Source organism: Chroococcidiopsis sp. TS-821 (genome assembly GCF_002939305.1).
Lineage (GTDB): Bacteria > Cyanobacteriota > Cyanobacteriia > Cyanobacteriales > Chroococcidiopsidaceae > Chroogloeocystis.
In genome coordinates, this window is record NZ_MVDI01000004.1 from 173,015 (window position 1) to 230,685 (window position 57,671).

Genomic DNA, 57,671 nt, shown 5'->3' on the forward strand with positions numbered 1-57,671 from the left:
TTGCAATTCGGGTGGAAGTAAGTTTCTTAAGCGGCGCAGTTCGCTCATTTCTGCTTTAGCAGAGGTTGTTGCGTAGGATGTCATAGACTCGGTGTTATTGCAAATTACAAGTAAAGCTACTATCTCTCATATTGAAGTATACCGTGTCCTTTTATAGTAGCAAGATAATCAATGTGACGGCACGTAGCTTGCATATACCTAAATTCATAATTCAGGACTTTGCGTAGCAGTAACAAGCGCGCACTACGCACGCGACTGCAAAAGCAGACAGGGTTTTACCGGTAACATTCATTCGCTAAACTCTTTATGAACGAAAAATCGTGCCACACCAGTGCAAGATATGAGTAGAAGTCAAACTGGCAAAAGGCGAAACGCGATGGCAATATCGATTGCACACTTAGGTCCCACAGGTACTTATGCAGAACAAGCAGCTTTAGCTTATCTTCGTCAGCTGAAGCACGAAGAACAAACGAGGTTATATCCTTATCCGAGTATTGCTCAAACTTTAAAAGCTGTGGCACGAGGTAAAGCAGATGTTGCCGTTGTTCCTGTTGAAAATTCAATTGAAGGTAGTGTTACTGTTACTCTAGATACGCTTTGGCAGCTCGACCAATTACAAATTCAACTTGCATTAGTTTTACCAATTACTCATGCTTTACTTTCGCACGCGCCAAGTTTAGAAGCTATTGATATAGTCTACTCGCACCCGCAAGCGCTAGCGCAGTGTCAAGGATGGTTAGAGCAGTTTTTACCTGATGTTGAGTTAATTTCAGCTAATTCTACAACCGAGGCGTTGCAGCATCTCAAACCCGAAAGTAGTGCTGGCGCGATATCTTCGTTACGTGCCGCCCAAATTTACAACGTGCCGGTTCTGGCGCGTGCGATCAACGATTATCCCGACAACTGCACGCGGTTTTGGGTAGTAGGTCAGCGTTGTGCAAGTTATGAAGTATCGGCTGTAGAATACACTCACACGTCACTTGCATTTAGTTTGCCTGCTAATGTCCCAGGAGCCTTAGTTAAACCTCTGCAAATTTTCGCTGAGCGTAGCATTAATCTTAGCCGTATTGAATCGCGCCCAACGAAGCGATCGCTTGGTGAATATCTTTTCTTTCTTGATTTAGAAGCCGATGCTAATTCACCGTTAGTACAATCTGCGATCGCCGAGCTTTCTACCTTTACAGAAATTCTCAAGCTCTTTGGTAGCTACAACGTGGTAGAGGTAAAAAGTGATTTTTAGTTGAACGTGTCTTTAAGTACGGTACGCGCTGCTAAATGATTGCGAGTAGAGGTTAATATCTCTGCTTCTCGTTCTAAGCGCGCCGCAGTGTCTTGCATTTCGAGTAAGTTTTGTTGCTCGGCAGCAACGCCATAAAGATTACTTGCGACCCAGTAAGATAGTTCTGTTGGTAAATCAGGGATATCTTTTGGCAGTTCAATATTTTGTTCGGTTAGCTTCGCTGAGAGACGCACAACATCGTGGAGGAGTTGTTCTACTTCTTGTGCTAACGGCTTGAGATCTCTTTGGGGTGGATGATCCTCAATCCACTCAACTAACCCGACTTTGTAAGGCTTTTCTCGAACGTATTCTAAAACGCGAAAGCGTTGCTGTCCCAAGGTTAAAATGTTCATGCGGTCATCGGGTAGCCGCTGGTACTGAATAACTTCGGCACAACAGCCTACTGTCGCGGGTTGATTTTGCACTGGATCCCACAACAGTACACCAAATCGGCGATCGCTCTCAAGAATCGTGTTCATCATGATCCGGTAGCGAAATTCAAAGATATGTAGAGGTAGAGGTCTACCGGGGAAGAGAACCACTTCAGGTAAAGGAAATAGGGACAGTTCTCGAACCGCAATTTTAGAAGAGGATGCCATGTTCGCTCAGTAAAAACGGTAACTGCGCAATATATACCTACTTTAACCTATTTGTTAAGCAAAATTATTAATCAAGGACATTAATTGGTAGTGGGTAATTGGTAATGTCGATTTCATAACCAATTACCAACTTCTCCGTGCTACTTAATGCTCAATTTAATCTTTGTTAAAGTTTCACTTCGATATCGACACCGGAGGGAAGATCGAGTTTCATCAAAGCATCAATGGTTTTGGAGGAGGGTTGATAGATATCAATAATACGGCGGTGAGTTCTAGTTTCAAAGTGTTCGCGCGAGTCTTTATCAACGTGTGGAGAGCGCAGAACGCAATAAATTCTTTTCTTAGTTGGTAAAGGAATTGGACCGATAGCTGTGGCGTTCGTCCGATTTGCAGTATCTACGATTTTTTCACATGAAGTATCTAGTAGGCGGCGATCGAAAGCCTGCAAGCGAATTCGAATCTTTTGCTGTTGAAGAGTTGCCATTTTCTTTAGTTTTCCTGGTTCAGTTTTAACAATGTTGACATTAAAAGAGCAGAAAAGCATTTTACCGTATGAGTGTGCCTTCCTGCTCTTAACTTATTTACAGAGGTACTATTTCAAGATTTTAGAAACAACACCTGCACCAATGGTTCGACCGCCTTCGCGAATCGCAAAGCGCATTCCTTGCTCAATCGCAATCGGGCTAATCAGTTCTACGGTCATTTTCACGCGATCGCCTGGCATTACCATTTCTGCTGCACTACCATCATCCGAGGTAAAAGCTTTGATAGTGCCAGTTACATCGGTTGTTCGCACGTAGAACTGCGGACGATAACCAGCAAAGAACGGAGTTTTTCGACCGCCTTCTTTGTCTGTCAGAACATACACTTCAGACTCAAACTCAGTGTGAGGTGTAATACTACCAGGTTTAGCTAGTACCATGCCCCGTTCTACTTCTTCTTTCTTCAATCCTCGAAGTAGAACACCGACGTTATCTCCAGCCATACCTTCGTCCAAGGTTTTCTGGAACATTTCTACACCGGTCACTGTGGTGCTACGAGTATTTTTGATACCCACTAACTCCACGGTTTCGCCTACTTTGATCTTGCCGCGCTCGATTCTACCAGTAGCTACAGTACCGCGACCAGAGATCGAGAATACGTCTTCTACCGCCATCAAGAAGGGTTTATCTACATCGCGCTCTGGTGTAGGGATGTAAGAATCGACTGCATCCATTAACTCATAGATTTTATCAACCCATTCGTTATCGCCTCTTTGCGTCGCAGGATTGCTTGTCATTGCTTCGAGCGCTAACAAGGCACTACCAGCAACGATAGGAATATCATCACCGGGGAAGTCGTATGAGCTCAGTAGTTCGCGAACTTCCAGTTCTACAAGTTCTAGAAGTTCTTCATCATCTACCATGTCTTTCTTGTTTAAGAAGACAACGATATTTGGAACCCCTACTTGTTTTGCTAACAAAATATGTTCGCGGGTTTGAGGCATTGGACCGTCCGCCGCAGACACAACAAGGATTGCTCCGTCCATTTGTGCTGCACCGGTAATCATGTTTTTCACATAGTCTGCGTGTCCTGGACAGTCTACGTGAGCATAATGCCGCTTTTCCGTCTCGTACTCTACGTGCGCTGTATTAATTGTGATACCGCGTGCCTTTTCTTCAGGAGCAGCATCAATATCATCATACTTGCGAGCTTTCGCCTGACCCAAAGCAGCTAGGGTCATAGTGATTGCTGCTGTTAGCGTGGTTTTGCCGTGGTCAACGTGACCAATCGTACCGATGTTAACGTGGGGTTTAGTTCTTTCAAACTTTGCGCGTGCCATGAATGATCGGTTCCTTTTTTAGTTATGCGTTCCCTTTACTTTTAGCGATAATTGCTTCAGCCACGTTGCGAGGTACTTCCTCGTAGTTACTAAACTCCATTGTGAAGATACCCCGACCTTGGGTTTTCGAGCGAATATCTGTAGCATAGCCGAACATTTCTGCTAATGGAACTTTAGCAGTCACTTTCGCAATGCCTTGCTCAGATCCCATGCCTTCAATTTGACCGCGACGGGAGTTGAGGTCTCCCATAACGTCTCCTAGGAAGTTTTCCGGGACTTCTACCTCTACTTTCATCATAGGTTCTAACAGCACGGGTGAAGCTTTCATAACAGCTTCTTTCATCGCCATTGAACCAGCGATTTTAAACGCCATTTCCGACGAGTCAACTTCGTGGTAAGAACCATCTACCAAAGTCGCTTTGACATCAATAACTGGATATCCAGCTAAGACACCTGATTCACAGGTTTCTTTCATCCCTTGTTCTACAGGCGGAATGTATTCTTTAGGTACAGCACCACCTACAATCTTAGAGACGAACTCAAACCCTGTTCCTGGTTCACCTGGTTCCAGCTCGACAACAACATGACCGTATTGACCTTTACCGCCACTTTGACGGATAAATTTGCCTTCGGCTTTCACAGGTTTACGCACAGTTTCGCGATAGGCTACTTGCGGCGCACCTACGTTTGCTTCTACCTTGAATTCTCGTAACATGCGGTCTACAAGGATTTCTAGGTGCAACTCTCCCATGCCTGAAATAACCGTTTGATTCGTTTCCGGGTCGACGCTGACGCGGAAGGTTGGATCTTCTTCTGACAAGGATTGTAGTGCTTTCGATAGCTTATCCATGTCTTGCTTGGTTTTTGGTTCGACCGCTACCGAGATTACTGGCTCTGGAATATATAGAGACTCTAAGATAACTGGAGCATTTTCATCGCAAAGCGTGTCACCTGTAAAGGTATCCTTAAGTCCTAGCGCTGCTCCTAAATCTCCGGCACGCAGTTCGTCCACGTCAGTTCGCTCGTCAGCTTTCAATACCACCAGGCGCGATACCCGCTCTTTCTTACCCTTCGTGGAGTTCATGACGTAGCTACCTTTCTTAAGAACTCCAGAGTAAACGCGGATAAAGGTCAGACGTCCGTAGGGATCGGCCATAATTTTGAAAGCCAAAGCCGAGAAAGGTTCGTCATCACTTGCTCGACGTTCAACGGTTTCGCCCGATGGTAGCGTACCTTGAATTGCTGGTACGTCAATTGGTGCTGGCAAATAATCGACAACTGCGTCAAGTAGTAGTTGGACGCCTTTATTTTTAAAAGCCGAACCACACAGTACCGGTACAATAGTCCCTGCAATTGTTCCCTGACGTAAGCCTTGACGAATTTCTGCTTCGGTGAGTTCTTCCCCTTCTAGATACTTTTCGATTAATGCTTCGTCAGTTTCTGCGACGGCTTCAATCAGCTTCATGCGGTACTCGGCTGCTGCTTCCTGCATCTCCGCAGGAATCTCGGTTTCTTGGATATCTGTTCCTTTATCGTTTGTGTAAATAAAGGCGCGCATCCGCACAAGGTCTACAAGTCCCTGAAACGTATCTTCGCTACCGATTGGCAGTTGTATGGGTACAGCATTGGCACGTAAGCGATCGCGGATTTGGTTATAAACTTTGTAAAAGTTTGCCCCAGTTCGATCCATTTTGTTGATGAAGGCAATTCTCGGAACTTTATACCGGTCTGCCTGTCTCCATACCGTTTCTGACTGGGGTTGTACTCCACCAACCGAGCAGAACACGGCGATTACGCCGTCTAATACTCGCATTGAACGCTCTACTTCAATTGTGAAGTCTACGTGCCCAGGAGTATCAATAATGTTAATTTGGTGATCTTTCCAGCTTGTTGTAATCGCAGCTGCGGTAATCGTAATTCCACGTTCCCGCTCTTGCTCCATCCAGTCAGTGACTGCTGTTCCTTCGTGAACTTCACCAATTTTGTGAACAATACCGGAATAAAAGAGAATTCGCTCTGTTGTTGTTGTTTTGCCCGCATCAATGTGGGCCGCAATCCCGATATTGCGTACTTTTTCCAGCGGGACTGTACGTGCCACAGTTACCTCCTTAAGTTGTGTTGCCGCAGGTATCTTTAATATTACTATCTGTTAAGATTCTATACGTTTAGGGGAACCCGCTCTATGTTTGTGCTGATTTCCCCTCTAGTATCAATCTAGTATCGATAGTGAGCAAACGCTTTGTTTGCTTCTGCCATACGATGAGTTTCTTCTCGCTTACGAATGGCACTTCCTGTCTCGTTTGCCGCGTCCATTAATTCACTAGCAAGTTTGCTTGCCATCGAGCGACCCGAACGTTGTCTTGCGTACTGAATCAACCAGCGGAGTGCTAACGTCGTTCCTCGATCTGCACGTACTTCCATTGGTACTTGGTATGTTGCACCTCCAACACGACGGGCTTTTACTTCGACTAGCGGAGTTGCATTACGTACCGCTCTTTCAAAAGTTTCGATAGGATCGCCCCCAGTTCGTTCTTCAATAGTTTTCATAGCATCATAGATGATTCTTGCAGCTAGCGATTTCTTACCATTACGCATCACCCGCCGCATCATCATACTAATGAGGCGACTGTTATATACTGAATCTGGGGGAACTGGACGTTTTTGAATAACAGTACGACGAGACATACGTAAGCCTTTAAATTAAACTACTGGGCAACAACGACATAATTTCTATAGAGCGGTCTCCTGCTGTGTCACTTTTGGCACAGCTCTAAACGCGACTAGCCATCATTCTAGTCTTTAAGCTGAATATGTTAATTTTGCAAGCTGTCTATCGAACACGCCTTCACTTAATATAATGAAGCGCAGGCATTACCTTTGCCACTTTAACATTTTATTTAAGAATTGTAGCAAGCGTGAGATCTGCTACAGTTTTTTTTGGCAAACTGTGTTACTTGGGACGCTTTGTACCATACTTGGAGCGACCTTGTTTGCGGTCTTTAACTCCGGCAGTGTCTAAAGTTCCTCGAATAATGTGGTATCGCACTCCAGGTAAGTCTTTGACACGACCGCCACGAATCATGACGACCGAGTGTTCTTGTAAATTGTGACCAATTCCAGGAATGTATGCTGTGACTTCAAATCCAGAGGTTAAGCGTACCCTAGCTACCTTACGCAGGGCAGAGTTCGGCTTCTTGGGTGTTGTGGTATACACGCGCGTGCAGACACCTCTACGCTGTGGGCATTCCTTCAGCGCTGGTGATTTTGTTTTCTTACTTGTGAGTTGACGTTCGCTACGAATGAGTTGCTGTATAGTTGGCATGGGTTACAGCACGTAATTTTGCTTACTGCTCTTAGTTTTAACAAATCCTGAGTATAACAAACTCATGCGTAGCGTGTCAAATTAGTAGTAGCAAAGGGCAGAGGTCAGAGAATACAGTTGAGATTTGTTGCCCAAGGGTTGAATTACGGAATGCGTTGATGTTTCTTGCTTGATAGTTGCTTATCAATCGCTACTCTTGCGAAGTAGAGGATTCTGATGCCACAGAAAAGGAGTTACCACAGCTACAAGTTGCGATCGCTTGCGGATTATGAAAGCGAAAACCTCCGCCCATCAAATCTTCCGAATAATCAAGGAGGAGGTCACGAACATAATTAACACTTTGCGCATCGACAACGACCGTAATTCCGCTACAGTTATAAACGCGATCGCTTGAGGTAATGCCGGTATCAAACTCCATGTTATACAGCAAGTTAGAGCAACCGCCAGTGCACACTTTTAGCCGCAAAAAGACGTTTCGATCTTGCTGCTTCGAGCGCAGGCGTTGGATTTCCTTAGCTGCAGATGTACTGAGACGAACCATGAATGCATTGTAGAGTAGGGAATGAACTCGTGCCTTGACTGAGCTAGCTAGACACAAAAGTTAATTTATAACGTTTTATTAGTTTTCCTACTATGCATCTTAACTGTATTTTTTTCCCTACTCTTAATTTTTACTTGGTGCGAGAGTAGTCGTCTTGGAAGCGGACTATATCGTCTTCTCCCAAGTACTCGCCATTTTGGACTTCAATAATGATCAGGGGAATTACACCAGGATTTTCTAAGCGGTGGTTTGTACACTGGGGGACATAGGTAGATTGATTATTTGTCAGTAGAATTTCAGCATCGCCACAAGTTACTTTTGCTGTCCCTGAAACAACTATCCAATGTTCGCTGCGGTGATGATGCATTTGTAGGCTCAGACGATGCCCTGGCTTAACTTCTATTCGCTTAATTTTGTAGCCGCGTCCTTCTTCGAGAACTGTAAAAGATCCCCATGGTCTGAGTTCAGTAGCTGCAACGCCTTTGTGACCTACAGATGGCGGTAAAGGCAGTGTTGTAGGCTCTTGGGTAGTTTCTTGAGCCTGGACCATACACTTTTCTCCTTGTAACAAAACGACTTATAGCAATACAGAAAGCTGATTTGGCGCTTAAGATACCCAAACTTTGGCAAATATAGCTCAAGATAGCAAACACCTGCTAGCAACTGACACTACAAAATGCACTTGTTTCATATGTTTATAACAACTCTTCATGAGTTGTGCGATATGTTTAAGCAATCTTTAACTTCAGCCGAAATTCAGGTTTGGTAATTGGGAGTTAGTCAATGGTCAGCATAAGAAATTTTTATTCTCTAATACTTTAGGTGTGCGGTTCGAGAAAAATTGCCAATCCGTTGTGGATGCGGGCGGCGGTACGGGGAGAGCGATCGAGTAGCTGTCCTCCTAGGAATAGACTAGTTGAGCTACCACCATCGAGATTTAAAGCATCAACACAGCCTAGATGTTGCATGATTTGGGCAATTTCTGTCAAGCTTGGACCTACGCCATTCGCACGGTTGTGGACAGCAGCAATAAGAAGATTGCCTGTTGGCGTTACGCCGATCGCACTGCGCGCGGCTTTTTGACGGCTAAAAGCTTCACTAAAGCCTTCAGCTTGCGCGTTTAACACAATTTGACGATTTTGTAATAGAAGCGGTCCACCTCCTAAGATATGGGGGTAACTGGCAAAGTCAGCTGGATTCGTAGCATTTTCGATGCGGATGATAGTGCCTACAGGTAGTAAGCTAGCAACTTGCGGACTTGCCCGTAGCGCGAGTAAGAAGCCGTTAGCAGGAATTGGAAATGAGGTTTCACCTGCAACACCGCCAGGGATTTGCCCAGTGATTTGATTATTCTGCACAACGACGATAATTTCGTTGTCAATAAGAGGTGTGTAGGTAGCGCCCCAAGTGTTTGTATAGTGGGCAATACCAGGCTGAACATAGCCACTATTAAAAGTAACAACCGGCAAACGCTGTCCGGAAGAGGTAATAATCGTTTCTTGAAGTTGTAGCCGTCCGAATCTAAACTTACCAGCGTCATTCCAAGCGATCGCGCCTCGGTTGAGAATGGGACCAGATAGCCATTGTCCGTCACGTCGAATTGCTCCCAAGGGTAGCTGATTTTTGCGATTAAAAAAACCGCCGTTAATTGCTGCAGCGGCGTTTAATTGTTGCGCAATTGTCAGAATGGGTGCTGTCCCAGTCAGCGAGCTTGTCGTGCTAGAAATTGGTTTGAGTGCGAGTCCTGTTGTGCGCGGATTGACTTCGAGTAAAACGACAGGAAAGCGCGAATCGCCTAATGTGACAAATTGCTGTCGCCAACGCACGCCAGGTGCCCACTGTATATCGCGTTCTACCATCGCATCCGGTCGTAAATCGATAACTAACCGGTTGGGATTAGGTAAAGTACTCGGGCGCGGGGATAAGCCAGCAGGAACACTCAGGCGAATTGTTGTTAAGTTGGGTGCGCTTTCGAGTTGAAGAACTGAAGTTTGTTTTTTGTCTTGAGCGCTGGCGAGTTGTTCAGCTAAAGTAGGTTGGAAGCGTTCAACTAGCGATCGCTCAGGTGTTGCATCAATCGTAATTAACCATTCTTGATTAGGCGGTTGGTCGTCATCATCTGTTGGTGTTGGCGATTTTGGTTGCACAGGAATTGGTTGTGAGGTCACTTGCCAGAAGGCTGGGCGATCCAAATCAATGACAAGGCGATCGCCCCATGCTTGTTTACCTTGACGAATATTTTTGATCGTTGCAGGGGGTGTACTGATGTGTAACGTATTGCCATTCGTTTGAATTTGCCAGCCCAACTTTGTCGCTAATTGCGTAATGTCGAGATAGCGATAACTGTTGTGATGCCAAGCATCTAGTGTAAATGCTGAGGTTGTTGGTTCAGAAAACCATTGCACGGATTGCTTGGTGACATCTTTCGTATTCAATAACTCTATGCCCAGTAGCTGCATCAGCCCAGCATCGCTAATCGCTGTTGCCATTCCGGCTTTAGTCGGCTGCTGCCACTGACTCCAAGCGCCTGGTAGCGTGCGATGATTGAGTGCAATTTGCGTACCTGTAGCGAGTAAACGCCGTGCAGACTTTTGACTTGTTAGTATCGGTGTGGCAGCAGACTTGGAAAATGGCGACGACTGCTGCGCGTTACTATTAATAGTTGTTGTTAGCCACAATGCCATTGTCAAGAGCGAAACTAAGACACTGCGCGGCATCAGCAACGCACGAGTTCGGAGTATAGTCGATTCTAAGGAAAAACGCGATCGCGCACTACACCAGCAGCGAATGCCACAAACTGGTTGATAAAAGCTGCTTTGATACTTCAGGCTTGACACCACAGGTATCTGATTGGCGCGCCAGGTCTTTTGCTGAGTTTGTTTAATTTCCTCGCTATTCACTCCTAACTCCTAAATATTAAAAATTACTGACTTCTATTTCGAGCCTTAACGTCATAATGTATAGAAGTAGCTTAATCGAGTCGGCACAAAATCAGTGACATCCAGGTTTTGCTTAGTGCTTGAGTGTACTATGAAGCTTGACTTTAAAATTAGGCATTGCGTTAGCAACCTGATGGTTAAATGCTTAGTGGTACTAGCTCCGCAGGTGCAGTAAATTTTTATTGCACTCAGGAATTGTCAATGCTGAGCGTTTGAGCGTAACCTTACTCTGTTACTTTATGATAAGGATCGAGAAACATCACATAATTTCGGTTGTTTGTCAATAGACTGCGCAAAAAGAAAATTAAACTTGAGCGGGCAATCCTATCGTAGGAATTGCTGAAATATAACAAAATCATCAGTTTAAGACACGCAGCCAAACACTAGAGTTCCACAATTAAGAACGGATTACGAAATCGGTTGTAGATGAGATTGCCAGCACTGATCGGAAAAGGTTTAATTTTAAAACGCCAACAAAAAGTGTTGAGCGCGAGTCAAATAATTTTAAATAATTTTTATTAACGCGACTTGTCTTGTCTCGTCAGCCTCGATTCTGTAGTTATATACTGCAGAATTCATCGCAGTCAACTTTGAGTAAAACCCCTTTGCAGAATCCTAACTAATCTATGAATAACCAGCAGATAAATCAAAATCCACTGAACATTACGAATCAAAAGGCAGATTGTCCTTCGGATAGCACTTATGCGGGACCGCGCTGGTTGGTAGAAGAAAGAGACGCCTGCGGCGTGGGGTTTATTGCGCAGCGTGAAAATCGAGCGAGTCACGAAATTGTGGAAAAAGCGCTAGCAGCGCTTGCTTGCTTGGAGCACCGAGGTGGCTGTAGTGCCGATCGAGATTCAGGAGACGGCGCAGGGGTAATGACTGCGATTCCTTGGAAATTGCTGAGTCAGTGGCTGCAACAGCAAGGAAAACAGCTACCGCCAACCGAAAATTGTGCGGTAGGGATGCTATTTTTACCGCAAGAAGAGGCGATCGCAAGTGTTGTCCGACAGACGGTAGAGCGCGTATTAGCACAAGAAAACCTGACCGTATTAGGCTGGCGCGTTGTCCCAGTTAAACCACAGTTATTAGGAATTCAAGCACGAGAAAATCAACCGCAAATTGAACAAGTCATCGTTGCTAGCACTGATAAAACAGGTGATGCGCTCGAACGCCAACTGTATATCACGCGGAAAAAGATTGGTAAAGCGTTAGAAGCAACGGGCGAGATCGAAGACGCTGAGAACTTTTATATTTGCTCATTTTCGAGTCGCACGATTGTTTATAAAGGAATGGTGCGCTCGGCAGTGTTGGGTGAATTTTATACTGATTTAAAAAATTCAGATTATCAAAGTGCGTTCGCGGTTTATCACCGTCGTTTCAGTACAAACACGATGCCGAAATGGCCGTTGGCGCAACCGATGCGGCTATTAGGACACAACGGAGAAATTAACACATTACTGGGAAATATTAACTGGATGATGGCACGTGAAGCCGACTTGACGCATCCAGTTTGGGAAGATCGCTTCGAGCTCCTCAAGCCAATCGTCCATGTTGATAATAGCGACTCGGCAACGTTAGATAATGTCTTGGAATTATTGGTTCGCTCTGGTCGAAGTCCGCTCGAGGCATTAATGATTATGGTGCCAGAGGCGTATTTAAATCAGCCAGACTTAGAAAACTACCCCGAAATTATTGACTTTTACGAATACTACAGCGGCATTCAAGAACCCTGGGATGGACCTGCGCTACTTGTGTTTAGCGATGGCAAAAAAGTTGGGGCAACGCTTGACCGCAATGGTTTGCGACCAGCACGCTACAGTATTACGCAAGATGGTTACATTGTGGTTGCTTCCGAAGCGGGAGTTGTGGACTTACCTGAAGCCGAGATTGTTGAAAAAGGTAGACTCGGTCCAGGACAGACGATCGCTGTCGATTTGGAAAGTCACGAAGTTTTGAAAAACTGGGAGATCAAACAGCGGATTGCGCGAGCAAAGCCTTATGGAGAGTGGCTGAAAAAGTACCGCGTTGAACTTGGCAACACTGATACATTACATCTAGATACACAAGCAGCAAGTGGCGGCGAGGAAGATACAACGCAAAATCTCTCCTCACCTCCTTTACCGCAAACACTCAATCCAAAAACGGCATTACTGCGAAATCAAATTGCCTTCGGTTACACCACAGAAGACGTGGAAATGGTGATTCAACCGATGGCAAGTGAAGGAAAAGAGCCGACATTCTGCATGGGAGATGATATTCCCCTCGCAGTACTATCCGAACGCCCGCATTTGCTGTACGACTACTTCAAGCAGCGATTTGCACAGGTAACAAATCCACCGATCGATCCGTTGCGCGAAAGCTTGGTAATGTCGCTGAAAATGGAACTCGGCGAACGCGGAAATTTATTAGAGGCAAAACCAGAATACGCAAAACGCCTGAAACTCGATTCTCCCGTGTTGCAGGCAGGAGATTTAGCTGCGATTAAACAATCAGGTTTTACGTGTGCCACATTGTCTACGCTGTTTGAAATTGCGAAAGGTCCTCAAGGTTTAGAAGTCGCGGTGAGAAATTTGTGCGCTCAGGCAGCAGCAGCGGTAAAAGACGGCAATACAATTCTGATCTTGAGCGATCGCACCCATCCCCTCTCGGAAGAGTTTAGCTATATTCCACCTCTACTCGCCGTTGGTGCCGTTCACCATCACCTAATTCGGGAAGGACTGCGGATGAAAGCTTCGTTGGTGGTAGATACCGCGCAGTGCTGGAGTACGCATCATTTCGCGTGCTTGATTGGTTATGGTGCTAGCGCCGTGTGTCCGTATCTTGCCTTAGAAACGGTACAAAGTTGGTGGTCCGATCCGAAAACACAGCAGTTTATGGAACGCGGAAAAATCGCCGCGATTACGCTCGATCAAGCGCTCAACAACTATCGCAAGGCAGTAGAAGCGGGCATTCTCAAGATTCTCTCAAAGATGGGAATTTCCTTACTCACAAGTTACCAAGGAGCGCAAATTTTTGAAGCAATTGGCATTGCGCAGGACTTGTTAGAACTTGGATTCCGCGGGACAACTTCGCGCTTGGGAGGGTTGAGTACTTGCGAATTAGCACAAGAAGTTTTGTCGTTCCATCAACGTGCTTTCCCCGAATTAACCGTTAAAAAGTTAGAAAACTTTGGGTTTATTCAGTATCGCCCTGGCGGTGAGTATCACATGAATAGCCCAGAATTGGCAAAAGCACTGCATAAAGCGATCGCCGATCGAAACAATTACGACCACTACGAAGTTTATCGCCAACTATTAGAACACCGACCAGTAACTGCGCTGCGCGATTTACTCGACTTTAATTCAGACCGCGCGCCCATTGCTAAAGAGGAAGTCGAACCGATTACCGAAATTGTCAAGCGCTTTTGTACTGGTGGCATGTCCTTAGGGGCGCTATCGCGCGAAGCCCATGAAACACTGGCGATCGCGATGAACCGCATTGGTGGTAAATCAAATTCGGGCGAAGGTGGTGAAGATCCAATCCGCTACCAAGTCCTCAATGATGTCGATGCGCAAGGACATTCGCCGTTGCTACCGCATTTGAAAGGTTTGAAAAATGGCGATACGGCATCTTCAGCAATCAAGCAAGTTGCTTCAGGACGTTTTGGCGTCACGCCTGAATACTTGATGAACGCCAAGCAAATTGAAATCAAAATTGCGCAGGGCGCTAAACCAGGCGAAGGCGGACAACTACCAGGAAAAAAAGTCAGCCCCTATATTGCCATGCTGCGGCGATCTAAACCAGGAGTGACACTCATTTCGCCACCGCCACATCATGATATTTACTCGATCGAAGACTTAGCGCAGTTAATTTTTGACTTGCATCAAATTAATCCAAAAGCCCAAGTATCGGTGAAGTTAGTCGCCGAAGTGGGTATCGGGACAGTTGCTGCGGGTGTTGCCAAGGCAAATGCGGATATTATTCAAATTTCAGGACACGATGGCGGAACAGGTGCATCGCCACTATCTTCAATTAAGCACGCGGGTGGACCTTGGGAATTGGGATTAACCGAAGTGCACCGCGTGTTGATGGACAATAAATTACGCGATCGCGTCATCTTACGCGTTGATGGCGGCTTTAAGAGTGGCTGGGATGTCCTTATGGGTGCGCTTATGGGTGCAGAAGAGTTTGGCTTCGGCTCGATCGCGATGATTGCCGAAGGCTGCATTATGGCGCGCATTTGTCACACAAACAATTGCCCTGTGGGAGTTGCGAGCCAAAAAGAAGAACTGCGACAGCGCTTTCCTGGTATGGCAGAACACGTCGTCAATTTCTTTTACTTTATTGCAGAGGAAGTCCGCGGACTCTTAGCAAAACTCGGCTATCGCTCGCTAAGTGAAATTGTCGGGCGTGCTGATTTGCTCAAACTGCGCGAAGGCGTGCGACTGACAAAAACACAAGCACTCAACCTCGATTGCATCATGCAGTTGCCTGATACGCGAGAAGATCGCGCGTGGCTCAATCATGAAACGGTTCACAGTAATGGTCCTGTGCTCGATGACGAATTACTTGCCGATCCAGATATTCAAGCGGCGATTCGCAATCAATCTAGCGTTACCAAAGATCTCACAATTGTTAATACAGATCGAACAGTAGGCGCGAGACTGGCAGGAGCGATCGCATCTCAATACGGTAATACTGGCTTTGAAGGACAAATCAATCTCAACTTCAAAGGTAGCGTCGGACAAAGCTTTGGTGCATTTAACTTGCCAGGTATGATCTTAACGCTCGAAGGCGAAGCAAACGATTACGTTGGCAAAGGAATGCATGGGGGAGAGATTATTATCAAACCTCCAGCAGCTGCAACGTATGCACCTGAGGATAATGTAATTGTGGGTAATACCTGTTTATACGGTGCTACAGGCGGTATGCTGTTTGCGAACGGTATTGCTGGCGAGCGCTTTGCAGTACGTAACTCGAAAGGAACCGCCGTGATTGAGGGTGCAGGCGATCACTGCTGTGAATATATGACGGGTGGCGCGATCGTTGTTTTAGGTAAGGTTGGTAGAAACGTGGGCGCTGGTATGACTGGCGGTTTAGCGTACTTCCTTGATGAAGAAGGTAACTTCCCTGCTTTGGTCAACCCTGAAATTGTTAAACTGCAACGAGTGAGTAGCCCTGCTGGTGAGAAACAATTGAAAGAGTTGATTGTAGCCCACGCACAACGCACAAATTCACCAAAGGCGAAACGAATTCTAGAAAATTGGTCAGAGTACTTACCGCAGTTTTGGCAAGTTGTACCACCATCGGAAGCAGAGAGTCCAGAAGCTGCTGTACAGAAAGAGTTGAGTTCTGTGCAGTAATTTAAAGCAGAGGTGCAGAGGTGCAGAGGAGAAGGAGAGATAGTGTTTGTTTTCATAACTCATCACTCACCTCTTACCATTCACCCCTCACCACTCACCCCTCTTATGTATTTTGAACTTGAGGCTTGTAGTAGTAGTAATTGTACGGTGCGAATTCATAGTTTTTGACACCATTACCTACTGTACCCAAGATGGTTGCAGGCGACATTTTTAAGCGGTCTAAAGCTTGGGCGAGGAGCGAGCGATCCGTTTTACCCATGCGCACGACTAAAACAATTCCTGCGGTGTAGGGAGCAAGAAGGCTACTATCCGCAAGTCCTAACATCGGTGGCGTATCGTAGATGACTAGGTCAAAGCTTTGTCGCAGTTGCGCCATGATTTGCTGCATCTTTTTGGAAGAAAGCAGCTTGACAGGATCGGGAGGAATAGGACCTGAAGTGAGGACATAAAGATTTTCCCACAAAGGCGATCGCTGAATGGCATCGTCTACAGGTAAGCTGGTTGTAATGACGTTACTTAGCCCTGCTTCGTTGGGTAAATTGAGTTTGTTATGCACCTGAGGGAGCCGCAGATCGGCGTCAACAAGTAGAACGCGCTGTCCCATCGCCGCCGCCGCTTGTGCGAGGTGCATAGCTATCGTTGATTTACCATCAGCATGGGATGCGGAACTAATAACTAAGGAATGAATGGGTGTATCAGAACCTAAAAAGTTGATGTTTGTGTGTAACGAGCGAAACGCTTCTAAGAAGGGGAAATAGCTCTCACTTTGGGTATTGCTGAAACTATCAAGCAGCAGTTGAATACCTTCTGATTTTTTAACAACTTCAATCTCAGCTGCTGGTGTTGCGGGTGGTAGGGATTTACGGAAGGGAATTGTCCCAAGGAGTGGCAGTTTCGTGATTTCTTTGAGATCGTCAGGTGAATGAAAGACATTATCTAATCGTTCGGCTAACAACGCCGCGCCCATTCCTGCTAAGAGACCAGCGACGATCCCTAAAATAAGATTGCGCTTGATATTGGGTGAGATGGGATCTTCTTGAGTAAGTTGAGGAGCTGCGATCGTTTGCCAAGGAATCTCCTTTTGAGCTGTTTCAATTTGCAGGGATTCGCGTTTTTCTAAAAAGCGGTTCAAACTTTCGGTAGCAATTTTCAATTCGCGTTGCAAATCTGCATATTGTCGTGCCAAAGTAGGCAATTGTTGAATTTGTCGATTAAGACTCTCCTCAGCTTGGGCAATTTTGGCTGCACGAACTTCTAAACCGGAAATTTGATTAGATACCTCAACTAATGTGTTGCTTAAAACTCGTTGAGCTTCTTGGCGCAGTACTGGTAACAAATTTTCACGTTTTTGGCGCAAGGTTAGCAAGATCGGGCTATCTTCTTGAAAGCGAGTTGATTCAGCAGCAATTTGACCGTCAATATCGCGTAATTGTGCAACTAGCTTTTGATATACACTAGAGGTATTTAAGGCTTGCGATGCTTCAGATTGATCTTGTAGGTTAGGATTGAGAATGACAGTTTCGGCAAGTTGAGCACCTGCTTTACCTCGTAGTGCTGCATACAAAGCACGAGTTTCGGCTAAAGTTTTTTGTGTTTCGAGCCGCTGTAGTTTGATCGCGCTAACTTGCTGAGATAATTGTTCGGCTTTAACTTCGGGATCGATAAAATTGTATTCTTGACGAAATTGCTGTAACTCTTTTTGTAAAGTATTCACGCGCGCTTGTAACTGCGGCATTTGCTCGTCAACAAACTGAATACCTTGACGCAAATTTGTTTGCCGTTCTTCCAAGCTATATTTGAGAAATCCAACGGCGAGTTGCTGCAAAATGAACTGAATTTTTTCAGGGTCAGAATCTTGATAGCGAATATCTAAAATTTTAGTTTCTTGAAAGCGGCGAATACTTAGGTTGTCGAGCAAAGAAGTATAATTAGTGTCAGGATAACGCCTTGCAATTTCTTGAAGAATGGGAGCCATTAATTCAGGGCTGCGTAATACTTGAATCTGCGTATCGTAATCTAAACCCTCTCGCTGCATTTGGGCGCTAACGCCAGGAATTTGGGTTAATCCTTCAAGTGGGCGTTCCGCGGTTACAGATTCGACAAGAAGTTGAAACCCACCTTCATACTTAGGTTGGCGGGTGAAAGTCCAAAAAGCAACGCTCGCCGAGAGTGCGATCGCCACACTTCCTAAAACCAGTGCGCGACGGCGAATTAATGCAAGAAGTTGGCGAAGATCCCACTCATCTGTTGTTGTATCAGGAATTGGTAAAGGAGTATTAATAACAGGTAGCAAAGGTTGGGGGTACTTACCATTGCCGTTTTTTTCAAAAAGTAGTTGATTTTTTATTTGCTCTTCCATAAAGAATTCCTCTCACTGACTTCTAATATGAGAATTGCTAATAAATAATAGTTATTTAAGTAAATAGGTGAAAACGTTATAATTTAGAGGTTGAGAATTAGGAGTATTGAGGGATTAGCTAGTAGCTATTTCATGTTTTTTCTATGATTAAATACTCAACACCGAAAGAAGTTCTCACTTATCTACAAAGACAAAACAATCACGTATTAACAATTCACGTATAATTGCAACTTGGTAACTAAACTAGTTTGCTTTTTGCTTCTTTTGTACTGCTTTGTTTATGCACCACATTACTCAAGACTTTTGAGTACTGTTGGGCAATAATCTCTGGGGTAAAATTGGATTGAAGATAACGCCTACCTGCATCGCCCATTTGTTCTGCTAAGTAGCGATCGCCTGCAAGACGCCGAATAAAAGAGACTAAACCATTTACGTCACCGTTACTAAAAGCTGCACCACAATTGGCTTCTGATAGTAGCGATCGCAAGTAAGAGTTAGATTCGCAAATTGCAGCAACAGGACGTCCAGCAGCTAAAATACCATACAATTTGCTTGGCGCCACAATTCCTTCCATGCCAGGGCTAATGCTGACTAACGATAAATCGCATGCTGTTAGGGAATAAGGAAGATCTTGTTTATCTTGATACGGTAAAAACTGGCAATTTGTTAACCCTAATTTTTTCACTTTTTCGATACAAAGTTGTCGCTTAGCGCCACCACCAATAAAAACAAATTGAATTGAATCATTTTGTAGTTGCCACGCTGCTTCTAGGATGGTATCCATTTCATGGCAACGTCCCATATTGCCTGAGTACAAAACAGTGAATTTTTTCACTAAATCATACTTGAGCGCAAACCAATTTTTCTGTTTAGCTATAGGAAATATCCAATTAGGGTTAGCCCAGTTATGAATGATAGAAATTTTGTCACCAACTTCAGGGCATTTGGTCTGTACTCGGTTCTTCATTGTTGAACTTAGTACAATGATGCCATCTGCTTTTTTCCAAACTTGTTTATTAATCCAATCCCAAGCTTTAACGATCCAATTTTTAGAGGAAACTAATTTAAGCTCTACTGCAACGTCAGGATATAAATCATACAATAAACAAATGTATGGAGTACCAAAAAAGAGCTTAGCGATATAACCGACGATTGGTAGGAAAGGTGGTGCGCTGGTTAATAGTAAGATATCTTTTTTGCGCGAATTCTTAAATACATGAAGTACGCAACGTAGAAAAAATAAAAGTCCGTTGATAGCTTTACCGCGAATTCTTGCAGGGCAAAGGCGAGATGTGCGCGATCGCTGTACTGAAACTCGGTTGAACTTCTCTTTCGCTGGAGCAGATTCTTTCCGAAAAGCATACCCAGGTTGCCCAGTGAAAACTTGTACGTGAATCCCAAGACGTCCTAATTGAATCGCAAGCTCTTCAATAAGTTGCCCTGTTGCTGCATAATCGGGAGGATAAAACTGCGTGAAGATAGATAAGTTAAAAGATTGTTGTAGTTCTGATGTCTTTTCATTACTAGGCTGTAATAGTTTTAAATTTTCTAGATTTAAACCCGGTGCATATTGTTCTATCATTGGCTGTACCAATTTGATGAGCAACTAAAAAAAAAGCAATCTGAAAATGCGGCAGCTTAACACTAAACTGCTTGTTATTTAAATTACAATGGCTTAATAAAGATTGCAGTTCACAAGCAATTTAACCCTCTATTTAGGATTATTCCATCGGAAACTTTACTGAAAATTCTCTAAAACGTCAAAAATTCTTTATTTCCTTTGCGTAAATTTACGGGATTGCAGTTAAGTATTTCTACGAGGTGAAACGTAGTAGTTAAAATTATGCTGTGTTCAGTAGAGTAGATGCTTAAGTAAAGGAGCTCTTAAATGTTTTATTTATAAATAAAAGTTGAATTGATTGGGTGTTCAAAATTGATTGAAATAGGATATTCAATCGACAAAAATATTTACTGATGTTTGAAATGAATTTTTGGTAAATCGTGCAGATTACTCGTATAAGCTTCTGAAATAATTCGCTGCTTGATTGGTTGTGCAGGGTTTCCTGCATAGATTGTCATCGGTTCGAGCGATCGCCCTGTGACACTACCGAGGGCTAGCACCGCGCCTTTACCGATAGTAACTCCAGGTCCAACAACAGCACGAGCAGCGATCCAGCTACCTTCAGCAATGTAAATTGCAGCGGGGATCAGTTTAAAATGAGGATCGCGCCAGTCGTGATTGCCGGTGCAGAGATAGACGTCTTGCGAGATGCAAACATGACTTTCTATGGTAATTGGTGCAACATTATCAAGCCAGGCGTTTTCGCCAATCCACGTGTAGTCACCTACAGTTAATCGCCAAGGAAACTTGACTCGTACTCCTGGTTTGATGCGGACTTGTTGACCAACTTTGCCACCAAAAAGGCGTAGTAATGAGACTTTGAATGCTGAAACTGGTAACCAGTGAGCGCGGAATAATGGTTCTCCAAGAAAATACCACAGAAGTTGTTTCCACAGTGGAGCACCAGGGGTATAGTTACCGAGAGTGTATTGATCGAGACGCATATTAATGAATAACTGATTTAAACTCAGCTGGAAGAAGTCATTCTTTACCTGCTTATTCTTCCCGCAGTTTGAAGGAGATGAGCAGATATTCGTTGTATTTACAAGATGAACAAGACAAGTTTTACTTTTATTCAGTCAGCAACACAAGTTGCAGCTTATGAAATCAAGAGCGCGGTAGTCATTTAGGTGCTGGAATTGGCTTCGAGTCTGGCGTAAGTGTAGTTGATTTGTCAAATATGCTGAGAGTCAATCTGTTTAACAGAAGTCACGGCTCGGAGGTTGGGGGTCAGGGGTAACAGCCCTGTCTATGCTACCGTGAATGAAAACTCGCGCCAGTACGTCGCGTAAAAAGCCATAATAAAGCACGGGTACTATCACGGAGAATGCGCAATTGCGATTCAGGGGGATGGTTGGAGGGAATGGGAACTGGAGTGAAAGTGATACCTTGACTTCCAAAAACAATAGTAGCGATCGCTGTGGCGCGGGACATATGAAAGTCGGAGGTGATGAGATAAACGTGTCGTATATGGCGTTGTTGGAATTCGTCAACGAGTGAGGTAAAGTTGGTGACAGTATCGACAGCGCGACGATCGATGTGGATGCGCGTGGGAGAAATTCCTGCTTGTTGAAAGATTTTACACGCTTGCTGGGTGGGAATACCAGAAGATACCCAAATGTCGAGTTGTGGATAAAGTTGTGCAAATTGAGCAGTGAATGTTTCGCGCTCTGCACCGCCACCGAGGGTAAGAATAGCTTGAGGTTGGGGTGCTTGATAGTGCGCGATCGCAAGTCTTAGTGGAATAATCCCCAATAGAATGATGAGCAAGGAGGCGATCGCCAAAGTGACAAAGCGGTATTTATGCTGAGGAGGAAACTTCATCGATAGCTCGTCACTCGTTCAAGACAACTTCAGTTACTGCTTGAGTGCTGCTCTAACCAACTGATTAAGTTAGTAATTTCAGTAAAGTCTAGTAGAGCCTCGCCTAACTCTTCTAATTGCGAAAGTGACAGTTGCTGGATTTGTGTTTGTAATTGTGAATCGACTGCACCAATTCGGCGGTTGAGTAGCCGTAGAATGAGCGATTGAGCTTCTTCTTGTCTACCTTGTTCGATACCTTGTTCCATCCAACTAGTGACAATTTCCATAACTTCCTCCTGCTGAACTAATCCTAGTGTACTTAGTTGTGTTTGAAAGCGTTGTTCTTCTTGGGCGTTGAGGTGTAAGTAGCTATCGATAAATCCAGAAATCAGCTGCATTCTGGCTGGATCTAGACGTAAAGTTGCTAGCAAGCGCAGACATTCTAATTTTACTATTGGTCTGTCTTGTGGTTGAATCTGCATCTTCGCCATCAGTGCGGCGGCTACGGGGTTTTCATGTCGCAGATACTCACGCCAGTGCAGGCGATTAAGTTGAATAACAGAGTAGTTGAATTCCAGGATTGTTTTGTCGGGGAAGGTGACTTGATGTGTTGTCGGTTCGCTGCGTTGTGGAGTGCTGTAGGAGAACAGTACTATCGGATAAACAGGCAGGGCATATTTTTCGTACAGTCGTGCGAAATAGTGAAACATCCGTTTACTGAAATCAGTTGCGGGGTGTGATTGGTGTTCGCAGTGAATTAGGAAGAATGTATCCTGTTCTCTAAACTTGGCTTTGGCAATGAGATCGACTTCGCGGCGATCGCCTGAGGTGACATCACTAAATAGTTCTTTGTCGAGGAAGGTAATGGAGTCGCGTTCGAGATAAGCGGTGACAGCGGGAAAGAATAGTTCAATAAATTCCCAGAAGAAGGTTGTCAGCAGTTCTTTGAAGAGGCGATCGTGATCTATCATGCATGGGATGAGTTTTGGAGTGGATAGCCCAAGCATATATTATTGGTGCGATCGCGTGTCTCATCGAAATAATATTGAGCAATCCCAAACTGAAAGTAAGGGGTTGATGTCAAGCCTAAGCAAGAACTCTTAAACTTATGAGTAAAACAATTTATTTGTCTACTTTGTGAGTAGGCTAGTAGCTGTATTTACACTAGAAGAAACTTTCGTTTCCAAATTTTGACTTTGATGAATCTCAGCTTCTATTAGGCGAATTGAGAGAAGAATTTCAGCTAAAGCACGTTGGAAGGCGTAATACCAACCAGCCCATCCGTCTAGAATACCTCTGTTGACGATCAAGCAGTAAAATAAAATGGCGAAAGGAGCTAAGATTTTTTGTTTGCGGATGCGATCGCCAAAGCTGAGTTCTCGATCGGGAGTTTCTAAGAGTTTTTTGGCTTCGATAATCATGTAGCGATCTTGTGCCCACAGCCATCGCGTTAAAGGTTTGCGATCGTCATGATAAATATATGACGAAAGCATAGCAGATTTACCATTTACCTGTAGTAGTTGTGTATGTCCGTCATCAATGTAAATAGCTTTCTCTTTTTTAAAGAGAACTTCACGTGGTGGAAGTAGTGTAGCTTGTAAAGGTTTGCCAAAAACGCAATACTTAAATTTGACAAAATAGCTATCTGCTAAGGAATCTTGTGCGAGAGTAGCAATTTCTGCAATTAAGTCTTCTGTGAGAACATAGTCTGCATCTAGTGATAATACCCATTCAGTTTGCACCTGCTGTAAGCCATAGTTCCACTGGTTAGTATGAGTATCAAATGTTCTCTGAAATATTTGAACTTGAGGATAGGAGCGCAGAATATCTAGAGTTGTATCGGAACTATAACTGTCAATAACTATTATTTGTTTTGCCCAAGTAAGACGCTGAAGCGTACGGTGGAGGTTGGCAGCTTCATTGTATGTCAGGAGCAAGGGAGTTATTTGATCGAGCATTGATTGTAGTTATGACAATATCGTAATGTTTGTAGACATTTAATAAACGGTAGAAATAGGCTCTCTTTTACGAATGGACATATATATTTCGATCAATTGTGAGGCAACACGCTCCCAAGTATATTTCTCAAAAACTAGCTGTCTAGCACGATTTCCCATCTGTTTCGCTTGTTGAGGATTTTGCAAACATTTCGTTAAAGCATCAGCAAGTTCTTCTGCATTAATATTGACGACATAAGCAGCTTGGGCTACTGCTGCTTCAGGAAAATTGCAGCCAGTAGTAATCACGCATGGTAATCCTGATGCCATACCTTCCAAAACAGACATACTAAATCCTTCAGAGTACGAAGGAGCGACATAGATGTTTGCAGCAGCAAGAGCGCTGTATTTGAGGGAACCAGTCAGCATACCAGTGAAGGTAACTGCATCTATGCATCCAGCTTGGGCAAAATAGTCTTTCACAACAGGTAAATAACCTATATTATCTTGCCCTGCGATAATTAAATGTGTATGAGGAAATAAAGCATGTATTTTGGCAAAAGCCGTAGAAAGTAGATCTAATCCTTTTTTAGGGTCGATTCTACCAAGAAATAGAATTATTGTTTTATTTCGAGTTTCTGGGAATTTTGAATAAAAATTTTCTGGCTCTGGTAGAGTTTCAAAATCTTGTTTGCGAACTCCATTAGGTACAACAACTATGGGAGCTTTAAGTTTAAGAATTTTAACACCTTCTGCTTCTTTTTTTGCTAAAGTTTGAATCGCACTGGCTTGCTGAAGAGCGGGTTTCTCAACAAAGTTATAATACAAACGCTTTTTCCAAGCTTTGTATGACAATGCCCAAGGCTCTAACATGCCACGAGGAGTTGCAATGTAAGGAATTTTTTGTCTTTGACAAGCCCAATAAGCAGGTAAAGTAGCATAGGAAAAAACAGCATTTGCATGTACTAAATCATAGTTGGACACATTTTTAAATAACCAGTTTGTTAATGCAAGGCTGAATTTATAACCTTTCAAATCCCAGTAAGGAAAATATCGAAAGCGATAAGATGCTTCAGAGATCCAAGTTTGTAATGGAACATTTAATTTTTCAGAGCCGTTAGCGTTAGTTGTTATTAAATCAACTTGCGCACCGCGATCGCCTAATGCGTGAGCTAGCTCTACAACACTTTTGGATGGTCCACCGTAGACATTTCCAACAGCGGGAACAAGCATTAAAATTTTCATAAAATCTGTTTAATACTTCAAATACATACGACAATCACGTAATGATTTAAGTCACTTCAAGACACTGTAATATAGACTCAGTAGAATTTTTCTGGCGATATTTTATAACCTTTGCAGGGGCTCCCACAGCTACAGCAAAAGGCGGAATTGACTTTGTAACTACACTATTTGCACCAATAACAGCACCATTACCAATTTCAACTCCCTTACCAATAAAAACACCTCTACCAATCCAAACGTCAGAACCTATTTTGATCTTTGCTCCTTGGAAACCTTGGTTTCTAATTAAAGTTTCTGGATCTGCATAGGCATGATCGTTATCGCGAATCGATACAAATTCTGCAATCCTTGAGTTATCACCAATTTCTACTCCATACAAAGAAGAAATATATGTGTAATCGTTCAAACTTACAAAATTTCCAATGTTTATATAGCCATCTGCTCCGCAGTTCAGAAATATTCCTACTCCGAATGAACAATTATTTCCTACTCTAATATCACGAAAAGCATATCCAAACCTAGGAAATCCTTGAAACATACATCTTTGCCCAAGTTCCCTAAACCATAAGTAAGGAAAAAATAAGTAAACATATGCGATACAATAGCTTCTAAATAAAGTAAAAAATTTAACAATCTTAGATAATAAATTAAACTGCATAAGGAAGTAAGTAAGCTATACAAAAATATCTTTTGAAAGTTAAAAAATAGAGGATGAATTTGATAGCTTTCTATTCTCACGTGACCATAATAACAAAGGTAACAAGAACAGAATATAATAAAGTAGTTCTGGAATGAAGTTTGCAGTACCATGAGTTATTGCAGTCATGGCACTTGTAATAAGCAATATGTATGCTATTTGAGCAACATAATCTTGTCTGTATAAAGATCTGTGCCAAAGATATTTGAAAAAAAATGCGATGATTCCAAACACTAAAGAACCAAAATAATCAAACTGGGCAAAAGAATCACCTATACCAGTAGTAGTTGAACCTGTAGGATATTTGTATCCATAAAGTTCATACCATGCAGATTGATGGTTTATACCAAAATTAAATTTTAAGCTCTCTTTAAAATCTGAACCAAGGAACTGAGCAGGAAGCCATCTAAACACTATAGTATCCCAATAGCCAGTACCAAACTCGTACTGACTATTTTGATTCACACTATCTATAAGTAAAGCAGCATTTCTTAGTTCCAAGGTCGTACTTTTTCCATTTTGATTAATTAATGAGTGTAGGTTCTCTATAGGGTTTATTTGCCTTAGCAAATCCCAATCACCAGTCATTAAAAAACTTCGATATTGTGCAATATTAAATAACACTAAAGTTGCAGCAAATATAGCAAAAACAAAAAAAACTCTTGGAATGCATCTTTTACGGACAAAGTAAACTGACAAAGCTACACTAAAAAAAATAAAGCTTAGACTTGTTCTTCTACCAGCAAAAAAAGCACGATATAAAGGCATGAAAACTGCTATAGTCAATAATAATATATTAGCTCGTGTAGGTTTCTTAATAGTTTCTAATAAAAGAATCGTAAATCCAATATTTAATAATTGAGCTAAAAAAATATAAATTGTAATAATACCTGACCAATGTTGATTTAATGAAGCTGCTTCTGGGCGACTGTAAACTAAGCTCCAGAAAAATAAACCAATACCAACATATACGGCAGCTCCCATTTTTAAGCGTTTAAAATTTAGATGTATTACAGGTTTTTGCAACCATGAAGATGGTATAGGTACTTTATATCCTAACCAGCACATAAAAATACATAAGCAAGCCATAAATAAAACTTGCTTAATAGATCGTTCAGGAGCAGCACCAGGATAATCGACCAATGCAATTGCTTGAGGTAGTATAAATGTAGTAAAAGTAAAACCCATAAAAAATGGGTATTGATAAACTTTGTTTTTATTACTAAATCCCCAAAATATGAGACTTGCACACAAAAGAAAAAATATATATAGTAGTATTTCTGTCATTTACTTATAGTGTATATTTTTACTAGTTTTCTACAAGGGCTTGCCTAAGTTTAAGCTCAGAGCTATGAAATATCTGTTTTTGATATAAATCGGTACTATTTTTCTGCTCTTCATTTATCTTATGTGTATAAACTTCTAGTAACTTATTAGCAATAGATGAGGGGTTTTTAACCGGAACAACAAAACCGTCAATGTTGTTTCTAACAATAGAGCCAGCATTAGGGGTTGTAACTATAGGTAGTTTCCAATTCATTGCCTCATAAGTTACCATAGCTGAACCTTCGCAAATAGAAGGTAGTACAAATACATCTGCCCAAGCATACAATTCTGACATCTGTGAACGAGGTACTACACCTAGAAAACTACAAATGTCACTATATTCAGCAATACGTTGAGGTTTAATTTGTAAAGAACCTGCAACTTTACAGGTAAAAGAAATTTTTCCTTGCAGTTCTCTTAAAGCTTTTAGTAGATAAGGAATTCCTTTACGCAGTTCAACTGTTCCTGCAAATAAAATTTTTAATTCACCATTTTGCTGGTTCTGTGATTTATAAGTAACATCATACGATTGCATCTGTTTATCTTTACAGCGTCCAAGGGGCACTACAGAAACTTTGTCAGCGTTAACTCCTCTAGCTATTAAGGAATCTTTAACAAAACTAGAGCCACAAATGATGTGATCAGCTAAGTCTTGCTCATGCTGCTCCCGCTGCACCAATTCTATATCAGACTTATTGACTGTAAAAGGTGATAAAGACCAGTTTGGCCAATCCTTCTCTTCTTGTAAAAGAAGTTTATAAATTAGCGATCTTTCTGCAACTGTTTGATCCAGTATACAGCGGATACCTCTTGCTTTAGCATACTCAAATAGCTCTAGAGATGCTCCATTAAATCCATAAACAACATTTGCATTACCTAATCCTTTTTGAATAATTTTCTGACAAAATTCTTTACCTACTTTTATAGAAAGACGTGATTTTTCTTCGGAAGAAGCTTTTCTCCATGCTTGGGCATATTGATATCCGAATGTAGGAAAATGAATAATCTGTGCCGTGTCTAGTTCTGGAGTATATCGGTCAAGTCCCTTTTTAAGGGTATTAGGTAACTGATTGTATATTGCAGTGTGTTTTAAGAGAGCAGTAAGCCAAGTTTTACCTACATAAAAATCCGTATAAAAACTATCTAAAACACCCCATTGATGAAAAAGAATAGGTTGTTGATAATGTCTTCTTGCACCAAGTTGTGCTACTAATACCCTACTATTTGACATGTTAAAAACAATTTTTATGTATTAAATAATACAAGCATTTACTAAGTTAAGAACCAAAGTTAAAATACTATAGTGAATTAACTATGATTCTTTTTCTGGCTTTGCCCAAACAGAAAGTAGTTCTGAGCCAGTCAAATCTCCTAAACAAAGAGAACTCTTATCCCAATTACGGAATAAAGACAAATTATAAGGTTCTGAAGTAATAAGTAGGTTTGTTTCTCCAAAGTATTTGGTATGGAATTTCTCATCAGGTAGTTGAAGATGAACTAACCCCCAAAACTTAGAGTAATTCTTTAGATTTAAATCTCTAAACTTTTCTGATCCATTTGGACAAACTGTGTCTAATATTCCACCAGGATGTAAATGATTCTTAGCAAAAGTAAGATAGTTAGACACTGACGGTAGATGCTCAATAACATGAGGAGAAAAGATAATATCGAACTCTCCCTGTATTTCAGATAATGAGTTTTTAGCATCTATCCCTAGCTTTTCCTTAGCATACAGACATCTAGGTTTAGAAATCTCAAAAGCCGTAACTCCGTAACCAGCCTCTCTAAACTGCCAAGAACCATATCCCCATGAACAACCGTAATCTAAAAGTCTTTGCTGAGGAACTCCACCAAGTAAATCTAGAATTTTTATCCACTTACTGTAATCTTTTTCAGTATTGACTAACTTTTTATTAAGCAAATCTTGAAGCTGAATATCAGATGGCAAATCAGTTGTAAAACCTTGTTTGTAAGTATTTTGATAAAACTCTATACTTTCTTCCTCCGTAGTAGTAGGAGTACGGAAAAGTAAATTACAGTTTTCACAACGTCTTAAATCTGTAACCATGAATTTTTTCGCAATTATTTTAGCTGAAGTATAACAACACGATGGGCAAGCAATACCTTGAGAAAGTAAACGCTTAGTAAAAGAATTTAAAAAGCAACTAGTTTTAGTTTGCATAAATTATTTTTTTATGTTTTTTTTGCGAAAATTACACTAATTAATTACCAACTGTTGAAGCTACGTCAAGTTTTGTTTTGTGGTGAACCCAAAAGCAAATTCCAGCCTTTAAAGTAGATGCAATCGCCATACCATATAAAATTCCTATCTCAGAAAACCACCAACCCAAACCTAAAACGATTGCTAATCGTACTACTGGTTCCATAGTTTGAATAAGCAAATAAGAATTCTGTAAACCAGAAAGCTGTAATGCTGAGTGAAATTGAGTTGCTGCTGCGTTACTAACCACAATTACAGCTATCCAAGGAATCATCCACTCTCCATCTTTAAAGCTTTTTCCTAAAAATAAATTTAATAAGTCAGAGCCTATTAGTGTCCCTCCTAAAGCTAATCCAGCTAATACAATTACAAATACTATTAACGTTTTAACCATGTAACGATGGACTAAAGTTGGTTGCTTCCAGTCTAAACGTGCCGTGCTACTCACTGTAAGAGCTTGTGATACAAGCCCCACAGGTAACATCATGGCAGTAATTCCTGTGTAATAGCCTAGTGTTATTAATGTACCAAAAAGTGAAAAAGCCCAGATATCTAACTTGCTACTAAAAGTTTCCAAAGAAAATGGAATAAAACCTCTTTTAATTATAGTTAAAGGCGGTCTTGTTTGTATTGTGTCTCCGTAAAGAAGCTTATTTTTTTTGATTAAACCAAAAATAAGTGATACTACATGAATAATAAAATAAATAAATACTGCTGAGCTTACAGAGAGAGAGTCGGAAAAAACAAAAGCAAATAATAAAAACAAGTAACTTAAGCTTAAACTCATTCGCATAGCATATCTACCATCAATACTACCTGTAGCATTGTAAGTAGCAGCTAAACATTCACACAGAAAATGTATAGGAAATTTGGCACAATAAATTGCACTTATTATACGAGCCTCCAAGGGAAGCTTTACATACATAAGACTGCTAAAAATACCAATAGGAATAAATATAATTGAAAGCAAAATTGTATAATAATTTGTTCTACGCCAAGCTTCTCTACCAGATATTTGTTTAGAAGTGATTAAACCTACTAAAAGCCGATTCCATTGACAGCTACCTAGAGCAAAAATAGTACTAGGAATTAGAATAACAGATGCTAATAAGCCTCTGTCTTCAGCACCTAAAGCTCGGTTAAGTACTATCGAAGCAGGAAATGATAAAGCTGTAATTAGAATCTCCCATCCCAAACTTCGCGATGCTCCTGGCGTAACTTTATCTAAAATCTTGATAAATTTAGTTACTCGCCTCAGTGATATGATTTTGTTGCCTTCAAGCATGTAATATAAAAGGAGCTTTAAAGGATTAATTACAAAGGTAATTTAACGCCGTATAAGTTGAGTAACCAAGCGAGTTTTTACTGATATATTTTTATATTTTTTTTGATTGGAACTAGTTTATTCAGTAAATTTACGGTACCAAGTTCAAAGGTCTATAGGTCGTTTTAAGATTCTGTTGTTGTACTCCACGTATAAGTACTACATTCGAGGTGACAAGTTCAACTTAATAAATGCGATCGCTTTCCACCACTTTATACATTCATCCGTACGATCGCATAGTGTAGTCATACAAAATTCAACTTATTTGTATTGCGTCATGATAATTGCGATCGCTTCTCGATCAATACGTGCGATCGCCTACCTAATGCAAACTCGACTTCTAGATGGGGTGTTTTGATAAATGCGATCGCCTAAAAAAATAGAGGCACGTATTATGCCTCTGTCATTGCTATTTATAGAGTGAACAATAGTTGTTATTGTGCAGTGGAAGTTGCAGTTACGAGCGCAGTTAACACTGATTGCACAGCAACAAGTTCTGGTGGTGGATTGCCCAAAGCTGCGCCACTTGCATCGATAACCGCGTTGTAGGCTTGTACTGCTGCTAACAAGTTTGCTGGAGATGCTGTACCGTTAGCAATTAATCCTTGGAGAGCCCCGATAAGTTCTGCTGCTAAGGCGGGGTCGTCAACTAAGGATGCGATCGCACTTTCTAAAGCATCTGAATCGCCTGTTCCTGTAAGTAGTGCTAACAAAGTTTGCTGTACCGTGACAGGAATACTTGCAATAGCAACCCCAGGAACGGCAACTGGTAATGTTCCTTGTGCTAATTGAGCGCTGATGATGCCGATCGCTTGTCTGAGGGCAAGAGCAAGTGCAGCGCTAGAGAGGAACGCTCTCGAACCACCTCTTGGAATAGGAGCAAAAGCACCACCTGCAATATCGCCTGTTGTAATAATTGCACCTGTCACGTCAGAAGCATTGCCGACCTGTGCTTGAGCAGGTGTTGCAAAAACGAATAAGGAAGTTCCTAATGCTAAACCAATAGATAGCTTTTTTAGAATATTGTTCATAGTTCAAATCTCATCAGTACTTGTTTTATAAAGCTTGCTAAAAAGAAATCGCGTAGCCGACACCAAGAATAAATCTGGCCCCGTCACCTGCATTTCCTGTAACATCAGCGATCGCCGGAGTAATAACTAATGGGAAGTTGAAAGGAACGATCGAAGCACCCAAGTTTAAGTCTTGACCTGTCCAATCGGCAATGAGTGTGACTCGCTCTAAAGCTTGTAACCCAACGCTACCAAAGATATTGACGGTTTCGTTACCAGCTTGGACATCGCTTTCTGAGCGGAAACGACCGCCACCTAGTCCTAAAGATAAAGTCAGCTTACTTAAAGGATCAGCAGGGTCATCCCGCAAGGGAATAATCTTACTAACGACACCATAAACACTGCTACCACCATCGGTAGAACCCCAAGTCGTCGCATTTTCAACACCAATTGCGACACCAAAGTTATTTGGTAATACGCGATGCAGTTTAAAACTGACACCACCATCTTCAAATGTATCGCCGATTAAATCGACAACCGAAACCGCAACTTCTAACCCGACAGCACGTTCCGCGTCGCCTAAACCAAAACCAAAGGAAACTCCACCGTCAGAGCGACTGGTATTTCGCGCTCGTGATTGAAAACTTGCACCTAAGAACGCATCACCCCAATCAGCACCAAACGCGGTAGGCGAACCAACAGTCGATCCACCACCGGGTACTGTGGGTCTAATCGTATCGACGATTGTGGGTGGTTCAATGCGAAACTGTTCGCGTAACTGCGCGACTTCTTGTTCTGCGGGCGGTGTTGCAGGTTCTGGGGCTGTAGCAATGGTTTCGTAACCTACAATAAACTGATTTGCCACATCGGTTGGTTCTAGAGGAGGTACTGTACCGTTACGGACTAAAGCTTGATAAATAAACGCCGCAACATCCGCACGTGTCGCAACTTGATTGGGATTGAGCGTTGCTAGGTTAGGGTAGTTAACGACTATCCGATTTTCGGTTGCAGCAGCGATCGCATTGCGGGCAAAATCAGGAATATCCGCAGCATCCTGGAAGTTATCTAGAATCGCGATATCGCTTGCTGTTAAGTTCAATCCACTAGCGAGCGAGACTAGCGCTTGCGCACGGGGAATGTTTTGCTCAGGAAGAAAGATATTATTCGGATATCCTGCAAGAAACCCCGATCGGTACGCAGCTTGAATCGCATCACTTGCCCAGTAGAATGGAGGTACGTCATTGAAGGCGATCGCTTCGCGTTGCTGTGTTAGCGGAAACGCTTTACTAATCATCGCGGCGAACTGCGCGCGCGTCACGGGTGCATTAGGGCGAAAAGTTCCATCGGGAAAACCGCTAATCACATTCCGTGCGGCTAAAGCTTCAATAAAACTTTGTGCCCAATTGTTTTGAATATCTGGAAACGTTATTGCTTGCGCGATATTGTAACTATTAGTTTTTGTGGAACTGTCTTGTGCTGCTTGCTGCTGTAATAAATGCGCAGTGTTGACCTTGAACGAAGTCGCGTTATCTCGTGCATTCAAATCTCTAATCGTATGAGAATCTGGCAACTCAACACTAGGGCTAGCATATGCTACTTGACCTAAGTTACTAATAGCTAATGCTGCTAAGATATAAAGTGCAGGTTTCAAAATAAGCATACAAATTATTATTTTTAATAATCACGTTGTAGATTGAAATCAATATTTTTTTATATTCCTTTGCTTGCGCAATAGCTTGCAGAAAAAAATGCAAACATTACTTTCTCTTGACGCAGTCTTCAAGAGAAATCAAATAAATAGCAAGTTTTTCGCTGAGTTGGCTACAGCTAAAACCTACTTATAAATGTGCAAAGAATCAAGGAAATTGAGGGCTAATTATTAGCATTAACAAGTAATTAACAGTCGGTCTTTAGCTTTTTTGAGCTAAAGTTCTAACTACAAGTGCGCTAAATACTTTTTTGCTACTTAACTCAAAACAAAGATAGATTTCAACATTTTTGGTATTTTTAGAAATAATCAGTGACGACAGCAATGTAACTTTGCTGTATCTTGCATTCAAGCGTGTTTTTACTTAAAACTATAGAATAAATACGGAACAATAAAAGAGATTCCGTAATTTTACCGTATTACTAGATTTATAGTTTTGGCTACATATATTTTGATGTAGAAGTGGCAAGTCACTTAACGAACAACATAGCTACAAGTTCATTTTTGCCACTAATACCATTCCATTTGAATTGGAGCTCGCATCGAGTGCCTCGTAGTGAAACTCAATTAAGGCAGATGATACATCTACTAGCATGCAATTGTGAAAATTTTGCACAAATGTTCAGTGCATTTGTCATAGTTGAACTTTAGGCAGCAAGTAAGATATCAGCGATGCGTATTGCTGCATCACCTTCGCCGTAGAGTTGCGGCGCATGAATCGGCGTGCTGAAATTAGTTAGAGACTGATATAAGTTTTCAGGCTTGACGAGATGATTCCAACCGACTTCTACGGTTTCTTGCCACTCGGTTTCATCTCTCAGTGTAAAGCAAGGACGTCCTAAAATGTATGCTTCTTTTTGCATTCCTCCCGAATCGGTGAGCACAGCTTGACAGTTTTTTTCTAAGATCAACATATCAAGATAACTCACTGGTGGAATAACTTGAATTGCTTCAAGATAACGTGTCATTTCCTGCTGCTGTACTTTGGCTAAAGTTCTCGGATGCATGGGAAAGACAACAGGATAGTTGAGGTGCGATAAATTTTCTAAAATATTTTGGAGGCGATCGCAGTTATCGGTGTTACTCGGTCGATGAATCGTTGCTAAATAAAACTTTTGGTTAACCAAATCAAGTTTCTCTAAAATTTGTGATGTCTGCTGGGCTTTAGTAAGATACGTTAATATTGCATCCATCATCACATCGCCAACAAGATGTACTCCTTGAAAGATTCCTTCTTTGGCAAGACACTGTACGGCTAAAGGTGTTGGTGCAAATAGCAGTTGCGAAAGACGATCGGTAACAACGCGATTGATTTCTTCGGGCATTTCCCTGTTATAGCTGCGCAGTCCTGCTTCAATATGGGAAATGGGAATTTGTAGCTTCGCTGCAACCAAAGCACCAGCGATCGTCGAATTGGTGTCGCCATAAACGCAAACCCAATCGGGCTTGATTTGCAATAAGATTTCTTCGATCTTCTCCATCATGCGACCTGTCATTGCCCCATGATTTAAGCTATGGATGTTTAAATGGTATTTCGGTTGAGGTAAATCTAAGTCTTGAAAAAAAATATCAGACATTGTACGGTCAAAGTGCTGTCCGGTGTGGATGATAATTTCCTCAATTCCAGCATTCTGAAAGGCGCAGCTGACAACTGATGCTTTGATAAATTGTGGTCTAGCCCCCAGAATTGTGACTATTTTCATAAATAAACAGATGAGATTATTTGTAAACGAATACTTTTTGTTGAATTTGGTTCGTAAATCTACGTTTGATTAATCGACTTAAGTACTTAAGGTGACTGAAGACAACCCTAATGACACGTAACTTGGAGTGTCCAAAAACCCGACTTTGAAGTTCTGTAGGATACTCGGCGACTGTATAGCCACGAAGCATTGCTTCAACTAAAACTTCGACTAAGCCAAGAAACCCAGGATGCGTAATTGGTATTCTTTCTAAAACTTCGCGACGATAAGCGCGAAACATACTTGTGTATGTATAGAGTTTTTGTGGTAAAACTAGCCGATAGATTTGCGATAATCCTTTACTTAAGAATAGCCGCCAAGCAGGAACATTTTTGACCGATCCTTGTGGATGATAGGGCGAAGCAGTTGCAATGTCTGCTAAATTGATTAAGTTTAATAAGGGAATAAGTTGTTGTGGTTCGTAAGTGCAATCGCTATCTATTGTACAAATGATGTCGCCTTGCGAGTACATAAACCCAGTTTGAATTGCAGCGCTCAGACCTTTATTTTGCTGATGACGAATAATTTGTACTTGTTCGCCAAAGTAACGTTGAATTTGGATAAATGTATCATCGGTACTGCCATCATCAATAAAGATGAGTTCAGTTTCTCTCGCTAAACTTAGCTGACGCCAAACTGGTATGAGCTTTGTACTGAGAGATGCGATACCTTCTGACTCGTTGAAGCAGGGAATGATAATACTGACAGATTGTCTATCTATCGTATTTGTGGCAATTTGAGTTTTTAAAGGTTGTGTTTGCATTTCATAAAATTCCTAGTAACTTAGGGAGTAGTCAATTATTTCACCTGCTGACTTACCGAGTAAAAGTAATTTTCTGCACGGCAAATTTTCGTAAAAAGGTCATTTCTCCAGTTTGGGTGTTGACGATAAACAGCGAGTTAGTTCCTTCGTAGGTAGGATCGGCAAGGGCAAATAATTGATTAGAAGGAGATAGCGCTAGGTCTGCGACATCATTGACTAGGAGGTTTTTGTTGTAGCTGAGCGGCGCAATTGGAAGAATTCTGGCTTTACCTGTAATAATAGAGCGATTAGCAAAATCAAATTGAACGAGAACGGGACCTGTATCAGGACCTAGGGATGTCCCGTACGTTGTCCCTCTAGGCGATTGACAGAGGTTGCTGTAGCGGCGATTGGGTAGTAAATCAACATCAGAAAGAAAATTTACTCGACCAGATCGACGATCCACATTAGCAAATCGAAATGGTGGCGTTCCTTGATTGAGACTGATAATACTTAGCAGGTTATTATCGTTGGTGTTAAGTAAACTTTCAAAAGCAGCATCGTTGTCTAAGCCTTGCGGTTCGGGTATCTCTTCGGTCGTAGAAGAAATGATCCGGCTGCGTCGTCCAAGTCTTCTACCTGGTAGTGCCATTCTCGGACCTGTGGCGATCGCAAATCTCCCAGATATAGCAGTGAACGCACTAATACGCTCGCCAGGTTCAATACGGCGTTGGATATTTATTGGTAAAATATTGCCAGTGGCTAAATTCAGTGCTTGTATAATTAAGTTTTCTCCGGTGGAATCTAACGTCACCCCATAAAGGATTGGTCCTCCACGTTGCGCAAATGCTCTTTGGGCAAAGCCACTTAAAGCAGTGGTTGCAGCTGTTGCGATCGCAATTTGTCCAAAACGACGGCGTCGAATTCTCAATGTCATAAACTCGTGTTGTTTAATTTAATTAAGGAACAATAATATTGGGGTCAGGAGTTAAGGGTTTCGCTCCCATATCGGCAAAGATATTGACAGCAATTTGCTTAACGCGAAGATCTTCTTTGGATGGATTGATGCGATCGCTATCTAATCCCCACATCCATTGATTCGACCCGGTGGAAAAGACTTTAGCACCACTCGCAGCGGTGTAACGCACAGCGTGAGAAACTTGTGTATTTGTTCCTTGTGGTAAATCTTCGTCTATATTGGCAGGATTTACTTGCGATTGACCGAGAATGACTAACCCATTGGGAGTTGCGCCATTGTTCGCGATTGCATCCCACTCAAAGCCAACTAATCCAGTGAGGCGATCGCCGTTTTGCAATCCTGTATTCGCGTAGTAGGGGTTATTGCTGTTAGTTACAATGAAATCATATCCACCGTAAGTGTTTGTCGTCCCGTTAATATCGCCCCAAGTAAAGTAGAGGTCATCGCGATCGCCTGTATACATAACTCCAAGCAATGCATTTTCGGGTTTATTATTTTGTGGACTGCGAAACTTGTTAGTTGGTGCAACAGGATCTTGCGCCCATTGATCTTTATAGCAAACCATAACACGGTTAGTAACTCCACTGCTAGAGTTCTCAAATCGCACTCGCCAGTAAGCAGTATTTGCCGAGAAAAAGGCTAAATTGACTCCAGCATTACGTGCTTGTTCGACCGCGTTGCGCTGTTCCATTGTCCAGTATTCATCATGACCTACGGAAAGAAAAACCTTGTGTTGCTGTAAGATGCTGGGATTTGTTTGAATGTCTAAATTAGTTACGTAAGAAACATCATAACCTTGTGACTCTAACCATCGCGCCATGTTTCGTTCCCATAGCGTCATTAAGTTATAGTGATGCCATTCAATATTTGTCATCGACAGCGGTCGATCTAAAGAGACTTTTGCTGCTTTTTGACCGCCAATACTGTGGTAAGCATAGGTACTGTAACCGCCGTAGTTATTGTACGCTAAGTAAGTTGTAAAACTGCTTTGAAAGAGAATATCAGAAGTACTGCTGTCGTTACGGACAACGAACCAAATCTGCGATTGTTTTCCGTTTCCAAGGTGCGTTAGTTTAGCTGTATACAATCCACTCGTCCAGTCACTGCCCACGGGAATTGTATATGAGGTTGACCAATCACATTCAACTAATCTTGTCGCTGAATCGGTCATTGTCGGTGCTGGTTGAGTGGTACCATTAAGCGCACCACTGCTAACCATGAGACGACCACCTGTACCGCCGTAGTAACCTAAGCGATAAACATCTACTCTAAATTGCCCTGGTTGTTGCAATGATACTTTAATTGGTAAAGATTGACCGCGATTAACGCTCGTTGCTGTTGCGTAGCCAACAATCTCGGTTGTTCCTTGATTGGTAATTTTCCATGCTGTCGTTCCTGGTTTTTGGTTTTCTAAGACAATCGGATTGCTTACCGTAGCATTACTTCTCGCCGAAAAGGTCACTTCACCAATGTTTGGTGCTGTTGCTTTGACTGTATTTACAGTGTCTGCTGCAGGTCCTAGTGTCAAAGTCGTACTGGCTTGACCATTGGCATTTGTTATCGCCGTCGTAGGCGAGACCGAACCTCCTCCAGCCGTCACGGCAAAAGTTACTGTTACCCCTGCTTGTGGATTGCCAGTTGTGTCTTTTACTTGTACGACTAAAGGCTCTGGTAAAGCGGCTCCTGCATTACCGTTTTGATTGTTACCACTAACAATCGTAATAGTAGGCGGGACGTTTGCAACAAAGACAATATCGCGAAAGTAATTACTATTACGAAAAGAGTTTTGTGGTAGCGCCCCTGGAACGCCATACACGCCATTGTTCCCTGCAACCGAGCTCAGATCTCCATTAACAATTGAGTTTGCTAGTTGATCGTAACTGATCGCAAAGTAGCTATTGACATTGACCGTAACGACATAGGTAGTGTTGGCTTGAATCAATAAAGGAGTGCTTAACGTCGCCTGTTGCCAACCAGAAGTCGTTTCATTCGTGAAAGTAACACTCGCCAAAATAGTGCCATTTGTTGACCAGATTCTACCAATGTGAGAACCTGGTTCGCTTGCTGCCTTCCAGTAGCGAATCGCAATAATTCGACCTGCTTTGGCACTGCGAAACCTCATACCCAATTCGTAAGGAACGCCATCAGAGACATTGGGAATGCTTGGCGATTGCGTTGTAAAGATTGTCTGATTATTGGGTGCTTGAGCAATTAAAAAGGTTGGGGAATTATTATCCATTGAAAATATAATTTTAGTACAGTATGTTGTTATTGCAGTGTTGCTTTGTTTGTATTAGTAGACATAAAGCTAGCTCGATAGAAAGTTAGAAGTATTGTTATGAGAAATTAATCTTTCATCAAAAAAAGACATGCTTGATGTATATATAGTTTTGATATAAATGTCATACTTACAAAACTCATTTTTGCAAGCTGAATCACCTAAACTCGCATGCTAGCTGATTTAGAAAAAATAAATCTCAACAAGTTGCGAAAAACCTAACTTTGTATGTATGATACAACAATAAAATCAAAAGCGTAAGTAAATTAATCTACTTTTTAGAAAATGTCACAGATAGCACGTTGATAAAAATCTGTTGACAAAAGCACTAACAGTTTGTTTGATCGAGCAGATTTATAGAATTGGAGATAATAAATGAGCTACCCTGCTGTCAAGATGGTTGCAGGTAAAACGCTAGTTAAGCGTACTTTAAAGTTTGAACCGTCACTTGTCACGATATTAGCGAGCTTCAGCTTATTTGCAGTAATGAGTTGGGGCAAATTAGCAGATCCCATTTGGGATACTGGACATGAAGTGGAGATTCCAGCGCGGATTTTAGCAGGACAAGTGCTGTATCGCGACGTCGAAACTTACTACGGTCCGCTAGCGTACTACATTAATGCTATAGCACTATTACTGGGACATCGTATTGAAGTTTTCTATATCGCGGGCTTACTGCTAGCACTGATAGCAACACTTTTGGTTTATACGCTAGCAAAGCGCTTAACTAACCAACGTTGGGCAATGCTTTGTACCTTGTATGTACTCATTTATTGTGCTTTTAATCCTGGAGGTTTGCTTAACTTTGTTGTTCCCTATAGCTATGGAGTTGTTTACGCGATTGTGCTTTGCTTATTGGCATTTATTGCACTCGATAATTACGGAAAAACAGGAAAAGTTCGTTGGTTAATCGTTGCGGCGATCGCCTCTGGATTAGCAGGGTTAGCCAAACAAGAATACGGCGTTGCTGCTGTTGCTACAATGCTAATAGGTATAATTTGTACTCGCCAAAACTTAACTAAGCGCCTAGGTGACAGCTTACTCATTGTAGTCATTGCTGGTCTTTGTGCTTTTATTCCACTAGCTTTATTGGCAAAACAAGCATCTTGGGAAAATATTTTTGCGGCTTTATTTCCTGTTGCTAAATCACAGGTATTGACAGAAAGCGGATTATTTGATGTCTCGCTAGCTAAAACATTAATTGAGTGGCAAAAGAGCTTTGTTCTTTTTGCTGTTGGTCTTCTGATAGTTATAACTTCCACAGCGATCGCGCATTACCTTCATCAGCAACAACCGAATCAATGGCAAAAACCAGTAACATTTCTTGCTAGTTTAGCGATCGCATGGTCAGGTCTGACTGTACTGCGTCTTGGATCTCTCTTAAATGTATATAAGGTTTGCTTAATTGTTGTTTTCTGCGCGTGGATTAGTGTCATTGTGACGCGTTGGTATTTCAAGTTAACAAATCTAAAAATCATAATTCAGCTACTTACAATAGTCGTATTTTTTGGTTTGGGTTTACTGTTACTACGGCGATTTGTCTGCTGTACTGATGCTGTGTTTCATCCTATAGGAAATCTAACTTGGTTGTTACCAGCTTTCGTTGCTTGGTTCGCGGTTCAGTGGACTAAGATTAGGCAGCATTATGCGCCGCTACTGTGGGCTTTACTAATTTTTTCTATTGTGCTGAATGCGCGCTTTTTGTTTTACATTAATTTTTATCCTTTATATGCATTTACTGCAGTTATCCTCTTTTTTACTTTGCTTTATCATTGGGCGCGAACAAGTCAACTTCCGATTGCTAAATATATCATTATTTGTTTAATAATTAGTGGAATTATTCATCTAGCACAGTTTACTCAATATCGTTATCCTATTTCTTCGGATAAAGGAACTCTTTATATTAAAGATGCTGAATTAGCCACAGCATATAATCAAGCGATCGCAACAATTAACGCCGCCAACGCACAGTCAGTATTAGTCATTCCTGAAGGAAGTATTTTAAACTTTCTCACCACAACAAGTACGCCGAGTAAAGAAACAATTTTTATTCCAGGAGTATTACCAAACGCTGCAGCTGAACGCGAGTTTTTGGCAAGAATGAGAACAAATCCACCACAGTTAATTGTTTATGTTGATGTTCCTTTCTTTTGGTTGCGCGAAGGCTATCAAAGGTATCGGGATTACAACCCACTTGTCGATCGTTGGATTGTGCAAGAACATGCTTTGATTTATGCTTCAGCACCAATGACTTACTTCGGAGAGCAATGGACTCTACGTATCTATCAAAGTCTAAACTAGACGATTACTTTACAGCTTCTACATAAAGACTTTCAGAAGCTCTAATTTGTTGGTCAAGACATAACTTATCCATCATTGACTTACCAAATTCTTGCTTTTGTACTTTAGAAAAACCATATTTATAGAGGAGAAACTCTAGCGTTGCAAAATCATATGCGTATTTGTGTTCGTATCCCTGACGAAAGACGAAATTGATAAGCTCGATTTTAGTATTATATTTGTGATGAAAGTAGAAATCGGTGCGATCGCGATCGAGGGGTCTAACTTTACTTAATGCTTCCCAACCTGGTTGACAATATGCTTTTAGGTACTTTTCAATATCTGGAACTATTATGCGCAAAACTCCTCCTGGTTGCAGAACGCGGTAACACTCAGCTAAGAAATCAGGAACTTCTTCTACGTAATCAATATGCTCAAAAAAATGTTCGGTAAAAATTCCTTGAACCGAATTATTCGCAAATGGCAAACTTCTCCGACAATCGTACACGCAATTTACTCCAGGTGCAGCAAATAAATCTACATTAACCCAGCCTGGCTTACCTGTAGTACCTGAACCGATATTAACTAAAAGATCTTTAGCAACTCGATATTTCTGAAATATATTTTGTCGATTTTCTCTTAACAATGCAGCATACAATTCATCTACAAAAGGTAGATATACGTGTTGTGGAATAACTCCTTCCAATCTTTTAAGAAGGATATATTGTAGATTTAAGCATAGTTTTAGTGGGATAAAATCGATAACTTTTTGAATCAAACATTTCAAGGAATGCTTAGCAGAGAAATTTATTAAGGTCAATTGCATAGAACACCTGACAGTTATAATACAGTTTGGACAAATTGTTCAACGTGGCGTATAACAGTGTTATTGTTAAGCGTGTCGTTAGGCGCGGTAAAAATAACTTTGTCAAAATGCTCTTTTGTATTTCCGCGTTCAATCCATAACCCATTTATAGAGTCAGGAATAATTTTCTTAACAGCTACACCTGTACAAATACAACTCCCTGCAGCATATATCAACTTTTCAAGACGATCGAAAACTGTTTTATATCCTCCGACAACGTAACCTAGTTGTTCTTTGTTTAAAGAAGAATCTCGCGCTGAAAATAAACGTTTAATATAAGACCAGATAAAAACAGCAGAAACTTTTTGATAACTTTCTCCTAACTTTGCTAACAATAATGGCTGCCAAAATTTTTGATAAGTTTTCTTCCCGCTAAGTTTAACTAACCAGTCCTCTACAGAAATTTTTTCTAAACGCTGCCAATTGTCAATTCGAGAGCCATAAATTAAAGTAAAAGCTAGCCGAAGTTTACCCCATAAACTGAGAGGTGGAAAGCGCAAAAACTCTAACGTATTACTAATTGAATACAATTTTCGATCGACGTAGTAACCTGTACTTGTACTGCGCCACCGTAACTGATCGCCTAAGCCAATCTCATGCAAATATTTAATTAAATGCTTATCAGAAGGCAAAATCACGTGATAAAAGCGATCCCAAACAAAAGAGCCGTAATCGTGATAAGTTGCTAGCCCTCCTAACTGTTGATTGCGTTCAAAGACAGTTACTACATATCCTTTTTGAGAAAGGCGATGAGCTAAAACTAGCCCCATCAAACCACCACCAATAACTGCAATATTCATAGAAAATTTAGGAATAAAGCTAATTCTAAAAAAACATAAATTATTTTCTGTATCTCTTATTTTTGTAGTTTATTAAAGACAAAAACGTAGGTAATAGGTAATTGCTCTTACCTACTACCAGTTACCATTTATCAATCAACTTAGTACAAGTAAACTTGATTCTGCTGGAGATTTTAAGCTGCGATGCCAAGCAATTGTTCGCAGTAATCCTTCTTCTAAAGAAACTTCTGCTTTAACACCAAGAATTTGTTCGCAACGGCTATTATCAGGGATTCTGCGCCGTACATCTTCATATTTCTTTCCAGTAAACGATTCGTAAGGGACAAATTTCAGCTTAAGTTTACCAGGAGTATTACTTAACTGTTTAATAGTTTTAGCTAAGTCTAAAATTGAAATTTCGCGATCGCTGCCAATATTAAAAATTTCGCCATTGGCTTCGGATTTAATAATTGCTGCATAAATTCCAGCTACTGTGTCACTGATGTATGTAAAGCTGCGTGTTTGTAAGCCATCTCCATGAATTTGAATTTCGCGATCGCTCAAAATTTGTTCAATAAAAACTGACTGCGGTCCACCCCACCATGATAAATGATGTCGCGGTCCATAAGAGCCAAAAAAGCGTAAAATGACAACAGGAAAGCCGTAACTTTCTTGATAAGCAAAGGCTAGATGTTCGTCGAATAGCTTAGAAACAGCATAACTCCAACGAGCAACTTTAGAAGAACCTAACACAGAATCATCATCTTCATTAAAAGGCAATTTAGGATTGCGACCATACACATCAGAAGTTGAAGCCAGAACGCATTTGCAGTTACGCGATCGTGCAAACTCTAAAACATTTTCTGTTCCTTGATAGTTAATTTTAAGCGTATCAATTGCTTTCCCGTAACGGGGAATTTTAAATGCTGCTAAATGAACTAAACAGTCAAAATCTTCTAAATCGACAAACGTAGATGCTTCTGTAATATCTCGTTGGAGAAACTGAAATGCTGGATTATCTAGATGGCGTGCGATATTTTCTAGCTTTCCCATGCAGAGATTGTCAATTCCCACAACTTGATGACCTGCTGCTATGAGCTTATCCAATAAATGAGAACCAATAAAGCCCGCAACGCCTGTAACTAGAATTTTTCTTGGTAATACAATCATTTTATTTTCCTTATAAAAACTACATTTGTACAACTAGGCAAACACCAGTGACAATAATTGCAATTCCAATCCATTGACCGAGAACAATTTTCTCTTTGAGAATTTGATGCGAAGCCAAAGGAACTAAAGCAAATGTCAAACCCAATGCAGGAAAAGCTTGACTTAATGGAATTGTGCGTAAAACAACGAGCCACAACAGTGTCACAACTACATAACAAACCAACCAAAGCCAAAAATAGTAAGAACTAAAAAGGTTTGGCGTTGAAACATTCTTATAAAGAGCGTATTTAAGTGATACTTGCCCAACAGTACCGAGGGCTACAACAAGCAATAGAAATATCCAAGGAAGAACATTCATTTTGATGATAGTTGGCGATCGCTTTGAGACAAGGCGACAAACAAAACTCCAATGAAGATGAGTAAGACTCCTATAATGCGCGTCAGGGTGATTGTCTCATTAAAGAAGTAGTACGAACCGAATAAGATACCGACATAGTTTAGACTACTCAAAGGATAGGCAACACTGAGCTTGACAACCCGTAGTGCTAACACCCAATTTGCTACTCCAATTGTGTAAGTTGTCAATGCTAAAGTTAATTGTCCAACGAACGACACAGTCAAAAAATTTGTAGTAGCAATGCTCATTGTATGCTTCATCAGAAGTTGTCCAGTAATGCCAAAAACAATACTGAGCAACAATGTAAGATAAGCAAGAGATTTAGGTTTAGCTCGGATCGTGGATATTTGAGACATAAAAATTAGGATTGTCTATTCTCTCATATACTTATTTCGCGTTATGCATATTTGAAAAGACAGTATAAGTCTGCTGAAGCTTGGCTAATTGCTTCAACAATAATCTGTTGCTCGAATAAACTTAACTCAGGAAACATTGGTAATGACAAAACTTCAGTACTTAATTGTTCGCTGTTAGGCAGCGATCCTAAAGGATAATTCAAATGACTGTGTACCTTTTGCAAATGCAAAGGCATAGGGTAATACACCATTGTACTGATTCCTTTTTGATGTAGCTGCTGCTGGAAGCGATCGCGTTGTCCATCTAAAACTCGAATTGTAAATTGATTCCAAACAGAAGTGCCGTTAGCAACGACAGTTGGTAGTACAATTCCTGGAATTGAGGTAAGGTGTTCTAAGTAATAATAGGCGATCGCTTTTCGGGCAGTGTTCCATTGTTCGAGGTAGGGGAGTTTCACAGATAAAATCGCCGCTTGAATTGTATCTAAACGGCTATTCAGTCCCAGCTCTTCATGTTGATACTTAACTTTTCCTCCATGTCGGCGCAAGTATTCGACGCGATCTGCAATTTCAGGATCGTTTGTGGCGATCGCGCCGCCGTCCCCAAAACAGCCTAAGTTTTTTGTTGGGAAAAAGCTAAAACAACCAACATCGCCAATTGTTCCCACTTTTTGTCCTTCCCAAACTGCGCCTGTTGCTTGCGCGCAATCTTCAATCACTTTGAGATTGTATTTACGCGCGATCGCCATAATTGCAGACATATCGCAGGGACGACCGTAAAGATGCACTGGTAAAATTGCTTTAGTGCGTTCGGTAATCTTGCTTTCGATTTGACGGGGATCGATATTGTAGGTTTCTAAATCGACGTCTACAAAAACAGGAGTCGCACCAACAATCTCGATCGCTTCAGTGGTTGCAATGAAAGTAAACGGCGTGGTAAGAACCTCGTCGCCAGCACCGATATTTAAGGCGCGTAAAGCAAGGTGTAAAGCATCAGTACCAGAATTGCACGAGATGACAGCAGCACAATCAAGGTAGCTAGCAAACTGAGTTTCAAAGCATTTCACCTGCGGACCCATAATATAGCGCCCATCAGCCATGACAGAACTGACAACCTTGATTAACTCAGGCGCAAGTGTATGGTATTGACTCTTAGCATCAAAACTGGGAATTTTCATATATTCAGTTATTCAGTAGATTTTATTTGATTCTTTGCAGTTGCTGCGGGTTAGTAAACTCGTACTGGCGATCGCACTCGGTGCAAACATAAATTTGCTTATTATTGACAAGCTTCGCGCCACATTCGCACATCCAACCGCGTTGTCTTGCAGGATTACCGTAGACGAGGGCATAATCAGGAACATCTTTCGTCACTGTAGAACCCGCACCAATAAATGCATGATGACCAATCGTAACACCACAAACAATGGTGGCGTTCGCACCAATCGTCGCCCCGCGTTTCACTAAAGTCACTAAATAATCATCAACGGTGTTGCGCGGAATTGCCGATCGCGGATTTTTAATATTTGTAAATACGCAACTTGGTCCGCAAAAAACATCATCTTCTAAAATGACGCCTGCATAAACCGAAACGTTGTTTTGAATTTTAACGTTGCGACCAATTTTCACCCCAGTCGCGACAAAGACATTTTGCCCAAGTTTACAGTTTTCACCAATGCTAACATTAGGCATGACATGGCTGAAATGCCAAATTTGCGTTCCCGTACCAATCGTACAAGGAAAATCAACATAGGCTGATTCGTGGACAAAATAATCGGTAGCTGGCGGTTGTAATTTAACTGACAAAGCACTTCTCCCTCATATCAATCATTTTGCCGTGAGTTGTTAAGGATGCTTGCGCTGATTCTAGAACGGTTAAAACGTCGATTCCATTTTTGATTCCGGTGACAGGTTGTTGGCGGTTTTGGATGCAATCTAGAAAATGCTGACATTCTAAAAGTAAAGGTTCGGCTTGTGGTAGCGGAATAATTTGTTTGGCATCTTTGTGCAAAATTGGTAAAGAATCTTGAAATTCGACGTGCTGCGGGTAAAGACAAAGTTTAGCATCGGTTGAGACATCATCAAAAACTGCCATTGCGCGATCGCCGACAACGACTAAGCGATGTTCTTTAAACGGATGCAGCCAACTCACAAAGATATGCGCTTTGATATGGTTTGCAAATTCTAAATTAATCGTACAAAAGTCTTCAACTGTATGAGAACTGCTGCCAAACGCTTGTACGCGGCGCGGAAGTTCGCCTGTAAATCCAAGAATGTTGCAAATATCGTGCGGTGCGAAACTCCACAACACGTTTTCTTCAGTGCGGACTTTGCCAAAGCTTAAGCGATGCGAGTAAAGGTATTGCAGTTTACCAAGTTTGCCATCAGCAACGAGTTGACGCAGTGTCACTAATGCAGGATGATATTCGAGCAAATGCCCTACCATCAACAGGCGATCGCTTTTGTTTGCTAGCGCTTGAATGGCTAAAGCATCGTCTAAAGTCAACGCTAGTGGCTTTTCGACAAAAACATCTTTACCCGCAGCTAAAGCTTGCAGTACGAGATCTGCGTGTGTTGGCGCAGGCGTTGCAATAACAACAGCTTGTACCTCTGGTAGCGATAACACCTGTTGAAAGTCTGTTACGCAAGGAACGTCATATTGTTCGCTGAGTAACTTGACTGTTATGTAACTAGCATCGCAAATAACTCGTAAAACACCAAGTTGGGCAAAATTGCGGACGAGATTCTTACCCCAATAACCACAACCAACAACTGCTATGTATTTATCTTGGCAACGCATAATTTTAAAAAAATATTATTGCAAAGTTCCCCCACGCGGGGATGTATAAAGCTATCAACACCTATGCACTTACAGTGTTCGCAGTTTTCAAGCCTTTTGTTGCCAAAACATTTCTCGTATCAATAATTAATGATGAGTAGTCTGCAACAAGTTGGTAATCCACGTCGTCGTGATCTGTCGCAATAATAACCGCATCAAATCTAGTTAGGTTTTCTTTTGTTAATGGCGTGGATTGTAAGTTAATTTCTGGAAAATGCCGATGATTGGCACAAGTTGGTGCATGAGGGTCGTGGTAAGACACAATCGCACCTTGTTGCTGTAGCAGTTGAATAATTTTGAGTGCGGGGCTTTCGCGCTGATCGTCTACATTTTTCTTATACGCAACGCCTAAGATTAAAACTTTAGAATTTTTTAACGGCTTTCCACAATTATTCAGCGCAGAGACTAAACGATTGACAACATAGCTTGGCATTAAAGTATTGACTTCGCCAGCAAGTTCAATAAACCGCAGTGAAAGGTCATACTCGCGGGCTTTCCATGTCAAATAAAATGGGTCTATTGGGATACAATGTCCGCCCCAGCCAGGACCAGGGTAAAATGCTTGAAACCCAAAGGGCTTCGTTTTTGCTGCTTCAATGACTTCCCAAACATCGATATCCATTTTATGAAAGAGAATTTTTAACTCATTAACAAGGGCGATATTGACTGAGCGGTAAATATTCTCTAAAATCTTGCTGGCTTCAGCGGTGCGAGTTGAAGAAACAGATACAGTTTGCGTAATAATCTGGTTATACAACGTTTGTGCTAAATCAAGACACGTTGGCGTCACTCCACCAATCACTTTAGGTACATTGAAGATCGAGTAGTCAGTGTTAGCAGGATCTTCACGTTCTGGCGAATACGCTAATGCAAATTCTTCACCAACAACCAAACCTGTTGCTGCCAGAATTGGTAATACCACTTCTTCTGTTGTCCCTGGATACGTTGTACTCTGCAATACAACGAGTTGTCCCATTCTTAGATAATGTGCAATTTCATAAGCTGTTTGCGTGACATAACTCAAATCTGGTTCGCGATGAGTATTCAAGGGTGTGGGCACGCAGATGATAATTGCATCGGTTTCTTTTAACCGACTCATATCGCTAGTCGCAGAAATCAGCTTGTTTTGTAACTGCTCTGCTGGAATGTGTTTAATATAAGATCTACCTTGCTCGATTTGATGAATCTTATTCTGGTCAATATCAAACCCAAGAACAGAGAAGCCTTTTTTAGCAAATGCGACAACTAAGGGTAAACCAACATAACCTAAGCCAATAACGCCAATTTTTGCTTGTTTATTGGCGATTTTCTCTTTAAGCTCTTTTAAGAAGTACATAATTGTTAGTACCCGAAGGATTTATAGTTGATGGGCAAACTTAAAATTGTGCGATCGCCTAATGACACTTGAAGCGTTGGTAGGTAGCGACAACTTTCTACCTTGAGATAACTGCAGTCTACTTATGTTAGAGCGCGCTTCTTTCCCACAGTATTGTTCAACATGGAGTGAGAAGAGCTCAAATGGACTTTATGTGCTTTTTATGAACGGCAAAATAATTCAGAGTATTCAGTTTAGGTTCATGAGTGACACCAGCGACCCCTAAGTTAGAACTAATTAACTACCTATGCCTACTCGCAATTGCATCAGGTAACAACCTCGCAATTTTTGGCAGACTATGTAACTTGGTCGACTAAACTTACACTACTTGCATCTACTAATTACCACTTCTTCGTATCAAAAAGCAAGTAGCCAATTATTTTTTTACATTTGTTATTATTTCCAGACAGGCTCGTTGCTGCCTATAAAATGTTGACTCGCTCTGCTTTTAAGCCTGATTCGGCGATCGCCTGCTGTAGCGCTGCGATATTGCTGTCGCCGGTATAAATAAGCCGCTGTAAATTGTGAACAGCTGCAATAATTTCCCCACTCGGTAAAATCGGAAAAATAATTGACTCTCCAGGCTGCGAGAACATCGTAATGAGTCGCTGTACCAACTTAACGTCTACTGCTGCTAGCTGCAAGATGAGAACCGCACTCGCTTTATCAAGTAACCAATCATGCTGCCATTCGCCATCGGTTAAGCCTAGGGCTAGGGGAATTGAGGGAGGTAATCGTTTGATAAATTGCGGCGATCGCGTATCTCCATGAAACAATAAGTGTTTTCTTGCTAGTAAATACCAATGTGACGGTCTAGCAGCATCGCTGGGCTTTTTAGCCTCTAGCGGTACCGGCGGTATCACCGAGATCGCTTCTGGTTGGACGACAATTTCTGCCGTTTCTGCTGGAGGAACGGAATTTATCTGCGGATGATTGCGACGCTCAAGTGCCTTGCGGATGTCTTTGTGCGTAACTTTTTGACCTGTTTGCGCGGCTTCAATGAACTGCTCTTTGATATCTTGAGGTGTAGAAGGTGAAGCTAGTAAGTAAAGCGCCGATGTGGCAATATTAAAGTGTGCAAATTTTGCACGTTCATTAAAAGTTTCATAAACGTTGATAAAGTTGTAAGCTGTACGACGACTCCACCCAAATTCAGCTTTTAGCCAAGCATCAAATTGCCCGTGCTTGAGGCGCGCGCGAACTTCAGATAATTTTTGACCAATTTCCCATATGTCCTGAGCTGTTCTTTGCAGCTTTTCTTTGAGTGCTTGCGTGTGTTGCTGGATTAGGAGACGATTTTCTGGATTTAACTGCGTGTAATCAAATGCAGCTTGCAAACGCTGCCTTTCTGGTAGGTCATTCATACTTAACCTTTTGTCACTTTTTGGCAGTAGTGTTGGCATTCACAATCAATCTGTTACTCCTCATCCAACAAACTATTAGTAATCTTTACTTAACTAGTTATGTTGGTTACTTTTTTATTGCCCTTGAAATTTTGCACAGAAAAATCAAGCATCTACCCTTACCTCCTAGGAAATAGTAGCTATTACTACCGAGGTAGCTAAGCTATATTCTATACTTTCCATAAGGATATCTTAGTAGCGATCGCTAAAACTTCGATCTACCTTGCGAATGAAAGTTTTTTTATTTGTTCGAATTCTTTTAGCACATTCATTGCTACTTAATCATAGAGTCTTTTATTTTATTTTGCAAGAGTAATTTTTGGGTTACTAAACGTTGTGGTTTATGTATATTAGCTATATGTTGTTGTTTAAAAGCTTTGTCGGACGAGCGATAGGATTGAATCACAACTTATAGTTTGCAGATTGATTTAAAATATACAATGAAGTAAAAGCAGTATCAAGACTCTTCCTTGAATGCACTGGAAAGTATGGATGAATAAGACGCGTTTTGCATTACTAAGTATTTTTTTAGTATCTCTCTTGTTCCTCTTCTGCAATACTGCTTACTTTTAAGACAAACCTTACAACGTACAGCAACAGCAAAAGGCTGATTCCGACAATAACTAAAACGGCATAAAACAACATAATGCAAGAAGAATAGCAACCAACAGAGCCAACTGCCTGCAATCTACTCTATTTTGAAGCAAAACAACAGGAGATATTGTGAGAATTTTCTTACTCAAGGTATCGACCCAATTTTTTATGCAATCCGACTTGCACCTGACTTTTGCACAACTTTGTTCTGATCTCTACTGCTAGCCAAATTGAAGCAAAACCTATAAAGTGACTAGTGAGGCGAACTAAACACACTACTAAAACGTTTTTATTATATAGAGCTTATGCTGCTTGACGAACCAAAGCTATGAACAAGTAAAGTATAAAAAGATATAACCTGGCTTAGTGATTGCAACTATTTCAACTTTAATTTTGGATAACGAATAAGATATTTTTAGACGCAAGAGAGTACCTAGCTCATACTGAAATGCAGTAAGCATGCGAAGCGGAGTCTAGCGTCGTGTACTCGCGCTCAAGTCTGCTTCTCTAGTCTAGGGTCAGATATTACCCTAATTTGCAAATAGCTTTTAATACAAGAATATGCTTAGGTATAAGAATATAGATGTTTCCCAGCCTCAGCAAAAGCGATTTAACTCACTACATTATCAGCAATTAACAGTAGAGCAGTTTCAGCAATTTTCTTTACCAAAGTCAGAGGTTAAGCAGTATATTGTAGAATCACTAGCTGGTTCTACAGTGGATGCAGTATGTCTTAACCCGAAAATAGGTGAAGCGCAACTAGAGTTATGGGCAGATGCAGCTCAGCAAGCGCGGAAACTTGTATTTCTACGTATTCCAACGATGGAAGTGCTTTGCAAATACTGTGCTTCTTTCTCATGGCAGTGCAAGCGTCTAGCTGACTTTGGTGTTGCAGCGCTTTTGTTAGTGCTATTGAGTCCTTTGTTGTTGATTTTAATGTTGCTCGTACGACTATACTCCCCTGGTCCAATTTTTTTCCAACAGTGGCGTGTTGGGCGCAACGGTCGGCTATTCCGCATATTCAAATTCCGGACGATGGTTGCAAATGCTGAAGCACAGCATCACATAGTTATGAAGAATCAGCAGGGATTACACAAGCTAAAGCACGATCCGCGAGTAACGCCAATTGGACGCTGGATGCGCAAATTAAGTTTGGATGAGTTACCGCAACTTGTTAATGTGCTGCGTGGGGAAATGAGTATAGTAGGACCGCGACCATGGGCATTGTACGATGCACTGCGACTCAGCCCTGAAGGACAAAAACGATTGAATGCGTTACCAGGAATTACAGGTGAGTGGCAAGTCCGCGCGCGATCGCGTCTTTTAGACTTAGATAGTGTCAACGAGATCGATCTTGAGTACTTGCGCAACTGGAGTCTCTATCGAGATTTAAAGATTCTTTTACTGACTATTCCCAGAGTTCTATTTGGCATTGGTGCTTGTTAATCTGCATCTCCTCTAACCATTACGGTGCTCTATCTTCCAATTGTTGGTGTTTATGGAAGTAACAGAAAATTTTGACTTGCAAAAGTGTTGGTTAATGCTTAAACGCCGATGGCTACCCGCAGTTGCGGCGTTTAGTGCTGTAGTAGGTACAACGTATATATATACATCTGCAAAAGTACCAGTTTATAGCGCTCAAGGACAGTTACTCTTTAAACAAGATCGTAGTTCGTCACTAATCGGCTTACAATCGGTAGCGCAGGCAAATCCTCCCAATCAAAGCGATACATCGCTAGCAACCGAAGCAAAAGTCATTCGCGCGGTGCCAATTTTGCAGCAAACTTTAGAGCAGCTCAAGGAGAGTCAAGGAGTATCATTAAGTTTGGAGAATCTGCAACAAGGGTTAGATGTCACGGCAGTTGAAGGTACAGATATTTTACAAGTCGTCTATAAAAGTGAGAACCCTGAACAGGCAGCGTTTGTTGTCAATCAATTAATGAACATTTATGTGAACCAAAATTTATTGAACAACCGCGCTGCAGCAATCTCAGCTGGCAATTTTATTACAGCTCAGTTACCAAAAGTTAAAGCTAACGTCCATCGTGCTGACTTGGCTGTACGCAGATTCAAGGAAAAAAACCAAATTACCGATCTTGCTCAAACTCAACAAACACTGGCAACGAATATTGAACGTACTGGCGCGCAAATTGATGCTGTTGAAGCACAACTTGTAGATTTAGATTCTCGCATTCAAAGCCTGCAACGTCAATTGAGAATGAATCCTCAACAGGCAATGAAGTTAGCAACTCTCAGCCAATCTTCAGCAGTCCAAGGAACATTAACAGAACTACAAGCTGTTCAACGCCAAATAGCCGACGCGCGATCGCGTTTCCAAGATAATCATCCGGCTGTTGATTCACTGCAAGATAAAGAAGCCAGACTGCAGCAATTATTAGAAACTCAAATAAATCAAATTTTGCAAGGTCAAGCAGTTAATAGTAACCAGCAAATACAATTAGGACAACTTCAGCAAGACCTAATTACTAACTTAATCGCAGCAGAAGTAGAACGCCAAGGGCTAGCGTCACAAAAACTCACCCTAGTTCAGCAGCAAGAAGCTTACGCACGAAAAGCAACTAACTTACCTGCTTTAGAACAGCAGCAACGCGATCTAGAACGCGAGTTATCGGCTGCTCAATCTACTTATGAATCATTATTAAAAAGCCTGCAAGAAATTAAAGTTATTGAGAATAGGACGGTAGGTAATGTCCGGATAATTGAATATGCCCAAGTACCTACACAACCAATCAATGCTAGTAACACATCAGCGATGGCGGCTGGAAGTTTAGCTGGAATTCTTATAGCTGGAGCTGTTGTTTATCTTCTAGAACTCACTGATAAAAGAATTAAAACTGTCAAGGAAGCCCGCGAACTGTTTGAATATAAGCTGCTGGGTACAATTCCACTATTTAGTAATGAGACGCACTTCCAAGAACAAGAATGGCAAGTCCCTGCAATGAATGAACCACGCTCATTTATCGGGGAAAGCTATCGAATGCTCTTAGCAAATCTCAAATTTCCTGCATCGTCAGAGCGTCCCTTTAAGGTTATTTTAGTAACAAGTTCAGTACCGCAAGAAGGTAAATCGACAACATGTGCGAATTTAGCCGCCGTGATGGCTCATTTAAACTATAAAGTTCTCATTATCGATGCTGATTTTCACCATCCTTCTCAACACAAAATTTGGCAAGTTAGTAACGAAGCTGGCTTAGTAAATATTATAAATAAACAAACAAGTTTCACTCATAAAATTGTTTGCTCAATTACTAATAACCTAGATATTCTTACTACTGGTTTCTCTGAAACTGAACCGAACGTGTTACTGAACTACAGAGATATGGCAGCGCTACTTGAGCAATGCCCGAAACAGTATGATTATTTAATCGTAGACACTCCTCCTTTGAGTGTTTCTGCTGATGCATCACTTCTGAATAAGATTGCTGATGGAGTTATTTTGGTGACTCGTCCAGGAATTGCCGATCTTGAGAGTTCTAAATCTGCCAAAGAGTATCTCGATCAATCTCATCAAAATATTTTAGGTATTGTCATTAATGGTGTAATGTCAGAAAACGAAGCACAAGCTTATAGTCGTTACCGACAAGGGAATTATCCACAAAAAAATACTGCTGATAACAAAAGAAGTTGGAGAGATAAAATAAGATTTTTTAGGAATATTTAAACTTGATTTTTATTGTTTAGAAAAAGCTACGATGAAACAATACAAGCGTGCAGAACTTGTCATCGAGGCAGGTAAAGCTGAAGGGCAATACTGGAAAGATCTGTGGCAGTATCGAGAGCTATTTTATTTTTTAGCATGGCGCGATATTTTAGTTCGCTATAAACAAACCTTGATTGGCATTTCTTGGGCTATCATTCGACCATTCCTGACAATGGTTGTGTTCACAGTAATCTTTGGAAATATTGCTAAATTGCCTTCTGAAGGTGCTCCATACCCAATTTTAGTTTTCGCTGCCATGCTGCCTTGGCAGTTTTTTGCTAATGCCCTTGCTGAGTGTAGCAATAGTTTGGTAAGTAATTCAAATTTAATTTCTAAGGTATACTTTCCTCGCTTAATAGTACCTACAAGCGCTGTTATTGTTAGTTTTGTAGATTTTATGGTTTCGGGCATTATTTTAATAGCATTAATGGCTTGGTACGACTTTGTTCCAGATTGGAGAATTATCACTTTACCCTTTTTTATCTTAGTAGCATTTGCAGCAGCAATGGGAGGAGGACTGTGGTTTTCGGCTTTGAATGTAAAGTATCGAGATTTTCGATATATCGTGCCATTTATTGTCCAATTTGGTTTGTATATTTCTCCTGTTGGCTTTAGTAGTAATGTAGTTCCAGAAAAATGGCGATTGCTTTACTCATTAAATCCGATGGTAGGAGTTATTGACGGCTTTCGTTGGGCAATTCTAGGAGGTGAAGCACATCACTACCTTCCAGGATTTTTCCTGTCTATAGGGTTAGTATTTTTACTACTAATTAGTGGAATTTGGTACTTTCGTAAAACTGAACGTACCTTTGCAGACGTTATCTAAAGTTAACGAAGGAAACCGCAAGTGTCAGAAGTAGTCATTAAAGCTGAGCATTTAGGAAAAAAGTACAGTATTGGACACAATCGACATAAGGGCAATACAACGCTACGCGATACAATTATTCATCAAATAAAAGCTTTACAGAATAAGCTATTCAACCAAAAGCAAGTAAATCTAAGACGCGATAGTTTTTGGGCAATTCAAGATGTGTCCTTTGAGGTCAAACAAGGCGATCGCGTTGGTATTATAGGTCGCAATGGCGCTGGTAAGTCAACGCTACTCAAAGTTCTTAGCCGCATTACAGAACCGACGACAGGTAGGTTGGCAATCAAAGGACGAGTTGCCAGTTTATTAGAAGTAGGTACGGGATTTCATCCTGAATTGACTGGACGAGAAAATATTTATCTCAACGGTGCAATTTTAGGAATGAGTAAGGCAGAAATTAAACGGAAGTTTGATGAAATTGTTGATTTTGCTGAAGTAGAAAAGTTTTTAGAAACCCCTGTAAAGCACTACTCATCTGGAATGTATGTGCGACTAGCTTTTGCTGTAGCAGCCCATCTAGAACCAGAAATTTTGATTGTCGATGAAGTCCTAGCTGTAGGAGACATCCGCTTTCAAAATAAGTGTATCGGCAAGATGGAAGATGTTAGCAGAGAAGGACGTACTATTTTATTCGTTAGCCATAACATGAGCACGGTTAGCCATCTGTGCAATCGTGGCATTGTTTTAGAAGCAGGAAGAGTAGCTGCAGATACAACAGCAGAAAAAGCAATTGCACTCTATCTGGAAAAATCATACAAGCTTGCTCAAGAAGTTCCAATCGCGCAAAGAAGCGATCGCAGCGGTTCTGGAAAAGTAAGAGTCGCAAATTTTCACGTTTTAAACGAAAGTGGCGAACTTGAGAATTCTTTAAAATCTGGCAACGATTACTATTTTGTTATCAGTTACGTTAATAATACTGAATCTCATCTGAGTAATGTTGTTGTTAGCCTCGATTTTTTTGATGAAAAAGGTGTAAGGGTTCTTTTATTGCGCAGTAACTTTACGAATAGCTTGCTGACACTCAATCCAGGCAAAGGACAAATTATTTGTAAATTAGATAATTTACCTCTAGCTAGTAGTATCTATCGCACTTCAATATATTTATCTCATGCTGATAATGAAATACTTGATTGGATTGAGGACGCAGCTATCGTAACAGTTGATGGCGGAGACTTTTTCGGAACTGGCAATCCAGGTTTACCGAGTTTTTGCAAAATTCTCGTCAAAGCTCAATGGGAGACCAATTTAGCTCTTAGCTTAGCTAATAACTTCACAATTGGATAAAGCCGAATAATTCAATTTGTTTTTACTATCTTGAGTATATTTTTGATTTAATCATTGTTTAAAAAATTTACTATAAATTACTTCTAATGAACAATGAACGCGACTTATCCTTATCGAACAACTATTCAACCAGTACCAGAAGGAACAACACGTCCTTTATGGTCAGTGATGATTCCCACATACAACTGTGCTAGGTATTTACGAACAACCCTCGAAAGCGTTTTATCGCAAGATCCTGGTGCAGATCTCATGCAAATTGAGGTTGTAGATGATTGCTCAACAAAAGACGATCCCGCAGCAGTTGTTGAAGAAATCGGTCAAGGTCGTGTTAGTTTTTATCGTCAACCACAAAATGGCGGTCATACAAAGAACTTTGCAACTTGTTTGCAGCGATCGCGCGGTCAATTAATTCATTTGTTACACGGTGACGATTGCGTTCGCGATGGCTTTTACAGCAAGTTACAACAAGCTTTTACTCAGAATCCTCAAATAGGTGCTGCATTCTGTCGTCACATATTTATTGATGAGTGCGGACATTGGCAAAGTATATCACCTCTAGAGCAGCAGAAAAGCGGTATTCTCGACAATTGGTTAGAACGAATAGCAGTTAAACAAAGAATTCAAACCCCTTCTATTGTTGTCCGCCGTGATGTCTACGAGCAATTGGGAGCATTTGACTGTCGTCTGACGTGGACTGAAGACTGGGAAATGTGGGTAAGAATTGCAGCGAAATATCCAGTGTGGTACGAAGTTGAACCGCTAGCACTCTATCGCACGCACTCTACTTCCAACACCGCGCGTTACATCTGCACAGGTGAAGCATTAAGAGATGCACGTAGAGCAATTGAAATCTTTCAGCAATACCTACCCGAAGCAAAGGCGAGTAAGCTTGCAGCTCAAG

Annotated in this window: 46 protein-coding genes (2 of these 46 running past the window's edge); 8 read left to right on the forward strand and 38 right to left on the reverse strand. The window is 41.4% G+C overall.

What is annotated here, in order from left to right; genetic code table 11:
- Positions 1–84 carry the beginning of a DUF3318 domain-containing protein gene (locus B1A85_RS13765; RefSeq protein WP_104547478.1) on the reverse strand. The gene continues 567 nt to the left of window position 1, outside the view, so the window shows 84 of its 651 coding nt (coding positions 1–84); its start codon is at positions 82–84; the stop codon falls past the left edge of the window.
- A gap of 292 nt (positions 85–376) precedes the next feature.
- Here B1A85_RS13765 and pheA point away from each other — a divergent pair, with 292 nt between their 5' ends.
- Positions 377–1,240: a prephenate dehydratase gene (gene pheA, locus B1A85_RS13770; RefSeq protein WP_104547479.1), complete on the forward strand. Its 864-nt coding sequence runs from the start codon at positions 377–379 to the stop codon at positions 1,238–1,240.
- On the opposite strand, the gene B1A85_RS13775 is transcribed toward pheA, so the two are convergent.
- The 9 genes from B1A85_RS13775 to B1A85_RS13815 form a co-directional block, all read right to left on the reverse strand.
- Positions 1,237–1,878 carry an LON peptidase substrate-binding domain-containing protein gene (locus tag B1A85_RS13775; protein WP_104547480.1) on the reverse strand — a complete coding sequence of 214 codons (642 nt, stop codon included), beginning with the start codon at positions 1,876–1,878 and terminating at the stop codon, positions 1,237–1,239. The genes pheA and B1A85_RS13775 overlap by 4 nt on opposite strands.
- A gap of 166 nt (positions 1,879–2,044) precedes the next feature.
- Complete coding sequence (gene rpsJ / locus B1A85_RS13780) at positions 2,045–2,362, reverse strand: 30S ribosomal protein S10 (protein ID WP_104547576.1); 318 nt, start codon at positions 2,360–2,362, stop codon at positions 2,045–2,047.
- Between the two features lie 108 nt (positions 2,363–2,470).
- Positions 2,471–3,700 carry an elongation factor Tu gene (gene tuf / locus B1A85_RS13785; protein WP_104547481.1) on the reverse strand — a complete coding sequence of 410 codons (1,230 nt, stop codon included), beginning with the start codon at positions 3,698–3,700 and terminating at the stop codon, positions 2,471–2,473.
- A 22-nt stretch (positions 3,701–3,722) separates the two neighbouring features.
- Positions 3,723–5,798, reverse strand: a complete 2,076-nt coding sequence (fusA, locus tag B1A85_RS13790) for an elongation factor G (RefSeq protein WP_104547482.1) — start codon at positions 5,796–5,798, stop codon at positions 3,723–3,725.
- A gap of 116 nt (positions 5,799–5,914) precedes the next feature.
- Positions 5,915–6,385: a 30S ribosomal protein S7 gene (gene rpsG / locus B1A85_RS13795; RefSeq protein WP_104547483.1), complete on the reverse strand. Its 471-nt coding sequence runs from the start codon at positions 6,383–6,385 to the stop codon at positions 5,915–5,917.
- Between the two features lie 265 nt (positions 6,386–6,650).
- Positions 6,651–7,022, reverse strand: coding sequence for a 30S ribosomal protein S12 (gene rpsL / locus B1A85_RS13800; RefSeq protein WP_015190070.1), 372 nt, complete (start codon positions 7,020–7,022; stop codon positions 6,651–6,653).
- 190 nt (positions 7,023–7,212) lie between these two features.
- The gene (locus B1A85_RS13805; protein ID WP_104547484.1) at positions 7,213–7,563 is read right to left on the reverse strand and encodes an iron-sulfur cluster assembly accessory protein; all 351 of its coding nucleotides are present in this window, start codon (positions 7,561–7,563) and stop codon (positions 7,213–7,215) included.
- Between the two features lie 130 nt (positions 7,564–7,693).
- Positions 7,694–8,113, reverse strand: coding sequence for a cupin domain-containing protein (locus B1A85_RS13810; RefSeq protein ID WP_104547485.1), 420 nt, complete (start codon positions 8,111–8,113; stop codon positions 7,694–7,696).
- A 268-nt stretch (positions 8,114–8,381) separates the two neighbouring features.
- Positions 8,382–10,280: a phosphodiester glycosidase family protein gene (locus tag B1A85_RS13815; protein WP_210404456.1), complete on the reverse strand. Its 1,899-nt coding sequence runs from the start codon at positions 10,278–10,280 to the stop codon at positions 8,382–8,384.
- A gap of 848 nt (positions 10,281–11,128) precedes the next feature.
- On the opposite strand from B1A85_RS13815, the gene B1A85_RS13820 reads away from it, so the two are divergent.
- Positions 11,129–15,847 carry a glutamate synthase-related protein gene (locus B1A85_RS13820; protein WP_210404441.1) on the forward strand — a complete coding sequence of 1,573 codons (4,719 nt, stop codon included), beginning with the start codon at positions 11,129–11,131 and terminating at the stop codon, positions 15,845–15,847.
- 103 nt (positions 15,848–15,950) lie between these two features.
- Here the strand turns inward: B1A85_RS13820 and B1A85_RS13825 are convergent, their stop codons facing one another.
- From B1A85_RS13825 to B1A85_RS13910, 18 genes are all read right to left on the reverse strand, one after another.
- Positions 15,951–18,206, reverse strand: coding sequence for a GumC family protein (locus tag B1A85_RS13825; protein WP_104547487.1), 2,256 nt, complete (start codon positions 18,204–18,206; stop codon positions 15,951–15,953).
- A 238-nt stretch (positions 18,207–18,444) separates the two neighbouring features.
- Positions 18,445–19,788: a glycosyltransferase family 4 protein gene (locus tag B1A85_RS13830; RefSeq protein WP_104547488.1), complete on the reverse strand. Its 1,344-nt coding sequence runs from the start codon at positions 19,786–19,788 to the stop codon at positions 18,445–18,447.
- Positions 19,789–20,174: 386 nt separating this feature from the next.
- Positions 20,175–20,771, reverse strand: coding sequence for a putative colanic acid biosynthesis acetyltransferase (locus tag B1A85_RS13835; RefSeq protein WP_104547489.1), 597 nt, complete (start codon positions 20,769–20,771; stop codon positions 20,175–20,177).
- 310 nt (positions 20,772–21,081) lie between these two features.
- Positions 21,082–21,651 carry a YdcF family protein gene (locus B1A85_RS13840; RefSeq protein ID WP_104547490.1) on the reverse strand — a complete coding sequence of 190 codons (570 nt, stop codon included), beginning with the start codon at positions 21,649–21,651 and terminating at the stop codon, positions 21,082–21,084.
- A gap of 29 nt (positions 21,652–21,680) precedes the next feature.
- The gene (locus B1A85_RS13845; protein ID WP_104547491.1) at positions 21,681–22,601 is read right to left on the reverse strand and encodes a DUF4351 domain-containing protein; all 921 of its coding nucleotides are present in this window, start codon (positions 22,599–22,601) and stop codon (positions 21,681–21,683) included.
- Positions 22,602–22,760: 159 nt separating this feature from the next.
- A complete protein-coding gene (locus tag B1A85_RS13850) occupies positions 22,761–23,588 on the reverse strand; it encodes a glycosyltransferase family 2 protein (protein WP_104547492.1) in 828 nt (275 codons plus the stop codon).
- Between the two features lie 39 nt (positions 23,589–23,627).
- Positions 23,628–24,812, reverse strand: coding sequence for a glycosyltransferase (locus tag B1A85_RS13855; protein WP_104547493.1), 1,185 nt, complete (start codon positions 24,810–24,812; stop codon positions 23,628–23,630).
- A gap of 46 nt (positions 24,813–24,858) precedes the next feature.
- The gene (locus tag B1A85_RS13860) at positions 24,859–25,350 is read right to left on the reverse strand and encodes an acyltransferase (protein WP_168192403.1); all 492 of its coding nucleotides are present in this window, start codon (positions 25,348–25,350) and stop codon (positions 24,859–24,861) included.
- Positions 25,351–25,509: 159 nt separating this feature from the next.
- On the reverse strand, positions 25,510–26,796 hold the full coding sequence (locus tag B1A85_RS13865; RefSeq protein ID WP_146087179.1) for a hypothetical protein: 1,287 nt from the start codon (positions 26,794–26,796) through the stop codon (positions 25,510–25,512).
- 22 nt (positions 26,797–26,818) lie between these two features.
- Complete coding sequence (locus tag B1A85_RS13870) at positions 26,819–28,066, reverse strand: glycosyltransferase family 4 protein (protein WP_104547496.1); 1,248 nt, start codon at positions 28,064–28,066, stop codon at positions 26,819–26,821.
- Between the two features lie 81 nt (positions 28,067–28,147).
- Complete coding sequence (locus B1A85_RS13875) at positions 28,148–29,017, reverse strand: bifunctional 2-polyprenyl-6-hydroxyphenol methylase/3-demethylubiquinol 3-O-methyltransferase UbiG (protein ID WP_104547497.1); 870 nt, start codon at positions 29,015–29,017, stop codon at positions 28,148–28,150.
- Positions 29,018–29,057: 40 nt separating this feature from the next.
- On the reverse strand, positions 29,058–30,341 hold the full coding sequence (locus B1A85_RS13880) for a lipopolysaccharide biosynthesis protein (protein WP_104547498.1): 1,284 nt from the start codon (positions 30,339–30,341) through the stop codon (positions 29,058–29,060).
- A gap of 473 nt (positions 30,342–30,814) precedes the next feature.
- Positions 30,815–31,411 (reverse strand): hypothetical protein, encoded by a 597-nt coding sequence (locus tag B1A85_RS13885; RefSeq protein ID WP_104547499.1) that lies wholly within the window; start codon positions 31,409–31,411, stop codon positions 30,815–30,817.
- 37 nt (positions 31,412–31,448) lie between these two features.
- Complete coding sequence (locus B1A85_RS13890; RefSeq protein ID WP_104547500.1) at positions 31,449–33,050, reverse strand: S-layer homology domain-containing protein; 1,602 nt, start codon at positions 33,048–33,050, stop codon at positions 31,449–31,451.
- A 695-nt stretch (positions 33,051–33,745) separates the two neighbouring features.
- A complete protein-coding gene (gene wecB, locus B1A85_RS13895; RefSeq protein WP_104547501.1) occupies positions 33,746–34,801 on the reverse strand; it encodes a non-hydrolyzing UDP-N-acetylglucosamine 2-epimerase in 1,056 nt (351 codons plus the stop codon).
- A gap of 16 nt (positions 34,802–34,817) precedes the next feature.
- Positions 34,818–35,603 carry a glycosyltransferase family 2 protein gene (locus B1A85_RS13900; protein ID WP_104547502.1) on the reverse strand — a complete coding sequence of 262 codons (786 nt, stop codon included), beginning with the start codon at positions 35,601–35,603 and terminating at the stop codon, positions 34,818–34,820.
- Between the two features lie 52 nt (positions 35,604–35,655).
- Entirely contained in the window at positions 35,656–36,519 is an 864-nt protein-coding gene (locus B1A85_RS13905) for a hypothetical protein (protein WP_104547503.1), read from the reverse strand.
- A gap of 22 nt (positions 36,520–36,541) precedes the next feature.
- Positions 36,542–38,800, reverse strand: coding sequence for a N,N-dimethylformamidase beta subunit family domain-containing protein (locus tag B1A85_RS13910; protein ID WP_104547504.1), 2,259 nt, complete (start codon positions 38,798–38,800; stop codon positions 36,542–36,544).
- 414 nt (positions 38,801–39,214) lie between these two features.
- On the opposite strand from B1A85_RS13910, the gene B1A85_RS13915 reads away from it, so the two are divergent.
- Positions 39,215–41,140, forward strand: coding sequence for a glycosyltransferase family 39 protein (locus B1A85_RS13915; RefSeq protein WP_104547505.1), 1,926 nt, complete (start codon positions 39,215–39,217; stop codon positions 41,138–41,140).
- Between the two features lie 4 nt (positions 41,141–41,144).
- On the opposite strand, the gene B1A85_RS13920 is transcribed toward B1A85_RS13915, so the two are convergent.
- The 10 genes from B1A85_RS13920 to B1A85_RS13965 form a co-directional block, all read right to left on the reverse strand.
- Positions 41,145–41,825, reverse strand: a complete 681-nt coding sequence (locus tag B1A85_RS13920; protein WP_168192404.1) for a methyltransferase domain-containing protein — start codon at positions 41,823–41,825, stop codon at positions 41,145–41,147.
- Between the two features lie 134 nt (positions 41,826–41,959).
- Positions 41,960–42,784 carry an FAD-dependent oxidoreductase gene (locus B1A85_RS13925; protein ID WP_210404442.1) on the reverse strand — a complete coding sequence of 275 codons (825 nt, stop codon included), beginning with the start codon at positions 42,782–42,784 and terminating at the stop codon, positions 41,960–41,962.
- A gap of 135 nt (positions 42,785–42,919) precedes the next feature.
- Entirely contained in the window at positions 42,920–43,933 is a 1,014-nt protein-coding gene (locus tag B1A85_RS13930; RefSeq protein ID WP_210404443.1) for an NAD(P)-dependent oxidoreductase, read from the reverse strand.
- Between the two features lie 19 nt (positions 43,934–43,952).
- Positions 43,953–44,291 carry an EamA family transporter gene (locus B1A85_RS25585; RefSeq protein ID WP_104547507.1) on the reverse strand — a complete coding sequence of 113 codons (339 nt, stop codon included), beginning with the start codon at positions 44,289–44,291 and terminating at the stop codon, positions 43,953–43,955.
- Positions 44,288–44,686 carry a multidrug efflux SMR transporter gene (locus B1A85_RS13940; protein WP_104547508.1) on the reverse strand — a complete coding sequence of 133 codons (399 nt, stop codon included), beginning with the start codon at positions 44,684–44,686 and terminating at the stop codon, positions 44,288–44,290. Before B1A85_RS13940 ends, B1A85_RS25585 begins: the two co-directional genes overlap by 4 nt.
- Positions 44,687–44,727: 41 nt before the next feature.
- Positions 44,728–45,864: a DegT/DnrJ/EryC1/StrS aminotransferase family protein gene (locus B1A85_RS13945; protein WP_104547509.1), complete on the reverse strand. Its 1,137-nt coding sequence runs from the start codon at positions 45,862–45,864 to the stop codon at positions 44,728–44,730.
- A gap of 22 nt (positions 45,865–45,886) precedes the next feature.
- Positions 45,887–46,492 carry an acyltransferase gene (locus B1A85_RS13950; RefSeq protein ID WP_104547510.1) on the reverse strand — a complete coding sequence of 202 codons (606 nt, stop codon included), beginning with the start codon at positions 46,490–46,492 and terminating at the stop codon, positions 45,887–45,889.
- Positions 46,482–47,486: a Gfo/Idh/MocA family protein gene (locus tag B1A85_RS13955; protein WP_104547511.1), complete on the reverse strand. Its 1,005-nt coding sequence runs from the start codon at positions 47,484–47,486 to the stop codon at positions 46,482–46,484. Before B1A85_RS13955 ends, B1A85_RS13950 begins: the two co-directional genes overlap by 11 nt.
- A 61-nt stretch (positions 47,487–47,547) precedes the next feature.
- Entirely contained in the window at positions 47,548–48,861 is a 1,314-nt protein-coding gene (locus B1A85_RS13960; RefSeq protein ID WP_104547512.1) for a nucleotide sugar dehydrogenase, read from the reverse strand.
- Positions 48,862–49,322: 461 nt separating this feature from the next.
- Positions 49,323–50,264, reverse strand: coding sequence for a DUF3102 domain-containing protein (locus tag B1A85_RS13965; protein WP_104547513.1), 942 nt, complete (start codon positions 50,262–50,264; stop codon positions 49,323–49,325).
- A gap of 1,194 nt (positions 50,265–51,458) precedes the next feature.
- Here B1A85_RS13965 and hepC point away from each other — a divergent pair.
- The 5 genes from hepC to B1A85_RS13990 all read left to right on the forward strand — a co-directional run.
- On the forward strand, positions 51,459–52,343 hold the full coding sequence (gene hepC, locus B1A85_RS13970) for a heterocyst development glycosyltransferase HepC (RefSeq protein WP_104547514.1): 885 nt from the start codon (positions 51,459–51,461) through the stop codon (positions 52,341–52,343).
- 52 nt (positions 52,344–52,395) lie between these two features.
- The gene (locus B1A85_RS13975) at positions 52,396–54,579 is read left to right on the forward strand and encodes a polysaccharide biosynthesis tyrosine autokinase (protein WP_104547515.1); all 2,184 of its coding nucleotides are present in this window, start codon (positions 52,396–52,398) and stop codon (positions 54,577–54,579) included.
- Between the two features lie 31 nt (positions 54,580–54,610).
- Positions 54,611–55,444 (forward strand): ABC transporter permease, encoded by an 834-nt coding sequence (locus B1A85_RS13980; RefSeq protein WP_104547516.1) that lies wholly within the window; start codon positions 54,611–54,613, stop codon positions 55,442–55,444.
- 21 nt (positions 55,445–55,465) lie between these two features.
- Positions 55,466–56,770 carry an ABC transporter ATP-binding protein gene (locus B1A85_RS13985; RefSeq protein WP_104547517.1) on the forward strand — a complete coding sequence of 435 codons (1,305 nt, stop codon included), beginning with the start codon at positions 55,466–55,468 and terminating at the stop codon, positions 56,768–56,770.
- Positions 56,771–56,863: 93 nt separating this feature from the next.
- Positions 56,864–57,671 carry the 5' portion of a glycosyltransferase gene (locus tag B1A85_RS13990; protein ID WP_104547518.1) on the forward strand. 233 nt of this gene lie beyond the right edge of the window, so only the first 808 of its 1,041 coding nucleotides appear in the window; the start codon lies at positions 56,864–56,866; its stop codon lies beyond the right edge, outside the window.

Bases quoted from the DNA above. Each gene is read 5' to 3' on its own strand.
- B1A85_RS13870 (WP_104547496.1), bottom strand. From the start codon at position 28,066: ATGTCAAATAGTAGGGTATTAGTAGCACAACTTGGTGCAAGAAGACAT.
- B1A85_RS13855 (WP_104547493.1), bottom strand. From the start codon at position 24,812: ATGAAAATTTTAATGCTTGTTCCCGCTGTTGGAAATGTCTACGGTGGA.
- B1A85_RS13815 (WP_210404456.1), bottom strand. From the start codon at position 10,280: ATGCCGCGCAGTGTCTTAGTTTCGCTCTTGACAATGGCATTGTGGCTA.
- B1A85_RS13930 (WP_210404443.1), bottom strand. From the start codon at position 43,933: ATGATTGTATTACCAAGAAAAATTCTAGTTACAGGCGTTGCGGGCTTT.
- pheA (WP_104547479.1), top strand. From the start codon at position 377: ATGGCAATATCGATTGCACACTTAGGTCCCACAGGTACTTATGCAGAA.
- tuf (WP_104547481.1), bottom strand. From the start codon at position 3,700: ATGGCACGCGCAAAGTTTGAAAGAACTAAACCCCACGTTAACATCGGT.
- hepC (WP_104547514.1), top strand. From the start codon at position 51,459: ATGCTTAGGTATAAGAATATAGATGTTTCCCAGCCTCAGCAAAAGCGA.
- B1A85_RS13955 (WP_104547511.1), bottom strand. From the start codon at position 47,486: ATGCGTTGCCAAGATAAATACATAGCAGTTGTTGGTTGTGGTTATTGG.
- B1A85_RS13960 (WP_104547512.1), bottom strand. From the start codon at position 48,861: ATGTACTTCTTAAAAGAGCTTAAAGAGAAAATCGCCAATAAACAAGCA.
- B1A85_RS13775 (WP_104547480.1), bottom strand. From the start codon at position 1,878: ATGGCATCCTCTTCTAAAATTGCGGTTCGAGAACTGTCCCTATTTCCT.
- B1A85_RS13810 (WP_104547485.1), bottom strand. From the start codon at position 8,113: ATGGTCCAGGCTCAAGAAACTACCCAAGAGCCTACAACACTGCCTTTA.
- B1A85_RS13840 (WP_104547490.1), bottom strand. From the start codon at position 21,651: ATGAAGTTTCCTCCTCAGCATAAATACCGCTTTGTCACTTTGGCGATC.
- B1A85_RS13965 (WP_104547513.1), bottom strand. From the start codon at position 50,264: ATGAATGACCTACCAGAAAGGCAGCGTTTGCAAGCTGCATTTGATTAC.
- B1A85_RS13830 (WP_104547488.1), bottom strand. From the start codon at position 19,788: ATGATAGAACAATATGCACCGGGTTTAAATCTAGAAAATTTAAAACTA.
- B1A85_RS13890 (WP_104547500.1), bottom strand. From the start codon at position 33,050: ATGCTTATTTTGAAACCTGCACTTTATATCTTAGCAGCATTAGCTATT.
- B1A85_RS13850 (WP_104547492.1), bottom strand. From the start codon at position 23,588: ATGCTCGATCAAATAACTCCCTTGCTCCTGACATACAATGAAGCTGCC.
- B1A85_RS13860 (WP_168192403.1), bottom strand. From the start codon at position 25,350: ATGTTTCAAGGATTTCCTAGGTTTGGATATGCTTTTCGTGATATTAGA.
- B1A85_RS13975 (WP_104547515.1), top strand. From the start codon at position 52,396: ATGGAAGTAACAGAAAATTTTGACTTGCAAAAGTGTTGGTTAATGCTT.
- B1A85_RS25585 (WP_104547507.1), bottom strand. From the start codon at position 44,291: ATGAATGTTCTTCCTTGGATATTTCTATTGCTTGTTGTAGCCCTCGGT.
- B1A85_RS13865 (WP_146087179.1), bottom strand. From the start codon at position 26,796: ATGACAGAAATACTACTATATATATTTTTTCTTTTGTGTGCAAGTCTC.
- B1A85_RS13945 (WP_104547509.1), bottom strand. From the start codon at position 45,864: ATGAAAATTCCCAGTTTTGATGCTAAGAGTCAATACCATACACTTGCG.
- wecB (WP_104547501.1), bottom strand. From the start codon at position 34,801: ATGAAAATAGTCACAATTCTGGGGGCTAGACCACAATTTATCAAAGCA.
- rpsL (WP_015190070.1), bottom strand. From the start codon at position 7,022: ATGCCAACTATACAGCAACTCATTCGTAGCGAACGTCAACTCACAAGT.
- B1A85_RS13900 (WP_104547502.1), bottom strand. From the start codon at position 35,603: ATGCAAACACAACCTTTAAAAACTCAAATTGCCACAAATACGATAGAT.
- B1A85_RS13845 (WP_104547491.1), bottom strand. From the start codon at position 22,601: ATGATAGATCACGATCGCCTCTTCAAAGAACTGCTGACAACCTTCTTC.
- B1A85_RS13875 (WP_104547497.1), bottom strand. From the start codon at position 29,017: ATGCAAACTAAAACTAGTTGCTTTTTAAATTCTTTTACTAAGCGTTTA.
- B1A85_RS13980 (WP_104547516.1), top strand. From the start codon at position 54,611: ATGAAACAATACAAGCGTGCAGAACTTGTCATCGAGGCAGGTAAAGCT.
- B1A85_RS13885 (WP_104547499.1), bottom strand. From the start codon at position 31,411: ATGAACAATATTCTAAAAAAGCTATCTATTGGTTTAGCATTAGGAACT.
- rpsG (WP_104547483.1), bottom strand. From the start codon at position 6,385: ATGTCTCGTCGTACTGTTATTCAAAAACGTCCAGTTCCCCCAGATTCA.
- B1A85_RS13940 (WP_104547508.1), bottom strand. From the start codon at position 44,686: ATGTCTCAAATATCCACGATCCGAGCTAAACCTAAATCTCTTGCTTAT.
- B1A85_RS13880 (WP_104547498.1), bottom strand. From the start codon at position 30,341: ATGCTTGAAGGCAACAAAATCATATCACTGAGGCGAGTAACTAAATTT.
- B1A85_RS13820 (WP_210404441.1), top strand. From the start codon at position 11,129: ATGAATAACCAGCAGATAAATCAAAATCCACTGAACATTACGAATCAA.
- B1A85_RS13835 (WP_104547489.1), bottom strand. From the start codon at position 20,771: ATGCGTCTCGATCAATACACTCTCGGTAACTATACCCCTGGTGCTCCA.
- B1A85_RS13825 (WP_104547487.1), bottom strand. From the start codon at position 18,206: ATGGAAGAGCAAATAAAAAATCAACTACTTTTTGAAAAAAACGGCAAT.
- B1A85_RS13915 (WP_104547505.1), top strand. From the start codon at position 39,215: ATGAGCTACCCTGCTGTCAAGATGGTTGCAGGTAAAACGCTAGTTAAG.
- B1A85_RS13905 (WP_104547503.1), bottom strand. From the start codon at position 36,519: ATGACATTGAGAATTCGACGCCGTCGTTTTGGACAAATTGCGATCGCA.
- B1A85_RS13925 (WP_210404442.1), bottom strand. From the start codon at position 42,784: ATGAATATTGCAGTTATTGGTGGTGGTTTGATGGGGCTAGTTTTAGCT.
- B1A85_RS13910 (WP_104547504.1), bottom strand. From the start codon at position 38,800: ATGGATAATAATTCCCCAACCTTTTTAATTGCTCAAGCACCCAATAAT.
- rpsJ (WP_104547576.1), bottom strand. From the start codon at position 2,362: ATGGCAACTCTTCAACAGCAAAAGATTCGAATTCGCTTGCAGGCTTTC.
- B1A85_RS13805 (WP_104547484.1), bottom strand. From the start codon at position 7,563: ATGGTTCGTCTCAGTACATCTGCAGCTAAGGAAATCCAACGCCTGCGC.